Here is a 55,096-nt window from a genome sequence, read left to right as displayed (position 1 = left end):
TTCGGGAGGTCGCACCGGGCGTTCAAAAGGAGAGCGTCGACCAGCTCGCAGAGCGGATACGCAGCGGGGAGGACATCGACGTCGAGGCCGTGATCCCACGGCAGGCGGGCGATATCGCGGACTCGAGGACGGAGTACCGCGATGGTCACGCGGTGGCGACCGACTCGGACGACGTCGACATCTACGTCCACCCCGACCAGATGTCGTTTTTCGCGGGAGCCGCCGACGGGACGGCGATGGTCTCGGTGTCGAGGAACGAACGGCCGTACGCGCTCGCGATCTCCGAAAATCCCGCCCTCAGAGCCACGGTCGAGTCGATATTCGAGACGTACCGCGAGCAGTCGACGCTGAAGACCCCGGGGTGAGGGTCGATCGGGACGATCACGACCCCGCGTCAGGGGTTGTCGTTACGTCATCGGGTGACACTTTGTACCGTCGCATCGATCGTGGATCGACGATGCGATCGCAAGCAGTCGACGGCATACTTCAGGTGCTGGCCGACCGATACCGACGATCGGTGGTGCGATATCTGGCGGACGAATCCGACGGTGTCGCGTCCGCGGGGGAGATCGCGGGCCACCTCGCCTCGCAAGGGGAGATGCCACACGAGGACGCGTTGATCAACCTCGAACACGTCATCCTCCCGACGCTGTCCGAACGCGGGATCGTGGAGTACGACGCGGACACGGAGGAGGTTCGGTATCAGTCCCACACGCTCGTCGAGGAGCTTCTGGACACCCTCGACCGGGAGTAATCTCGACGTCAACTACACCGCCGTCTTCACCGTCGACTACACCGCCGTCTTCACCGTTGAGTTCACCGCCCACGCCTCAACGGTTCCAGGGAGCGTAGTCCCGGTCGATTATCCGGTGTTCTCGCTCCAGCGCGTCGATCCGAGCCACCTGTCCGTCGTCGAGTGCGAGATCCAGGGCCGCCAGGTTCTCCCGCTGGTGTGCGGGGGTGGCGGCCTTCGGGACGGCCGCGACGTTCTCCTTCGAGAGCAGCCACGCGAGGCTGACCTGTGCGGGGGTAGCGTCGCATTCCTCCGCGATCTCCCGGATGACGGGCACGTCGTAGACCCGACCGCGGGCGATCGGGCAATACGCGACGAGCCAGTGGTCGTGGCGCGCGGCGTACTCCTGGAGGTGTTCCTGTTGCAAGAGCGGATGCATCTCCACCTGGTGGGCGAAAAGCGGTCCGTCGAGCACCTCGCGGGCGCGGTCGAGCTGGTCGGGCTCGAAGTTGCTGACGCCGACGTTTCGAACCGCGCCCCCCTCGCGAAGCTCCTCGAAGGCGCCGAGGGTCGTCTCGGGGTCATAGAGGTCAGCCGGCCAGTGGACGTACAGCAGGTCGACGTAGTCGGTTCCGAGCCGATCGAGGCTGCCCTCGACGCCCGCGATCACGTCCTCGCGCGTCGGACCGGGTTTCTCCTCGTGAACGGACTTCGTCGCCAGGAAGACGTCCTCGCGGTCGACGTCCGAGGCCGCGATCCCCTCGCCGACGTACTCCTCGTTCCCGTAGACCTCCGCCGTGTCGACGTGACGATACCCCGCCTCGAGGGCGCTTCGAACGTTCTTCGTCCACTGCGCCGCGTCGTCGTCCGAATACGTGCCGAGGCCGATTCGGGGAAGGGTCTCGTCCATGTGGGTCGTGGTGTTCATTCGCACATCACTCTTCCGGCGATCGCTCACTCTACCAGCGATCGGCGTGCGGGGCCCGAAGGGTCCCGGAGCAACTCACGCCCGAACGCGAACGACGTGACCGCCGCAACCGCACTGTTCGACGTACTCCCACTCGATGGCCTCGCCGATCTCAGCCGCCTCCAGCGCGTCGAAGAGGTACTCCGAGGGGTGCCCGTGTGCGCCGTGGGTGACGAGATTGACGTGGTTTCCGGGTGCCGTATGCTCGATGGCGTCGATGGCCTGTTCGACCACGAGCGATCGCGATTCGGCGTGCTCGGGCTTCTCGAGGTTCGCCGACCAGGAGTTGTCGTGAACCCGGTCGGTCACCGGTTCGGCGTCGTGGTCGTGGTCGGCGTCGTGATCATGATCCGTGTCGTGATCGCGGTCGGCGTCGACGCCCGGCTCGCCCTTGCGTGTGGTCTCGGACATGGGTCTCACCACGAACTACCGGCGGAACGGACAAGTCCGGCCGGGCGAACATGTCCGAAACACCTCCCGGAGAGACGAACTCGACGAGTCGGTTCAAGCCGTCTCGTCCGCCAGCCAGTCGAGTTGCGCCTCCAGCTCCCGACGCCGCTGGCGGTCGATCACGGTCGCATCGAGGAGGTCGCCCACGACCGCGACGTCGAGCGCGAACGTCGTCGTGGCCTCGACCTCGGTCCCGTCCGCCACCGACGACAGCGAGTAGGACGTGACCATCTCCTCGAAGATGCCCTCGCGCTGTTCGTAGGCGAAGGCCGCATCGGCGTGAGGTTTTTCGAGGGCGTCCGTGTCGACGCGCTCGAGCGTCAACTCGATCGTGGCGATCCCGACCGCGTTCGCGACCTCGATCCGGTCGCCGTCGACGGCGACCTCGTCGAATCCGGCGGCGGTCATGAAGGGACCGACGTCGGTCATCGCCTCGGCGATCGTCTCCGGATCCGAATCGATCGTTCGGGTGACGGTGACTGAGTGCATGGGTGTGGGGATGGACGCCCGGTTCGACCATCGAGCCGATCGCGGGCATCGGGAGATCGAGACGATCTCCGGCCGTCCGCATAAATCCCTCCGAGCGGAACCACCGTACGCCCTCGTGCGAACGTATTCGTCGTCGAGGGGCGCTCGCGCTCGTCGTCGAGGAACGCTCGTGCCGTCACGATCCGATCGAACATCTTCGGCGAAATAGTCACTCCCTCGCGAGCCCCCATCTCGAACATGGAGGCCGAACCGGCGGTTCTCGCGGAGACGGGTGCACCCACCGGACGACCGACGGAGACGCTCGACGCCCGCGACCTGCCGCCGCCACAGCCGTTGAAGAACACGCTCGAGCGGTTGCCCGATCTGTCCGGGGAAACCGTCCTGGTGCAGTTCAACGATCGGGCGCCACAGCACCTCTACCCGAAACTGGCGGATCGCGGCTACGAGTACGGAACCGCGGAGACGGACGACGCCGTGGTGACCGCCATTTGGCGACCGTAGGGCGCCCCACGCGTCGGCGTCGACGGACGCCGGACAGCAACCTCTACGTCGAACATGTTCGCCAACACGTTGAATGGGGCAACGCGTTTAGGTTCGCCTAAGATGGTGTCCGTCTCACTCACGCTCGACGTCCCGACGCGCGCATGGATCGGCGATCTCTCCCGGGAGTTTCCGGATGCCCGGTTTCGGATTCGATCGGCACAGTCGTGTGACGACGTCGGCGTCGGATTCGTGGAGGTGTTGACTACGGACTCCGACCCCGACGCGATCGTCGAGCGCATGGAGGCCTACGACGAGGTCTACACCGTCGAGGTCTTCCAGCGCGGCGCCGACCGGGCGCTCATCCAGCTCGAGGCCGACGATCCGCTCCTGCTTCGCGTTCTCGATCGGACCGGGGTGCCGATCGAGATGCCCTTCGAGATCGTCGACGGCGAGGTGGACTGGGAGCTGACGACGACGAGGAACCGCCTGTCCACGCTCGCGGACGAGCTCGAGCGGTCGGACATCGGCTTCATGGTCGAACACATCTGGGAGAGCGTTCAGTTCGATCGGATCCTCACGGAGCGACAGGCCGAAGTCGTCGCGACGGCGATCGACCTCGGGTACTACGACTCGCCGCGGGGCTGTACCCAGGGCGAGCTGGCCGACGAGCTGGAGATGGCGAAGTCGACGTGCTGTGAGATCCTCCACCGGGCCGAAGAGCGGATGATAAAGCAGTTCGAGGACGGCGACCAGCCGGCCTTCACCCAACCCAAAAAACACGCCTGAGTCGCCTCGGAGACGAGCTCCCGTCCGTTCGTGATCGACTTTATGGTTCGCCACCCCGAATCTCGTCGTGATGGTCTCCAATGGAGACGCCGCTCCGAGTTTCACCGCAACGATCGGCACGAGTGACCACGAATCGTTCGACCTCGAGGACGCCCTCGGAGACGGTCCCGTCGTGCTCGCGTTCTTCCCCGGCGCGTTCACCCCGCCGTGTACGAACGAGATGATCGCTCTCCAGGATCGACTCGAGGCGTTCGACGACGCCGGCGCGCGCATCCTCGGCGTGAGCGCCGACTCGCCGTTCTCGCTCGGCGCCTTCCGCGAGGAACACGACCTCGAGTTCGACCTGATAAGCGACATGGGCCGCGAGGCGATCCGGGCTTTCGACCTCGAGATCGACATCGCCGACCTCGGGCTACACGGGATCGCGAACCGGGCCGTCTACGTGCTGGATGCGGACGGCACGGTCGTCTACGACTGGGTCGCCGACGATCCGACGAACGAGCCCGACTACGAGGCGGTGCTCGAGGCCGTCCGATCGGCCTGAGACGGCGTCGTCGATCGTACGTGAGAAGAGATCTCGACGTTCTTTGACGGACGGTTCGAGACGTCCGGGTGGATCGCGGTCGATGGAAGATCGGGTCGGCCGTCGGCCGGTGGAAGATGGTCGGCTACCAACCGATCAGCGATCGGCGCGCGCTCGCGCCGCGAGGAGGGTCCCGATCAGCGCAAGAACCGCCGTCACGGCGCCGAATCCCGGCGCCGAGGCCTGAGAGGATCCGGAGCCGGCGGCGTCATCGGAATCGCCGTTCGCGCTCGACGTCGGCTCGAAGGTCACCTCGAACCCCTCGAGCGACGTCCCGGGCTCCCACCGGAGGGACTCTGGTTCGCCCTCCTGCTCGGCGCCACCGGAATCCGCCTCCGGCGTCACGCCGCTCGCGGCGTACCCGTCGGGAGCCGTCACGACGAAGGTGCGATCGGACTCGAACCCGCTCGCGAACGGTTCCGTGAGGACGATCGAGTCGTCCTCGAGTGCGGCCAGCCCGCTCCAGCGCACCGATAGCGCGACGGTCCCGACCTCCGAGCTCTCCTGGTTGCTCACGTCGATCGACCCGTCGGAGACGCGCATCTCGCGGTCCGTCTCCGCCGCCGTGTCGTTGGCGACGGAGGCCATTCGCGACTCGAAGCGGTCGCGAAGCGCCGACCGCGCGTCCGTGTCGTTCGCGAGCGCTCGGAAGGCGTCCCGCTCGTCGTCGTCACGCAGATCGTAGGTCGACACGAGGGTGACCGTGGCGTCGCCGTTCTCCTCGAGTTCGACGACGAACGCCGGACTTCCGTCGTGGTCTGCGGCCGCAGCACCTCCGGTCGCACCGGCGAGCAGGCCGGAAACGACGACGGCCGCCAGACACGCGGACGCGATCCGGGACGCCGCGATCATCGCGAGATCTCGGACGGATAGGCGGTCACCGGTCGATCGACGCCGAACGCCGACCGGTCGGTCTCGGATCGCGAGTTGGAGTTAGATCCCCCTCGATTCATCGATTTCCTCCCGCACTACCGCGATCGGAACCGCCGCTCGATCCGGCCGATCCGCCGGAACCTCCGGCGCTACCGCCGTCGTCGCCGTCGGACTCGGTCGAGTCGTCACTCGTGGACTCGGTCGAGTCGTCCGACCCGTCGTCGGAATCACTCGAGTCGTCGGTGCCGTCCTCGGAACCGTCAGAATCGGCCGGTCCGTCGGCATCATCGGGACGGCCGGATTCGTCGGGAGCGTCGCCGCGGTCGGAGGCACCCTCGTCCGTGGCGGTTCCGGCTTCGTCGTCGGCGTTCTCCCGTTCGTCGCTCTCCTCCATCCCCTCCTCGGAATCGTCGTCGCCATCGTCACGTCCGGGGAGGTTCTCCGGCGGACCGGCGTCGCCCGGCGGACCCGCGTGTGCCGGCGGGCCGGCGATGTTGCCAGCGACTTCCGAGGCGTTGCCGCGCAACTCGCTCGCGTTGTTCTGCAGTTCCCGGATCGCGGTCGCGTTCACGCCGCGCTCCTCGAGCAGCTCGTCCGGCAGTCCCGCGGCGGATTCGGCGGTCTGGTTCGACGTGCGCTCGATGTTGCGAAGTTGTGCCGCGATCTTCGCGTTCCGCGAGCGGTATTCACCTTCGGAGATCTCGCCCTCCTCGCGCATCTCGCGGAGCTCCTCCTGTCGTTCCCGGAGTTCCTCGACGCGTTCGGAGTCGTTTTCGATCGCGTCCGCGATCACGTCCGCACGCTCGCCGTCGGTCTGTGCGCGTGCGATACGGAGCCCGAGCGCGCGGGATTCGATCTCACCGTCGAGTTCGGCCTCCTGGACGCCGATCGCGCCCGAGAGGAACTGGCCGGGCGGGATGTCCTCGACGTCGGTCTCGTTACCGTCGTCCGTCTCGTTCGTCGTATCGTCCGAGTCGTTGGCGGTCTCGGTTCCGTTGGTGGTGTCGCTTGACTCGGTTTCGTTCGTCTCGGTTCCGTTCGTCTCGGTATCGTTCTCCGTGGTCACCTGTTCGACCGTGCTTCCGGGCGCGTCGACGGCCTGGGCGTTCGCGCCGTCCATGGCCGCCGCCGCGGCCGGTGCGGCCCCGACGGTCGAGACGACCAGGACGAACGCGATCACGAGCGTGCTGAGTCGGTTCATCGCGTTCGGTCCAATGAGCGTGGAGAACTTATAAAGGCGAGACCGTGAATCCGGATTTCGAACGGTTAAGCCGGATTTAATCCGGATTAAATCGTCCGTTCACCCGCGCTTCCGGCAAACGAGCGGATCGAGCCGGCGTTTCGACGAACGTATATATACCGTGAGATCGAACTTTCCGAGTATATCCGGCGCGCGTCACGTTTCGGCTCGACGGGAACGCCGCCGACATGGGGGAAGCAAACCAAAATGAGGCCCACGAACCGTTCCGAGCGGGCGAACCACCCTCGTCCCGGTGAGGGGAACGCCTCGCAGACTCGGCGCCGATCCGGCTCGAGCGGTTCGCACGGAGCGACCGTCCTCGTCGTCGACGAGGATCATCACGCGGATCGGTACGCGATGTGGCTCTCGAAGACGTACACGGTTAGAACCGCGAGCACGCGCGATGAGACGCTCGCGGTGCTCGACGCGAGCGTGGCGGTCGTGTTGCTCGGGTACGGGCTGGATGGAGACCTCAAACGCGACGTCGTGGCCGCGGTCGAGGAGACGTCCTCCGCCTGTAAGATCGCGCTCGTCTCGACCGAACGCGAGGCGATCGCGGACGCGGCGGTCGCTCACCACGGAACGATCACGAGGCCCGTGACCGAGGACGCCGTTTCGACCACGGTCGCCCGCCTCCTCAGACGCGCCGTCTATCACGACGCCCTCCGGACCTATTACGGGGTGACGGCCCGGATGAGCGCCTACGAGATCTCCGACGGCGAGACCGATCGCCGATCGGATCCGGACTACGAGCGGCTGCGGAGGCGTCGATCGGAGGCGATCGATCGGATCGAGGAGCTTCAGGCGGCGCTTTCGGCCGACGACAAGCGTGCGGTGCTCGACGCGTTGACCGCCGAAGCGACGCTTCCGGCCCGGCCCGACGACTCCTCGGTGAAGACGCGAAAACACCGCCCGGATTCCTGTCGCGAGTGCGGGCTCGAGTGGGGCATCGATCACGGCGGGGACGTCGGCGACGGCTACCTCTCGCTTGGAGCCTACACCTGGAAGTGTCGACGCTGTGGGTCGGTCCAGTCCGTTCCGAACCCCAACAATCGCTCGCTCGCGCGGCGTCGATACTGAATCGGCGTGTTTTGTGTCCGTCGCTCAGTCGTCTCCGAGTATCCCGCGGTGGGTCATCCGCTCGGGATCGAGCACCTCGTCGGCCTCCTCCTCGGTGAGGTAGCCCTCCTCGACGGCGACCTCGCGGACGGTCTTGTCCTCGGCGAGGGCCTTCTTTGCGACCTTCGATGCCTTGTCGTAACCGATGGCGGGGTTGAGCGCCGTCGCGAGCGCCATCGAGCGGTCGACCTGCTCGGCGCAGTACTCCTCGTTGGCCTCCAGCTTTGCGACGAACTTCTCGCCGAACGTTTCCACGGCGTTGGCGAGCAGCGCCGCGGACTCGAGGAAGCTGTGGGCCACCACCGGCTTGTAGAGGTTCAAGTCGATCTCGCCGCGGGCGGCGCCGGCGGAGATCGTCGCGTCGTTGCCGATCACGCGCTTGTGGACCTGGTTGACCGATTCCGCGACGACCGGGTTGATCTTGCCGGGCATGATCGACGAGCCGGGCTGGTTCTCCGGCTGTTCGATCTCGCCGAGGCCGTTTCGCGGGCCGGAGGCGAGAAGCCGGAGGTCGTTCGCGATCTTGTTCATCGATCCGGCGACCGTGCGCAACGCGCCGTGGGCCTCCGACATGGCGTCGTGGGCGGCCTGCGCCTCGAAGTGGTTGTCGGCCTCGCGGAAGGTCGTGTTCGTCTCCTCGGAGATGTACTCGGCGGCGAGTTCCGGGAACTCGGGGTGGGTGTTGAGGCCGGTCCCGACCGCGGTCCCGCCCAGCGCCAGCTCGCGAAGGTGCAGCTGGACGTCGCCGACGCGTTTGATCCCGTGTTCGATCTGCGAGCGGTAGCCGCCGAACTCCTGACCGAGCCGGATCGGCGTCGCGTCCTGGAGGTGGGTCCGTCCGGTCTTCACCACGCCGTCGAACTCCGCTTCCGCCTCCGAGAGGGACGTATGGAGGGTCTCGAGGGCGGGAACGAGGTCCTTCTCGAGCGCCTCGAGCGCGGCGACGTGCATCGCCGTCGGGATGACGTCGTTGCTCGATTGGCCGTAGTTGACGTGGTCGTTCGGGTGGACCACGCGGTCGCCGATCTCCGCGCCCGTGATCTCGGCCGCGCGGTTGGCGATGACCTCGTTCGCGTTCATGTTCGAGGAGGTCCCCGACCCGGTCTGAAAGACGTCGACGGGGAACTGGTCGTCGTGTTCCCCGGCGATGACCTCGTCTGCGGCCTCGACGATCGCGGCCGCGACGTCCTCCTCTATCAACCCGAGATCACGATTCGCGCGCGCGGCGGACTTCTTGACGATGCCGAGCGCGCGGACGAACCGCCGCCCGAAGGTGATCCCCGAGATGGGGAAGTTCTCGACCGCACGCTGGGTCTGGGCGCCCCAGTAGGCGTCCGCCGGCACCTGCATCTCTCCGAGGCTGTCCGATTCGATCCGGTGATCGTCTTCCATGCCCATGGGTTCTCGCGTGGAGCGCGTAAAAGCTACTGAAAGCCGCTGACGTCCCCGCCGATCGTTGTTCGACACCGTCTCCGCCCCGACGTCACTCCTCGACCGGGAGGTGTCCGGCCTCGCGAAGCCGATCGTCGAGGGCGCCGTCGCCGCGGTCGGCGTACTCCGAGGGCGTGTAGGTCTGCATCTCCATCGCGTGGATGTCGGTCGTCATGTGCTCGTCGAGGGCGTCGTAGACGCGCCGGTGTTGGGCGACGAGCGGTTCCCCCTCGAAGGCGGGCGAGACGACGACCGCCGCGTAGTGATCGTCCTCGTCCTCGTCGTCGTGAACGCGCGGGCGCGTCACCGCGGCGACTGCGTCCGGGATCTCCGCCTCGATCAGGTCGGCGATCGCGTCGAGTTCCATATCGGACTCCGCGGGCGCCGCGGTAATAAGGACCGTGCTACCGAAACGGAGTCCGACGACCGATCGAGCGTGGTTCGACCGATCGGCGATGCGATGAACGTGCCGTCGAAGCGGCGATCGGACGGCCTCGAAGCGGCGATCCGGCCGAGCGATTTAAGTATCGACGACGGCCCCCTATCGACATGGAAATCGTGACCGACGAAGACGTCGATCCGGTGGAGGCGGTCGAGGGCGTCCACTTGACACAGGAGGCCGCCGGCGACAGGATAAGCGTCCAGGGCTACTACTTCGAGCCGGGCTCGGAGGTCCCCGAACACAGCCACGAACACGAACAGGCCGGAGTGATCACCGCCGGGACCCTCACGTTCGTGATCGAGGGTGAACGACGGCTCGCCCACGAGGGCGACTCCTACGTCATTCCGGGCGGGGAAACCCACGCCGCCATCAACGAACAGGACGTCCCCGTCGAGGGGTATGACCTCTTCTCGCCGCCGCGTCTCGATCCCGACTGGCAGGAGTGACGCACGCCACGCGAGCGAACATGTTCGCAGGGGGTTTCCAGCGGCCGGGAATCATCGCGGACCCTATCCCCTCCCACCGGGTAGTACCACTCGTCCCATGACCGAACGCGAACGCACGCTCACGGACCGCACCCTGGACCGCCGAACGTACCTCGCCGCGACCGCGTCCGTCGGGGCGACGATGCTCGCCGGCTGTTCGGGCGGGAGCGGCGACGGCGGGAACGGTGGAAACGGTGGCGGCGGGAACGGCGGAAATGGCGAGAGCGGTGGTAACGGTGGCGGCGGGAACGGCGGCGGAGACGAGTACCTCTCGGAGGAGCCGAACTACGACGGCTGGTTCGAGGGCGTCAGCAACTACGAGGGCACCCTCGACCGCCGCGACGCCGACAGCGTCACGATCGAAGTCGGAGCGGGCGACGGGCTCTCGTTCGCTCCGCCGGCCGTCGCCGTCTCGAGCGACACGACGATCGTCTGGGAGTGGACCGGACAGGGCGGCCAGCACAACGTCGCCGCCGACGGGGGCGAGTTCGAGTCGGAGACGACCGGCGAGTCCGGCCACACCTTCGAGCAGACCCTCGATCCGGGCACCTACAAGTACGTCTGTACGCCCCACGAGGCCGTCGGCATGAAGGGCGCCATCGTCGTGGAGTGACGGCCCCCTTCGTCGAATGAAGGGCGCCGTCGCCGTCGAACCGACCCGTAAATACTTACCAACACGAACACATCGGCCGATAGCGACACTCGATCGCAGGACGCTCGATCGAAGGGAGGACGAAACATGACACAGGCTCGCCTCGTCGTCGAGATGCCCGAGGGACCGTGGGTCGCGGACGTCTCGCGGGCCCATCCCGACGCCACGTTCCAGGTACTCGCCGCGCTTCCGGGCGACGGACCGGGATTCGCGCTCGTGTGGATCTCCGCGCCGGACCTCGACGCCGTGCTCTCGGACATGCACGACCACCCCGTGCTCTCGGAGCTGTCGGTGATGCAGCGGACCGAAAGCGAGGCCACCGTGCAGTTCGAGACCTCCGCGCCGATGCTACTGATCGCCGCCAAGCGGTCCGGAATCCCCATCGAGATGCCCATCGAGATCCGCGACGGGGAGGCGACGATCGACGTGACCGGGGCCCACGACCGCCTCTCACAGCTCGGCCGCCAGTTTCAGGAGCTGGACATGGACTTCCGCGTGGAGTACATCCAGGAACGGCTCCAGCCGAGCCAGATACTCACGGAGAAACAGCGGGAGCTGCTTCTCACGGCCGTCGAGTGCGGCTACTACGACACCCCCCGCGAGTGCTCGCTGACGGACCTCGCGGAGACGGTCGGGATCGCGAAATCCACCGCGAGCGAGACGCTTCACCGCGCCGAGGAGGAGGTCATAAAACGGTTCGTCGACGACCTCCCGCCGCGAGTCGACGTCGATCCGGCAGCCGACACGACCGACGAGGACGGGGCGGTCGACGAGTCCGACGCCGTTGACGGGGACGAAGCCGACGACGAGGGTACCGAACCGGCCGGGTCCGAACGGAACGTGAACCCGGAGGCCTGAGGACGAATTCGTCCGAATCACCTACAACACGACGCCGTTGGACGCCCACGACACGGCGCTATAACACGACGCGTTCGACGTCGCCGTGACCGGCGCGCCGGACGACGGCGCGGACGAGGTCCTGCACGCCGGCGAGGTTGTCCGAGTCGCCGTCGAGCACCAGGAGCTTGCCGTCCGCACCCTCCTCGATCACCCCGCAGTCGAGGCCGGCGATCTCCGCGCCGTTGACCGTCGCCATCCGGAGGACCGCCGCCGCCGGAACGTCCGCCAGCTTGGCCGCGAACTCCATCTCGCGGAACATCGACGGCGAGTTCAACATGACGTTGTCCGTTCCGAGCGCGACGGTCGTCCGTTCAGCGAGCTCTCGGATCGGCGGGACCCCCACGTTCGTGACGAGGTTCGACCGCGGACAGACCACGACCGGCGTGTTCCGGTCCTCGATGCGGTCGAGGTGAAGCTCTCCCGCGTGGACCATGTGGACGAGGAAGTCCGGATCCAGGTCGATCGCCGGGTTGACGTCGAGGTCGTCACGCTCGCCGGCGTGGATCGCGAACGGCTTTCCCGCCTTTCGGGCCGCGTTGCGCGCCTCGTCGAAGTCGCCGTCGCGGGCGCCGGAGGCACCATACCCGTCCGCGACCTCGAGGACCTCGCTCCCGCCACGACCCAGGATCACCGACTCGACGTCGCGCGCCCCGATCGACTCCGCACCGCCGCGTCCGGCCAGGGCGTCACGGAGCGCGGCGACGCCCTCGCGGCCGCCCTCGCGGAACTCGAGGAACGCGCCCGTTCCGGTCGACTCCATGAATCGGAGCGACCTGGCCATGGCCTCGACCGTCTCCTCGCGGCTCGCCGACCGGAGGAGGCGGTGCTTGAGCCCGTCCGGCGGCGCGACGAGCTCGTCGAGCGAGAGGCCGCCGCCCGCCTCCTTGGCGATCGAGTCGCCGATGTGGGTGTGGGCGTTGACGAACGCGGGCACGATCACGTCGTCGCTTTCGGTCTCGACCTCCTCGATGGCGACGATCTCGCCGTCGGCGATCACGACCCGTCCCTCGACCGGCGTGAACTGTCGGCCGCGGAGGATCGTCCCTTCGACGTGCATACCCGAGGAGACCACCCGGCGTGGCTTGAAGGTCACGACCCGTGATCGGCCGGCGAGTCGAACGGTCCGCGGGCCGAGTCGAACGGTCGGTAAGGGGAATCACTCGGACTCGAACTCGTCGAGCGTGGCGGCCATGCCGTGGCGGACGTCGCTGACGAGCGAGTCCACGTCCAGTTCGAGGACGTCCGCGGCCGCTCGCCCGACGCGGTCCGTGAGCGGCTCCGGACAGTAGACGCCGAGGCGCCACTGGTTGTGCTGGGCCGTCCGCAGCGCCGAGACGAGCGGCGACTGTTCCTCGAGACGTCGGATCTCGCCGTTGACCGTGACGCGCGAGGTCGACTCGCGCATCGATGGCTCCGGCGGAACGTCGAGGATCACCGCCCGTTCCCGCTCGACTCCGGCGATCGACGCGATCTCGGTCTCGAGCTCTCGGACGCGCTCGTGATCGGCGTCGTGTATCTCCTCCGGGACGTCGTCGTATTCCGCCCACATGGCCCGCTTGTAGAGGTCGCGCTCGTCGAGCCGGCGGACGAGGGGACGCGTCCCGTCGTTGGCGCGCAACGCGACGAGCAGTTCGGGGTCGTCCATCCGGCGGACTGCCTCGGCCGTGACGTCCGGCGCCCGGAGGAGCCGCGCCGTCGCCCGGCGCAACATCGCCTTCGAGATGCGGGCGACGTGATGGGTGTAGACGACCGGGTTCATGAGCGCACGCGCGAGAAGTAGACTCTCCGCGGTCTGAACGTTTCCCTCGTCGAGCACGAGGGTGTCGTCGCGGAAGGTCAACTCCCGGACCAGCCGGCCGGTGTCGATGGTTCCGTAGGGGACTCCCGTGTGGTGAGCGTCGCGAACGAGATAGTCCATCCGGTCGACGTCGAGCTCGCCGGAGACGAGCCCGCCGTATCGTCCTTCACCCGCCACGAGGCCGGCGACGCGATCCGGATCGAGGCCGTGATCGCGAAGCACGTCACCGACGTCGCCCGCCGCGAGCAGCTCGTCGACGTCGTCGTGGTACTTGCCGGTGTGTCGATGAAGCAGCGACTCGACGTTGTGACTGAAGGGCGCGTGGCCGACGTCGTGGAGGATCGCGGCCGCCTCGATCCGGTCGGCCCGAACCCCCTCGATGCCGAGGTGGTCGAGCGCGCGGCTGGCGAGGTGATACACCCCGAGGGAGTGTTCGAACCGGGTGTGGTTCGCGGAGGGATACACGAGCGTGACGGTCCCGAGCTGGGAGACGCGCCGGAGGCGCTGGATCGCGGGCGTATCGAGGAGGTCGGCGGCCACGCCCTCGATCCGGATGTGGTCGTGGACGCTGTCCTTGATCGTGACCATACGCGCGTTTCGTCGCCATCGCTTATAAGGCTCGGCGCCGGTCGGGAGGCGTCGCCATCGACCCGGAGACGGAACCGTCGATCCGATGAATGACGACGATCGGTCCCGACAGATTCATACATATCTGTCGTGTCCATAAGGACGTAATGATGCAGACGACCCACGCGATCGTCGGGATGGCGATCGCGGCACCGATCGCCGTGATCGCCCCCGAACTCGCGGGGATCGTCCTCCTCGCGGGGCTCGTCGGCGGGGCGGCGCCGGACCTCGACCTCTACAGGGGCCACCGACGCGCGCTCCACTACCCGGTTGGATACCCGATCGCGGCCGGGATCGCGGCGGTCGCGGCGGTCGTGTCGGCCACGCCGACGGCGGTCGCGCTTGCGGTGTTCCTCGCGGCCGCCGCGGCTCACTGTCTGATGGACGTCCTCGGCGGCGGGCTTGAGCTGAGACCCTGGGAGGGGCGCGACGATCGGGGCGTCTACGACCACGTCCGCGGCCGGTGGATCGCGCCGCGGCGGTGGATCAGATACGACGGATCGCCCGAGGATCTCGGGATCGCGACGGCGGCGGCCGTTCCCGTCCTCTTCGTCGCCGAGGGCGTCTTCGCCGCGATCGCCGCCGTGCTTCTCGGCGTCTCGGCCGTCTACGTCGCGGTGCGTCGCCGGCTTCCGGACATCGCCTCGGCCATTGCGGCACGAGTGCCGGCGTCCGCCCGCAAGTGGGTGCCGGAACGATACTTCGAGTGAACCGGGACGGGAGCGAACACGAGGTCCCTTCCGACACGCGACACCGCTACGGGTGCGCGTAGTAGACGACCAGGTCCTCCCCCCCGTTAGGACCGTACTCCTCCGGTGCAGGGTCGGGATCGAACTCGTCGATCCGCACGAATCCGACGCGCTCGAACTGGATCACGTCGTCGATCGACAACTCCGCCACGCCGGGTTCCGCATACCCCGCAACGTCTCCGTCCATCGTTCGCATCGTCGTCTCGAGCGATTCAGCGACCGGCGCCCAGTGGACGACCGAAACGCCCTCCTCGCGGACGGCCGTGATGTCGTCGCCGGCGTATTCGAGGGCTTCCTCGTCCGCGTCGTATCGGACGCAGCCGAACCCCTTCAACCAGACGCGTGCGCCGTCCTCGGGGAGGTCGGGTTCCTCGAGGTACACGGCGCCCGCGGGGATGGTGCGCGTCCCGCGGTCGTCGTGGTCGGGGTGCAACGGGGGATGGCCGGCGTCCGGGCCGCCCCGCACGTCGAGTTCGACCGCCGGCGCCTCGGGACGGTCGCGGACGAGGAACCGGCGGTCCGCCTCGTCGTCTATCAGATCGCGGTTGTTCGCGTAGACGGCGGACATCGCGAGGTCCACGTCGGAGGTCGACATCCCGAGTTCGACCATCGCCTCGACGATCGCCGACCCGCGGATGCCGCGACGTCGAAGCGATCGGAGCGTCGGCGCACGCGGGTCGTCCCACCCGGTCAGCTCGCCGGCCTCGATGAGCCCCTTGATCGTCGAGGTGGAGATCCGGACGTCGTACTCGTCGAGTTGCACGTGGCCCCAGTGGAGCACCTCCGGGTACTCCCAGCCGAAGTAGTCGTAGACGAACCGCTGGCGTTTCGCGGAGTCCTGGAGGTCGATCCCGCGGATGATGTGGGTGACGCCGGTGAGGTGGTCGTCGACGCCCGACTGGAAGTCGAGCATCGGCCAGCAGTCGTAGTCGGCCGCCTCCTCGCGGGGGTGTGCGGCCCCGACGAGACGGAAGGCGACCCAATCGCGCAGCGCGGGGTTCTTGTGCTCGATGTCCGTCCGGACGCGAAGGACCATCTCGCCCGGCTCGTACTCGCCCGCGATCATCGCCTCGAACTCCTCGTGGACCGTTTCCGCGTCCTTTCCGCGGTGGGGACACGCCTCCGCGTCGGCCTTCAGCTCGCTGAACGTCTCGGCCGGACACGAACAGGTGTAGGCCCCGCCCAGATCGATCAGCTCGCGGGCGTGGTCGTAGTAGGTCTCGACGCGGTCGGAGGCCCTGAGCACGACGTCGGGCTCGAACCCGAGGTACTCGACGTCCTCGAGGATCGCGTCGTAGGCCTCGAGGTCGGGACGCTTCGTCTCGGGGTCCGTGTCGTCGAACCGGACGATGAACTCGCCGTCGTACCGCTCGGCGTAGGTGCCGATCACCGAGGGCATCCGAGCATGGCCGATGTGCCAGGGGCCGTTCGGATTGGGGGCCGCCCGCATCACGACCTCGCCGTCCTCCGCGTTCGGGAGGTCCGGAAGCGCGTGATCGTCCGTCTCGTCCTCGGCCTCGAGCTCGTCGAGGCGCTCGGGAGCCAGCTCCGACAGGCGGTCGCGGCGTTCGGCGGCGTCCATCGCCGCGACGCGGTCGACGATCGGCGCGACGACGCCGGGGATCTCGTCGCCATGCGGCCGGAAGTCGGGGTTCGATCCCATGAGCGGCCCCATGATCGCGCCCACGTCCGGGTCGCTCTCGTGTTTGAGCGCGTTGAACAGCGCAGCCTCCTCGGCGGCCGCGGCCACGCGCTCGCGAAGGTCCTCGTCCATTGCGCTACGGTTTCTGCGGACGGCTCAAAAACGTCGCGGAACCACCTGCCGAACGATGGCTCACTCCTCGGACACGGAATCGTCCGCCGCCTTCGACCTCGCGACCGTCACCACCGGTCGAGTCGACTCGAGGAGGATCTCCTGGGCGGTACTCCCGAAGAGCGCCTTTCCGATCGGCGATCGCCGCCGGCCGCCGACCACGATGTACCTCGCGTCCCGCTCGTCGGCGTACCGGAGTATCTCGTCGGCGGGGAACCCGACGAGTCCGACCGCCGTGAACTCGTCCGTAACGGCCGTCCCGACGCTTTCGGCGTGAACACGCGCGCGCTCGTCGTCATCCATCTCGAGGGGGTCTCTGGAGCCCTCGGACGCATCGAGACGAACTCGCTTCGTCGTCTCGTACTGTCCGGCGACGTGGACGACGTGCAGCTCCGTTCCGAACCGTTCGGCGAGTTTGGCTCCCTCGGCGACGACGTGCTCGGCGTCGTCGGACCGGTCGATCGCTGCGATGATCGTCATACCGTCCTCTCGGATAGCAAATATATAAACTATCGGGAGGGTCCACGATCCGTCGATCGATACGCGTTCGATCACGCTTCTCGACGAACGCTGTCGAAGCGTTTCCCGTACGGGGGAAAGGACCCACGTACGAAGGAAAGAATAAGTACCCCCCACGATAACGGATCCCATATGGTCGATAACACCATAATAGATCGTCGAAGATTCATCCAGGCGACGGGAACCGGAGCCGCGCTCGCGACGACCGGTCTCGCCGGGTGTACGGACGCGATTCCGGGCGGGGAAGAGGAGTTCCCGAATCAGGACATCGAGATGATCTGCCCGTGGTCCGAGGGCGGCGGAACGGACCAGACGGGACGCCAGTTGGCGAGCGGCGCCGAGGAACAGCTCGACGTCTCCGTGTTCGTGAGCAACCAGACGGGTGGTACCGGGAGCGTAGGGTTCAACGCGACCGCGAACGCCACGCCGGACGGTCACACCGTCGGAATCCTGACCGTCGAGCTCGTCACGATCGAGCATCTCGGGGTCGCCGACGTCAACCACGAGGACGTGATGCCGATCATGCAGTACAACTTCGATCCGGCGGCGCTCACGGTCCCCGAGGACGCCCCCTACGACACCCTCGGGGAGTTCATCGACTACGCCGAGGACAACCCGGGCGAGATCAGCGTCTCGAACTCCGGACCCGGCGGCATCTGGCACCTCTCGGCCGCCGGTTTCGCCCAGGAAGCGGGTATCGAGCTGGACCACGTCGGTTATAACGGCGCCGCACCCGCCACCGAAGCCGTCCTCAACGGCGAGGTCGAGGCGACGACCTCGAGCGGTGCGGAGGTCGCCCCGCAGGTGCTCGACGGCCCGCTCAAGACGCTCGCCACCTTCGGCGAGGAGCGTCTCGACATCATGCCCGAGGTACCGACGCTCATCGAGGAGGACGTCGACTTCACGATGGGTGCCTGGCGCGGCCTCGGCGTCCCGAACGACACGCCCGAGGACCGAATCGACACGCTGTACGAGACGTTCTACGACGTCTACGAGTCCGACGACTTCCGGGAGTTCATGGACAACAGCGGGTTCGGACTCATCCACCGCGACACCGAGGAATTCGGCGAGTTCATGCAGCAGTCCTACGAGGACTTCGGCGAACTCATCGACAACCTGGATCTGCAGGGATAGCCCGACGACCGTCGACGGCGGGGCCGATCCGGCGACCGCCGTCTTCTTTACCGTACCCATGACACTACACGATATGACATGACGCTGAACATCAGATATACCGACGAGATCGGCGGCGCAATCCTGCTGTTCTTCGTCGCCGTGATGTACCTCTACACCGAGGGATTCCCGTCCGGGTTCGGAAGCACCTCTCCCGCGTTCTTCCCGCGGGTCATCGGCGGACTGATCGCCGTCTTTGCGATCGCCCAGATCGTGAGGGGAATCCGTTCCGAGACGGTCCAGACTCGCGAGATCGAGCGGTCCGTCCTCGTGACGGTCGCCGCCGCGGCGGGCTTGGTCTTCGGATACGTGGTGTTACTCCCGTTCCTCGGGTTCCTGATCGCCACGATCGCGTTTTTGATCGTCAGCATGCACTTTTCGGGGGTCGAACGGACCCGTCGCTCCGTTCCGGTGGCCCTGATCGTGACCCTTGTGTTGTTCTACATCTTCGATCGGTTCCTCCGCGTGCCGCTTCCGGAGAACCCGTTCGTTCCGATCAGCCGGCTGCTTCCATACCTCTACGGCGGGGTGGGACTGGCATGAGCCGGGATGGGACGAACGGTCAACACGGGAGGCACCGATGACGGTCGTCGGCGGGATCATGGAGGGGCTGTCGCTGGTCCTCCAGCCGCTCCCGTTGATCCTGATCGTCGTCGGCGTCCTGATCGGGATCGCCATGGGCGCGATCCCCGGCATGACCGCGACGATGACCGTCGCCGTCCTGGTCTCGTTCACCTTCGGCATGAACCCGACGGAGGGGATGATGCTCCTTCTCGGGATCTACGGCGGCGCGCTCTTTGCGGGGTCAATCCCCGCGATCTTGATCCGGACGCCCGGGACCCCGAGCGCGGCGGCCACGATATTCGACGGGTTCCCGCTCTCCCAACAGGGGAAAGGCGGGAACGCGATCGGGATCGCGACCGTCGCCTCGTTCGTCGGGGGCGCGACGAGCGTCGTGCTCATCACGTTCATCTCGCCGCAGATCGCGGAGTTCGCGCTCCGGTTCCGGTCGCCGGAGTACTTCGCGCTCGCGTTCTTCGGGCTGACGATCATCGCGAGCGTCAGCGGCGACTCGATCGCGAAGGGGATGATCACCGGGCTGCTCGGGATGTTCATCGCGACGATCGGGCTCGACCCGACGACCGGCTATCCCCGCTTCTCGTTCGGCATTCCGGTGTTGACCTCCGGCGTCCAGTTCATCGCCGTGATGATCGGCCTGTTCGGGCTCGCGGAGGCGTTCAACCGGTACCGCGAGGGGCTCGACGAGATCGACGTCGAACAGGACGTCTCGAACATCATGCCGAGCATGGGTGACCTCACGGAGATCCGCAACGTGGTGTTCTCCTCCAGCATCATCGGCACGTTCATCGGGGCGCTGCCGGGCGCCGGCGGGGACATCGCCTCCTTCGTCACCTACAACGAGGCCAAACGGTGGGCGAGGAACGCGACGCCCCCGTTCGGCGAGGGGAACATCCGCGGCGTCGCGGCCGCGGAGGCCGGGAACAACGCGAGCACCGGCGGCGCGCTCGTGCCGACGCTCACGCTCGGAATTCCCGGCGACTCGGTGACGGCGATCCTGATCGGGGCGCTTTTGGTACACGGGATCCGTCCCGGACCGGGGCTCTTCGAACAGGAGACCGGATTGGTCTTTTCGATCTTCATCGGGTTCTTCTTGGTGTACGTCTGTATCCTCATCCTCGGACTGCTCGGCGCACACATGTGGGTTCGGATCATCAACTTCCCGCCGCAGTACCTCTGGCCCGTGATCATCGTGTTGTGTGTCGTCGGTTCGTTCGCCCTTCGTGGAGGGATCTTCGACGTCTGGACGATGGCGCTCGCCGGACTGCTCGGGTTCGTGATACGGATGGACGATTACCCGTTGGCACCCATGGTTCTTGGACTCATCCTGGGTCCGATCGCCGAACAGAACCTGCGTCGATCGCTACAGCTGTCGGACGGCTCCATCGACATCTTCCTCGCGAGCCCCATCGCGATGGCCATCCTCGGCCTGTCGGTGATCTCGCTGTTCTCGCCGTTCATCGCCGAACGAGTGACCGGAAATTGACGCATCCGGGCGATCGGCGTTCCACCGATCGACGTTCCACCTTCCGATCGACCGGGGTTCGACCTTCCGACCGATCGCGCCCGTTGATCCGACCGATCGCATCTGGCAGTCCGACTGATCGGGTTCGACGTCGATACCCACCTTTACACTACTGATCGACGAACGTCGTAATAATTCTGACGGGAGACTCGTTCACCGTTCGGGAGGTCGACGTCAATAGTGGGTTTATAGGTCCTCATCCGGCGAAAAAACCGAATACCACTCATACTCATGTTATTTTAACTATCTACACATGCAATATATTACGTCGATCAACGAACTACCGGGCGATCAATAGTATTTGTTAATGACGAAAAAAGCCATTCGTAATCGATTCACTTCGACGGGAGCGTTCGATCTCGTTCCAGATACTTACAGAACTATTTTTGTAATTCCCATCGCCTTCCGGGGCATCTCGTCGATTCGTGCGTCTCCGTACCCGGAGGCGCACCGTATCGGTCGTCCCACGAGCGACCCGGATCTCCAGGTTCGAGTGTTCGATCGATCGTTACAAAAAGCCGATTTCGTATTATCGTTCAATATAAATCAGCTATACCCGGAGATATTGTGTATATATTGTATTTTTCCAGCATATACGATTTTGATTCAATAGATAACCAATAAATCTGTTTTATATCTAATTTGACTCTCCCAAAACACGTGTCGCGGTTCTCGGTCGAGAAAGATCACTCACACGTCGTGTCCTCGAGAAGGCGGAACCGGGAACGCCCCGGGATCTGACGACAGGCGCGCGCCTGTCGGCCAGGGTTTATATAGGATGGCCGAGAATCGGGAGGTATCAATGAGTACGGCTGATTCGACACCCAGATCCGAGTCCCGGGAGCGCGAGTCGGAGCCGATCCTGGAGACGACCGATCTGACGAAGAAGTTCGGATCGCTCGTCGCCAACGACGGGATCGACTTCTCGGTCACGGACGGGGAGATCCGCGGACTGATCGGTCCGAACGGGAGCGGGAAGTCGACCTTCTTCAACACCGTCTCGGGCTTTTACAAGCCGACGTCGGGCACCGTCCGGTTCAACGGGACCGACGTGACCGGGTGGAAGCCGTACGCGATCGCCCGCGAGGGGCTCGCGCGAACCTTCCAGATCACTACGCCGTTCGAGGAGATGACGGTGCGGGACAACCTCCTCGCGGTCCCGAACGACGACGACGTCGATTCGCGCGAGCGCGCCGCCGAGATCCTCGAGTTCCTGGAGATCGACCACCTCGCCGACGATCTCGCAGACGAGATGAGCGGCGGCCAACAGAAGCTGTTGGAGCTCGCGCGCATCCTGATGCTCGACCCCGACTGCATCATGCTCGACGAGCCCACCGCCGGCGTCAATCCCGCCCTCCAAGAGCGGATCCTGGATCACATCCGCGAGATGAACCGGCAGGGGACGTCGTTCGTCATCGTCGAGCACGACATGGACATGATAAAGCAGATCGCCGACACGGTCACCGTCTTCGACCAGGGACGGGTCATCGCCGAGGGAGCCTTCGACGACGTGAAGGGCGATCCACGCGTCCGTGAGGCGTATCTCGGCAGCGCCGACGAGTCCGAAAGCGCCGAGTCGATCCTCGAGGATGCGTCCGCGGACGAGGGGACGGCGACTCCGGCGGATACCGGCGACCGACTGGTCGCCACGGACGTGGTGACCGGCTACGGCAAACACGAGGTCGTCCACGGCATCTCGATGGAGAGCCGCCCCGGCGTCACCTGCATCTTCGGTCCGAACGGGAGCGGGAAGTCGACGATGCTGAAGTCGTTGAACGGGCTCGTTCCGGCCTGGTCGGGCAGCGTCGAGTACGGCGACGTCGACCTCACGGAACTGGCCCCGCGTGAGATCGCCCGAAAGGGCGTCGCCACGCTACCCCAGGAGGGCGGCGTGCTCGGCGACTTGACCGTCAAGGAGAACCTGCGGGTCGGGGCGTTGAACGTCCTCGACGACGACGAACGTATCGAGGAGAACTACCGGACGGTGCTCGAGGAGTTCCCGATCCTGGAGGAGAAGCTCGACGACAAGGCGCGCTCGCTTTCGGGCGGCCAGCAGATGATGGTCAGCTTCGGGCGCGCGATGATGCTCGACGCCGACGTCTACCTGCTCGACGAGCCGACGGCCGGGCTCGCGCCCTCCCTCGTCGACGACGTCTTCGATCTCGTGCAGGTCCTCGTCGACCAGGGCTCCCACGTCATCCTCATCGAACAGAACGTGCGAGCCGCGATGCGGATCGCCGACTACGTCTACATCCTCGCGCAGGGCGACCTCCAGTTCGAGGGGACGCCGAGTTCCCTCACGAACGAGGACGAGCTGATCGACCTGTATCTCGGCATCTAAATCCGGTTCGCGGTCGGGATTTCGGCTGCTTCGACATCACGCTTTCTCACGTTGGGCGTCCACGCCGACCGTCGCCAAACGTGGCTCCGGTCGCTCGCGACGACGTCGACTGAAGCCGCAAAAAAGACCGAACGTCGAGAATCCCTCGAGGCGTTACTCCTCGGTGTAGTCCGGCTGGGGGATGTTCGTCACGTCGATGCCCTCGAGGCGCGCCTCCTCGGGGAAGATGGAGTAGAGGTCCGGCGTGCCGTCGGTGACCTCCGGGTGCCAGATGTCGTCGTCGTAGGTGTCCTCCTGCCACTGGTGGCCGACGACGCTGATGCGTTCGTTCTGTTGGGTCTCCTCGTTGAAGCTGACGCCCCACGAGGTCGCGCTGGTGTTCAGCTCGCGATCGAGGGCGAACGCCTCCTCGCGGATGGTGTCGAGGTCGTAGGAGTCGGCGTTCTCCATCACGTCGAAGAGGACGTTGGCGCCGAAGTAGTTCGCGAGCGAGTGGCCCGAAAGCGGCGGGTCGCCGAACTCGTCGGCGTACAGCTGGACGAACTCCTCGATGCCGGGCGCGAACTCGGGGTTCGTGTTGTACTGGGTGAAGTCCTCGTTGAACACGCCGAGGGCCGTGTTGTCGCCGACGTTCTCGCGGTAGGTGGTGAGCGAGTAGCCGCCGCCGTTACCGACGGCAGCCGGGATGAACACGTCGAGGTTCGAAAGCTGGGTCCAAAGCAGGTCGATGTCGGCGTCGTAGCCGGTGTGGTTGAGGACGTCGACGTCCGCCTCGCCGAGCCGCTGGACCGCGGAGGAGAGGTCGGAGGTGTCGGCCTCGTACTCGATGTCCTCGACGACGTTGAGTCCGAGGTCCTCGGCCGCGCTGCGCGCCGAGTCACCGACGGCGTTGCCGTACTCGCCGCTCTCGTACATGATCGCGACGTTGAGGTCGGACGGATCCGTATCCAGAGCCGGCGCGATGACGTTCGCCGTGAGGTCCATCCCGTCACGCCCGAAGAAGCTCGCGGGCGCACACGTTCGGAACGTGTTGTCCGCCCCCTCCTCGGTGATGCTGTCGGCGACGGCGCCGAGCTCCCAGTAGGGCAGATCGTAGGTCGAAGCACGGCGCGAGGACGCCGCGGAGATCGTACTCGAGTAGCTTCCGACCGTGACCGGGACCTCCTCGACCGTGGCGAGGCTCTCGACCGCGCTCACGCCCGCGTCGGCGTCGGGCGCGTCCTTGGTGACGAGCGAGACCTCCTCGCCGCTTATGCCGCCGTTCGCGTTCCGCTCCTTGACGGCCAGTTCCACGCCCCGAAGGCTCTCCTCGCCGAGCTGTGCGAGGCCGCCCGAAAGCGGGAACAGCGCGCCGACGCGAACGCCGTCGGCGTCGCCGTTGCCGTTTCCGCCGCTCGTCCCGCCGTTGCCGTTTCCGCCGTTTCCGCCATTCCCGTTGCCGCCACCGCCGTTGCCGTTTCCGCCGTTCCCGCCGTTTCCTGTACATCCCGCGAGGCCGACGGCGAAGCCGGCACCACCGATCGTCTTCACGAACGTACGCCTACTACTGTTGGGGTTTGGCATACCACATAATTCTTAACCCACAATACATATAGTTATCGCACTGGACGTGACGAGCGGTCGGTGACGGCGACGCGAAACCGGGATCGTTCGGGATCGAGGAGGCGATCGGCATCGAATGGACATCCGATCGAGGACGCCAACGCCGTCGTGATCGCCGCGGACGTGACGGCGCGTCGCGATCGGCGCCGACGTAACGGCAATTTATTTAAGCGGCCGTCTGAATCTACCCCTATGGTAGATTTACTCATACGGGCGGTGTCATACGGCATCCTCACCGGTGGGATCTACGTGCTCGTGGCCGTCGGGCTGACGCTCATCTTCGGCGTGATGGACGTCGTCAACTTCGCCCACGGGGCGTACCTCATGCTCGCGATGTACGCGACCCACGTTCTGTGGTCGACCTTCGATCTCAATCCGTTCGTGGCCATACTGGTCGTCGCGCCGTTGTTCTTCGTCTTCGGCGCGGTGAGCTATCGGGTGCTCATCCACCCGATAATGGGCCGATCGATGTTCGCGCAGATCTTCGTCACCGTCGGCATGATCTGGGTCTTCGAGAACGTCGCGCTCTACGTCTTTAGCCCGACCCCCGTCCGGGTCCGCGGGCTATACGGGCGCCTCGAGTTCGCCGGGGTTCCCTTCGAGGAGGTCCGTGTCTACGGGTTCGCGATCGCCGTGGTGACCACGATCCTGTTGTACGCGTTCCTGTATCGAACCACGACCGGACTCAACATCCGCGCCACGGCCGAGTCCTCCGACATCGCGGAGCTGATGGGCATCGACGTCGACCGCATCTACATGTTGACCTTCGGGCTGGGGATCGCGCTCGTCGGCGTCGCCGGCACGATCACCGTCCAGCTCGACTCGGCCGAGCCGACCGTGTGGTCCTACTACGTGCTCATCGCGTTCGTCATCGTCGTCCTCGGCGGGCTCGGAAACGTCACCGGCACCCTGCTCGCGGGACCGCTCATCGGGATCATCGAGTCGCTCGCCGGGCTGTACCTGAGCCCCTCGATGGGTCCGCCCATCTACTACGCCATCTTCATCGCGATCCTCGTGCTTCGTGCGACCGGCCACATGGACTCGTTCACCGCGAGACTTCGTAGCCTGAAGTCAGGAGGTGTCTCCGGATGAGCACCGACTCGCGCGGCCGGTTCGGCTTCGAGGGCGTCCTCGACGCGCTCGGACACCCGCGGGTGTACCTGCCGCTTTTGCTCGCGGTTGGGCTGCTTCCGCTCCCGCGGTTCGTTCCGTCGTTTTACGTACACATCTCCATCCTCGTCTTCCTCATCGGATCGTGTGCGGTGGCCTGGAACATCATCGGCGGGTTCGGCGGCCAGTTCTCGCTCGGGAACGCGATGTTTCTGGGCATCGGCGCCTACGCGACCAGCATCCTGATCATGACCCACGGGATGAGCGCCTGGGTCGGGATGGGCGTCGGGATCCTCCTCGCGGTGCTCGCCGCCATCGTCGTCGGCTATCCCTCCTTCCTGCTCACCGGCCACTACTTCGCGCTGGCGACGATCGCCGTCGTGGAAGGGCTGTGGTACCTCGCGATCCACTTTTCGGACCTGACCGGCGGATCCGCCGGTCTCTCCGTCTACGGCGACCCGGGATGGACGACGCTCATCTTCCCGAACCGGGCTCCGTACTTCTACCTGGCGTACGCGCTGTTCCTGGGGAGCATCGCCGTCTCCATCTACATCCGCTACTCCCGACTGGGGTACTACCTGCTCGCGATCCGCGAGAACCAGCAGGCCGCCGAGTCGATCGGGATCAACACGACGCGGTCGAAGATATACGGCTTCATCATCAGCGCGGTCATCACCTCCATCGCCGGCAGCCTGTATGCGGTCTACATCCAGTTCCTCTCGCCGGGCGCGACGTTCTCGCTGGATCTCTCCATTCAGTTCGCGCTCGCGACGCTCATCGGCGGGATCGGGACGATCGCCGGCCCGATCGTCGGAACGCTGCTTTTGATCCCGCTTGAGGAGTACGCGACGACGGTCCTCGGCGGCCAGTACGGCGCGCTCAGCTACATCGGCTACGGCGTCGTGTTGATCCTCTTCATCATCTACGCGCCCGAGGGGCTCGTCGAACGCCTCCGGTTCGTCGGCGACCGGATCGAGTCGGCCGCACCGAACTTTTCATCACGGTCGGAGCCCACTGCTCGAGAGGAGACCGATGACTGACGTACGATTCCTCACGAGCGAGGACGTGACCGGACTCGCAACGGTGACCGAATACGTGGACGCGGTTCGCGACGCCTATCGCCAGCGCGGCGAGGGCGCGCCCGCAAAGCCGCGAACGAAGCTGAAGAACGAGGACCCCGCCGGCATGATGACCGGCTACCTCTCGATCCTGCCCGACTCCGGCGTGATGGGCGGATACATGTACTCCGCGGGGTTCGGCGCCGGCGACGCCTGGTTCGTGACGCCGCTTTTCGACGCGGAGTCGGGCGCGCCGAAGGCGCTGCTCGACGGCGCCAGCATGAATCCCTTTAAGACCGGCGCCACGGGCGCGGTCGGCGTCGACGCGCTCGCGCGTGAGGACGCCACCGAGCTGGGGATCGTGGGCGCGGGTCCGCAGGCGCGCGGCCAGCTTCGCGCGATCGCGACCGTGCGCGACTTCGAGACGGTCCGGGTTTACTCGCGGACGCCGGAGAGTCGCGAGGCGTTCGCCCAGGAGATGGCGGAGTTCGTCGACGTCGAGATCGTTCCCGTCGAGACGAGCCGCGAGGCGGTCGCGCCCGTCGACGTCGTCGTCACGGCGACGAACGCCTCCGAGCCGGTCGTCGACGACGAGGACGTCACGCCGGGGACACACATCACGGCGATGGGTCAGTACGACCCCGGCGTCCGCGAACTCGAGCCCGAAACGATCGCGCGTGCGACGTACGTCCCCGACCTCCGCGAGCGCGCGTTCCAGGACGCCGGATCGTTCCTCCACGCGCTCGAGGAGGGGCTCGTCGACGATGACCACGTCCACGCCGAGTTGGGCGAGGTCGTCGCGGGCGAGGCGCCGGGTCGCCGGTCCGACGACGAGATCACCGTCTTCGACAGCGGGGGAACGGGCGTCGAGACCGTCGCCGCCGCGAAGCTCCTCTACGACCGTGCGGTCGAACAGGACCTCGGAACGTTCATCGAGCTCTCGCCGGCGAGCGAGGCGCTCACCGGCCGGTAGGGTCGGACCCCGTTTTCGCCCGGGCCGCGGTCGCTGCGACCCCGCCCGCGGGCACAACGATTATGTCCCCCTCGGAACCATCTCCAGGGGATGACGACAGGAGAGACGGTCCTCGTTACCGGCGGTACCGGTTTCATCGGGGCCTACACGGCCGCCGACCTCCTCGATCGCGGCCACGAGGTGGTCAGTTTCGACATTCGAACGGACTCCGAGCCGCTCTCGCGGCTCGACATCGCTGACGACGTACACACGATCCGTGGGGACATCACGGACGCGACCGCGGTCTTTCGCGCGATCGAGAAGACGGACGCAACGCGGATCGTCCATCTCGCCGCGCTTTTGACGAACCGGACCCGGGACGATCCGCGGGCCGCGATCGACGTGAACGTCACCGGGACGAACACGATGTTCGAGGCCGCACGAACCTTCGACCGGATCGAGCGCGTCGTGTGGGCCTCGAGCTCGGCGGTCTATGCGCCCCCCGAACACTACGAGGGCCGTCAGGTGACCGAGGACGACCTGGTGCGTCCGGCGACGCTCTACGGCGCCGCGAAGGCCTACAACGAGCGGCAGGCGGAGGTCTATCGCGAGGACCACGGGGTCTCCCACGTCGGGTTGCGCCCGACGCTCGTCTACGGACCCTATCGAGAGAGCGGAAGCGCGACCTCATTCACCCGCGTGATCGAGGGGCCGGCGCTCGGCGAGTCCGTCGAGATCGGTCCCGCTGACGCGGTCTTCGACTGGCAGTACGCCACCGACGCGGCACACGCGTTCGCGACGGCGGCGTTCGTGCCCGACGAGGTCATCTCGTGGCCGGCCTACAACGTCTGCGGGACCCAGGCCACCCTGGCGGACGTCGCCGACGTCGTCCGCGACCTGCTTCCCGACGCCGACATCGAGGTGACGGCGGAGGGCGAGTGTCCCTGGACCCACACGATGGACGACTCGGCGGCGCGCGCCGACCTCGGCTACGACCCCGACTACGACGACCTGCGGAAGGGCGTCAAACGATACGTGAACGTGCTCAGGCGGGACAACGGTCTGGAGCCGGTCTGATCGAACGGTCCCATCCCGACCAGGCGAACGGCGCCGAACCGACCAGTCGAGCGCCCTCGTTCCGACCTGATCGACGGGACGTTCGATCGACGGGACGAGGAAAAAATTCGAAACGCGAACTACGAGGGCGGGACGGCAGTCCGGCTCCCCGAAGGGGGAGTTACTCGTTGTGCGTCACGTAGACGGCCTTCTCGTGGGTGTAGAAGTCGAGCGCCTGGCGACCCTGCTCCTTGAAGGTCTCCGTGCTCGAGTTCTTGCGACCGCCGAAGGGCATCTGCATCTCGACGCCCGTCGAGGTCTGGTTCACCTTCACGATGCCCGTCTCGATGTCGCGGGCGAACTGCTTGGCGTGGTCCAGACGGTTCGTACAGATGGACGCGGAGAGGCCGTACTCGACGCCGTTCGCGACCTCCATGGCCTCCTCGTAGTCCCCGACCTCGATGACCGAGAGGACGGGTCCGAAGATCTCCTCCTGTGCGATCCGCATGTCGGGCTCGACGTCGGTGAAGACGGCCGGCTCGATGTAGTGGCCGCCGGCGAACTCGCCGTCCTCGATCCGGCTTCCTCCGGTGCGAAGCGTGGCGCCCTCCGACTCGCCGATCTCGACGTACTCGAGGTCGCCCTCGAGGCTGTCCGCCGAGGACTTCGGTCCCAGGTCGGAGCCCTCCTCGAGGGGATGTCCGACGGTGAGCGACTCGACGCGCTCGAGGAGGCGATCGACGTACTCGTCGTGGACCTCGTCGAGAACCACGGCGCGGCTCGTGGCGGTACACGCCTGCCCGGAGAGGCCGGTGAACGCGCCGTTGATCGTCAACTCGACGGCCAGGTCGATGTCCGCGCTTTCGTCGACGATGATCGGGTTCTTGCCGCCCATCTCACACTGGACGCGCTTGCCGGCCTCCGCGGCCGCGGTGTGGACGTGGTCGCCGACCTGGTAGCTGCCCGTGAAGGTGACGATGTCGACGTCGTCGTTCGTCGTGATCTCGTCGCCCACGTCGCTGCCGGAGCCGGGGACGAAGTTGATGACGCCCTCCGGAACGCCCGCCTCCTCGAATGCGCGCACGAGCTCGGCCGCGATGGCCGGCGTCTGGGAGGCCGGCTTGAAGACGATCGTGTTGCCGGCGACGAGCGCCGGGGCGATCTTCCAGGTCGGGATCGCGATCGGGTAGTTCCACGGCGTGATGACGCCCGCCGTCCCCCACGGCTCGCGCTGGGTGTAGGTGAGCGTGTTCTCGCTGGCGCTCGGGGGCGCGTTGCCGCCGGCGTCGCGTGCGACCTCGGCGTAGTAGTTGAGCAGGTCGATCGTGCGCTGAAGCTCGCCGCTCGCCGCGCCGATCGTCTTGCCCATCTCGCGGGTGACGAGCCGGCTGAGCTCCTCCTTTCGGTCCTCGATGATGGAGGCGGTCTCGTGGAGGTAGGCGCCGCGCTCGTGGGTCGTCAGGGACGCCCACTCGTCTTGGGTCTCGACCGCGGCGTCGATCGCCGCCTGCGCGTCCGCGCGGTCGCCCTTTGCGACCTCGGCGACGACCTCGTCGGCGTCGCTCGGATCCGTGGAGACGATCGACTCGTCGGTGTCGGTGATCCACTCGCCCGCAACGTACAGCCCGGTTGGCTTCGAGCGTTGTTCTGACATCGTACCGTCCATTGCCGAGGATGGAGTATAAGGGTTCTGTGTCCCTCCTCGCGGGACGTGGTAGCTACACCCAAAAGATAAGTATCGAACTCGCGAGTATCCGATCGAATGCAATCGAGCGCACTCGTCATGGAGGAGCCGGGCAGCCTCGCACAGCGCGAGCTCGAGGTCCCGGATCTCGGCCCGAACGACGTCCTCGTCGAGGTCGAGCTGAGCGGCATCTGCGGGTCGGACGTGCACATGAACGACGGCGGGATGGATCTCGAGTTCCCGGTCGTTCCCGGCCACGAGTTCGCCGGGAGGGTCGCCGGCGTGGGCGAGTCGGTCGAAAGCGACTCGAAGGGCGACCCGATCGCGGAGGGCGACCCGATCACGGTCGTGCCCGGGATCGTCTGCGGCGAGTGTTGGTACTGCGACAACGTTCCGGCCCGCCCGACGACCTGTGAGGACCGCGACGTCTACGGCTTCCTGAACGTCGACTACCGACAGGGGATCCACGGCGGGTTCAGCGAGTACGTCCTCGTCGACGACCGGGCCAGCTTCTACCGCCTCCCCGACGGCATGGACGTCGAGCTGGGCGCGCTCGCGGAGCCGCTTTCGGTCGCCACCCGGGCCTTCGAGCGCGGGTTCGCTCCGGGCGTCCCGGACGCACGCGAGGGGTTCGGGATCGGCAAGTCGGTCGCCATCCAGGGGGCCGGTCCCGTGGGACTGCTCGCCGCCAGCGCCGCGAAGGCGGGCGGCGCCGGAGAGGTGATCATGGTCGACGCGGTCGAGGAGCGGCTCGAACTCGCCGAACGGTTCGGCGCGACGGAGACCGTGAACTTCACGGACTACGAGGGCGAGGAGGCCCTGATCGACGGCGTGAAGTCGCTCACGAGCGGCCACGTCGGCCCGGATCTCGTCATCGAGGCGGCCGGCGTCCCCGACGCCGTGACCCAGGGCATCGAGATCGCCCGCGACGGCGGCACGCTCGTCGAGGTCGGTCACTACGCCTACAACGGCGAGACGGACCTCAACCCGACCCGGATCGTCCAGAAGGACCTCGACGTCCACGGCAGCCTCGCGTACCCGCCCATTCAGTTCGAGACGGCCATCTCGCTCCTCGACCAGCTCGGCGGGGAGGTCCCCTTCAGGGAGCTGTTCAACTGCAAGACCGACTTCGAGGACGCCGAAACGGCCTACGAGAGACAGGCGAGCGGCGAGGCCTACCGGGCGACCATCCACCCGGGCGGCGTCTGAGACCATGAGGCGTCTCATCGCTCCCGCCTCCTACGTGCAGGGCCGCGACGTGCTCTCGAACGCCGATTCGTTCGCGGCGCTCTCGGCAGACCGGGCGCTGCTTCTGGGCGGCGAGACCGCGCTCTCGACCGCCGAGTCCGACCTCCGATCGGGCTTGGAGGCGGCCGGTATCGACGTGGTCGCGGTCGAACGCGGCGTCGACACGTGCACGTTCGACCGCATCGACGAGCTCGTAGAGCGGGTCGAGACGGCGCGTGCGAACCTGGTCGTCGGGGTCGGCGGCGGCGTGGCGCTCGACACCGCCAAGGCCGTCTCCGAACGGAGCGGCACCGAGCTGGCGATCGTCGCGACCATCGCGAGCACGGACGCCCCGTGTAGCTCCGTGTCAGTCGTCTACGACGCCGACGGCGGGTTCGACGAATACGTTCACAGGCGTCGCAATCCGGAGCTCGTTCTCGTCGACACGGCGATCGTCGCCGAGGCCCCGGAGCGGTTTCTGCGGTACGGGCTCGGCGACGCCTTCGCGACCCGATTCGAGGCGGAGACCGTCGCGGGATCGTGGAACGGGACCCACGCCGGCGGCGTCCCCACGGACGCGGCGTCGACCCTCGCGAGACGGAGCTTTCGGAACGTCGCCGACCACGGTCCGGCGGCGCTCGCCGCGGTTCGTCGAGACGCCGTGACGCCGGCCGTCGAGCGGATCGTGGAGACGAACACGCTGCTTTCCGGGGTCGGCTTCGAGAGCGGCGGCCTGGCCGCGGCCCACGCCTTCGGGAAGGGGTTCTCGCGCGTCGGCGCGAAGGCCCCACACGGACTCACGATCGCCTTCGCGACGATCGCACAGCTCGTCTTGGAGGACCGCGACGCCGACGTCCTCGAGGAGGCGCTCCGGGTCGCCGGATCCGTCGGGATCGACAACGCGCTTTCGGAGCTGGGGATCGACGCCGACCTCGAGGCGGTCGCGACCGAGTCGTGTCGCGACGACACCACGATGTCGAACGAACCGATGGACGTCACGCCGTCGATGGCGGCGGACGCGCTGGCGACGGCCGACGAACTTCTCGAGGAAATCTAAAGAAGTATCTCTCCGTATTTTACGTCTTCGGAGGGGAAGCTTAATACACCTCCGATACCGACGAATTCGACATGGGTTCGAGTGACACACAACGGCGGGAGGTGTACGAGCACCTCCTCTTCGTGCGTCGGTTCGAGGAGCGGGTCCTCGACGCCTACGAGTCGGGCGGGGTGCCCGAGCTGCCACACCTGAGCATCGGACAGGAGGCGGTCGGCGTCGGGGCGACCTACGCGTTGGCCGACGACGACTGGATCGCCCCCTCGCTTCGAACGCGCGCGCCGATCCTGATGCGGGTTCCCCTGGAGACGGTGACGGCCGGCATGTTCGGGACGCGGTCGGGGCCCTCCTCCGGGCGGACGACCCAACACCACATGGGCTCTACGGAACACGCCATTCTCGGGACGACCGGGATGGTCGGGAGCCACCTCAACGCCGCCGTCGGGGCGGGTCTCAGCAGCCGTCAGCTCGGGATCGACCGGGTCTCGATGGTCTTCTTCGGCGACGGCGCGACGACCCGCGGCGAGTTCCACACCGCGCTCAACTACGCCGCGGTCGAGGACCTCCCCGTCGTCTTCGTCATCGAGAACAACCTCTGGACCGAGGAGACGCCGATCAGCGAGGTCGCGGCGGTCGACGACCTCGTCGACTTCGCCGGCCACGACCTGCCGAGCGTGATCGTCGACGGCCAGGACGCCGACGAGGTCGTCGACGTCGCCACGGAGGCGGTCGACCGGGCCCGCAGGGGCGACGGTCCGACCCTCATCGAGGCGAAGACGTACCGGTACCGGCCACACGCGGAGGTCATCCAGGAGCGGCGTCCGAAAGAGGAACTCGAGAAGTGGAAGCGCCGGGATCCGGTCGACATCTACCGCGAGCGCCTGCTCGACCACGGGATCGCGGACGAGGAGTGGCTCGAGGAGATCGACGAGTCGATCCGCGAGGAGATCGACGAGGCGTTCGCGTTCGCCGCCGAGGATCCGCTCCCCGACGAGGAGGCGATGTACCACGTCTACAAGGACGTCGAAGTCGATCGCAACGGGGGTGTCGTCCGATGACGACGAGCGAACTCTCCGTCAGGGAGAGTATCAACCGGGCGCTGGCCGAGGAGCTCGAGCGCGACGAGCGCGTGTTCGTCTACGGCGAGGACGTCGGCGACTACGGCGGCCTCTATCAGGTGACCACGGGACTTCAAGAGGAGTTCGGCGAGGAGCGCGTCTTCGATACGCCGCTTTCGGAGACGATGCTCGGCGGGACCGCCGTCGGCGCCGCGTTGACCGGCACCCGCCCGGTGATGGAGATCATGTTCGGCGACTTCCTCGCGATCATCGCCGACCACGTCACGAACTACGCGGCGAAGATGCACTTCAACTACGGCGACGGGACGAGCGTCCCGCTCGTGATCCGGACCAACTACGGGGCCGGCGACCAGTTCGGGCTCCACCACAGCCAGAGCCCGATCGCGTGGTTCCAGAACGTGCCGGGGATCAAGGTCGTGGCGCCGTCGACGGCCCACGACTACGCCGGCCTGTTGAAGTCCGCCATCCGCGACGACGACCCCGTGATCTTCCTCGAGAACAAGCTCCGCTACGAGGAGGAGGGGACGGTCCCCGACGAGGAGTTCACCGTGCCGCTTTGTCGCTCGGAGGTGAAACGCGAGGGCGAGGACGTCACGATCGTCGCCATCGGTGGGATGGTGGACGTGGCACGGGAGGCCGCCGAGTCGCTCGCCGCGGACGGGGTGGACGCGGAGATCGTCGACCCGCGGACGGTCGTCCCGCTCGACAAGGAGCCCATCTTCGAGTCGGTCCGCAAGACCCACCGGCTCGTGGTCGTCCACGAGGCGGCGACCTTCGGCGGGTTCGGCGGGGAGATCGCGGCCGAGGTCGCAGAGGAGGCGCTGTTCCACCTGGACGCGCCGATCGAGCGCGTCGGCGCCCCCTTCACGCCGGTTCCCTTCGCGGAGAACCTCGAGGAGGCGTACCTCCCCGACGAGGACGACGTGATCGAGGCGGTCCGATCCACCCTCGGTGAGTGAACATGTACACGATCACGCTTCCGAAGAGCGGGAAGACGGTCGAGGAGGGAACCATCCTCGAGTGGCACGCGGAGGTGGGCGATCCGGTCGAGGAGGGCGATCCGGTCCTGTCCTTCGAGTCGGAGAAGATGTCCAGCGAGATCGCGGCGGAGGCCGACGGCGTCCTGCTCGAGCGGCTGGTCGAGGAGGGCGAGACCGTGTCGGTCGGAACCGAGCTCGGATACGTCGGCGATCCCGGCGAGTTGACGGAGGAGGCAAGGAGCGAGGCGACGTCCGCGGGCGAGTCCGCCGACGAGGGCTCGACGGCCGAAGGGGGAGCGACGACCGGGAGCGGCGGCGAGCCCGAATCGTCCCCGGATCCGTCGCCGTCTCCCGCCTCGAGTCGCGAGAGCGCGGTCACGCGGCGAGTCGAACCGGGAACCTACCGATCGACGCCGTCCGCGCGCCGCGCCGCCCGCGAGGCGAACGTGGATCCGGACGCGGTCGCGGCCGCGACCGGCGCGAAACACCTCACGCGGGACCACGTCGAGGCGTACCTCGAAGGCGGGGGAGACGGAGCCGAAGCCGGAGCCGAGGGATCGGTTGCCGACGCCACGAGCGGCGAGCGCGCGAGCGAACCGGCGATCCTGGACGAGACGGAACTGGAGGTCGAGCCCGTGGCGAACCCGACGGACGCGGACGCGCTCGCGACGCCGTGGGCGCGCGTGTTGGCGTCGAACCACGGCGTGTCGATCGCGGCGGTCGCGGAGGACGCCGGAACCGACCGCGTCCGCGCCGCCGACGTCGAGGCGTACCTCGATCGCACCCTGGATGAACCCGTCGGGACGGCCGAGGCGGGTGCGGTGACTGACGGGACGGCCGGATCGGCGGCGGACGGAACGCCCGGATCGGCAGTCGAGGGCGCAACGGCGGAGACGGAGTCCGCCGGTGCGGGAACGGGGGTAGAGGAACCCGACGAGGGGCCGGCCATCGAGCGCGAGGACCCGCTCGCCGGGACCGCGGGCGTGATGTTCGAGCGGATGAGCCGGGTCACGAACGAGTACGCGAGCACGACGACGGTCGCCCGCGTGGACGTAACCGATCTCCTCGGCCTGTACGACCGCCTCTCTGCGGCGTGGGACGCGACCGTCGAGGACGACGCCGACGGGAACGGGGGAGCCCCGCTGTCGCTCACCGCCTTCGTGATCCGTGCGGTCGGCCGGACGCTGCCGAGATACGACGTGCTCAACGCGGAGGTGACCGACGACGAGAGCCTGCGCGTCTACGAGGACGTGAACGTCGGCATCGCCGTCAACACCGACGACGGCCTGCTCGTTCCGACGATCTACGACGCCGACGACCGGCCAGTCCGGGATCTGAGCCGGGAGATAGACCGCCTCGCCGAGGGTGCACGGACGCGCTCGCTCGAACGATCGGACCTCGAGAACGGCACGTTCACGGTCTCGAACGCCGGGAGCCTCGGCGCCTACATCAACACCCCGCAGATCAACCCGCCGCAGACGGCGATCCTCGGCATGTGTACGATCTTCGAGGAGGCCGGCGTCGTCGACGGCGAGGTCGAGCCGCGGGAGATGATGCACCTGACGCTCACCTACGACCACCGCGTGGTCGAGGGGGCGACGGCGGTCGGCTTCCTCCAGGAGGTCAAATCCCTCCTCGAGTCGCCCGAATCGCTCCTCTCGTAGGCCCGAGACGTTACTCTCGTCGAGCAGACGTTTTCGGAGAGATACCGGATCTCGATCACGTGATTTTGATCCCGATCGGTCTCAGTGCGCGCCTCGGAATGGTCGCAGCTCATCGATCGAACGTCCACGGCGTTCGATGTGCTGGCATGTTCAAACTCGATGATATTGCACTGATATGTGTTCCATACGGGCTGATCGGGCACGTACGGTCGGATCGACCGCCTCGCAGTCTTTATACGGCCGTCAGCCCTACGGACAGGTCCGCGAAGGCCCACAATGTCACGAGAGAGCGGCGGACGCAAGATCCAGTCGGTCGACGTCTCCTGTACCATCATCGAGTACCTCCGGCGGGCGAACGAGGCCACGGTCTCGGAGGTCGCGGAGGCCGTCGATCTCTCCCCGGGGTCAGCTCACACGCACCTCGCGACGCTCATGGATCACGGATACGTTCGCAAGGCCGACGGTACCTACCGGCTCGGTCCGGAGTTCCTCACGCTCGGCGAGCACGTTCGGAACAACGACGTCCTCTATCGGGCTGCAAAGGAGGAGATCGAGGATCTCGCGGAGACGACCGGCGAGAGCGCCCACCTCATCATGGAACACCGCGGCCGCGTGCTCGTGTTGTACGAGGTGTTCGGCGACGACGCCGTCGGCGAGCGCTACCACGCGCGAAAACGCGAGGAGAGCCTCCGTCACCTCCACTGTACGGCCTCCGGAAAGGCGCTTTTGGCCGAACTCCCCCGCGATCGCGTCGAAGCGATCGTCGACGAGCAGGGCATGGAACACAGGACCGAGAACACGATCACGGACCTCGAGGAGCTCCACGAGGAGCTCGGACGGATCCGCGATCGGGGCTTTGCGATCGCCGACGAGGAACAGATGGTCGGGATCCGCGCGGTCGGCGCCCCGATCGTGTGTTCCGACGGTCGCGTCGCGGGGGCGCTTAGCGTCTCCGGCCCGGCGAGTCGAATGGACGACGGTCGGATCCACGGCGAACTCGCGGAGCGGGTCGTCCGGGCCGCAAACGTCGCCGAGGTGAACCTCAACACCGAACGTGGTGTGTGAGATCCGGATCGCGTCCGGACCATTCATGCCCGTTCGGCGACAACCCCGTCGCATGGACACGGACGGGTACGTGCCGGGTCGCGTCGGGACGGGACCGGGGGAGGATCGATGATGGTCGATCCGATGTCCCAGGAGGAACGCGACAGCGGCAACTGGCTGCTCAAGATGGTTTTCGTCGCCGTGATCACGATGTCCGCGGGAATGATCGCCGTTCAGGCGGGTGCGACGACGGGCGAGCTGCTCGCGGCGGTCGGCGGCGGGTTCGTCTTCTCCGCGGTGCTTCTGTGGTACGTCGTCCGCACCCTCGGGGAGCTTTCGACCGGCCCGAGCGCGGATCGAAATCGACGGTAGATCGAGTCGGCCGAGCCGATCACGGATCGACGCGACGGATCCACGCGTCCGGCCGGTCGAGTTCGGCGGACGTCGGGAGCGATTCCGGTCCGTCCCAGGCCGCCGTGGCCGCCTCGATCCCGCGTGCGTCCGCGACGTGCTCGAAGAATGCCGACCCGCGCTCGTACTGGCGGCGCTTGAGTCCGAACCCGAGGAGCCGCCGGACGACCCGCGCGATCGGACCGGCGGCCCGTCGGCGCTCGTCGAGCTTGCGCCGGAGGTCGACGTAGGTGTCGTCGAACGCTCGGTCCATGAGCAGCTCCGCGTATCCCTCGACGGCGGTCATCGCCGCGTCCAGCTCCCGGAACGCCTCCCTGTCGAGCTCGCCGTCGGCCATCGCGAGGACGCCCGCCTCCATGCGCGACTCGAGGTACTCCGAGAGCCAGGGCGCCGCGCCGAACTCCGCGGCGTGGGCCACCTCGTGGAACGCGATCCAGCGGCGGAACCGGGGGTAGTCGACCTCGAGTGCGTCCGCCGCCTCGACGACGTTCGGATGGACGAAGTAGAGCCCGTGGTCGCCGTCGGGATCGTCGGCCAAAAGGAGCGGATCGTACTGTCCGAGGACGTTGCGCGCGAGGAAGCCGAGGAGGACGGACATCGTTCCGGTGTTCGCGATCCGCGAGAACTCGGGGAACCACGTCGAGGCGTGTGACTCGATCGGCGCCATCACCGTCCGGAACGTCTCGACGTTGGCGTCGATCCAGTGGTGTCGGTTCTGGATCTGTGCGGTCGCCGGGACGTCGAAGGACAGCTTCGAGACGTCGCGGATCCGGTCTCTCGCCGCCCGCACGTCGCCGGCGTACCCCTCTCGATCGGCCCGCGAGAGATCCAACGAGCCGGGATCGGTTCCCTCCTTGGCGGCGGTCGCCGCGTTCTCCCAGTCGACGACTCCCGTGCCGGAGGCGTCGGCCACCGCCCGAACGCTACGGAGGAGGTTCATGGCCGTGGTCGGGGTGCCGAAGGGAAAGCGTTTGCGTCCAACCACTGCCACATCCGCTCGCGCTCGCCGATCGAACGCGTCCGTGTCCGGGATGGCCCCACACCGTTTTAGGTCCGTGATCGCGGCGATCCGGTTCGGGTCGTCGGTTTGATACGGATCGCTCACGATGGATCGCCCATGGACGAACGACGGCGGGAGTTCTTGGAGGACCTACTGGAGACGCCGAGTCCCTCGGGGTTCGAGACGGACGGCCAGCGGGTGTGGATCGACTACGTCGAGCGATTCGCCGACGAGATCGAGGTCGACGCCTACGGAAACGCGATCGCGGTCCACGAGGGGAGCGGCGACGGCCCGGAGATCGCCGTGACCGGCCACGCCGACGAGATCGGCTTCATCGTCCGGGACGTGCTGGAGGACGGCTACCTCCGGATCGCCTCGGTGGGCGGGGCCGACCGCACCGTCTCGAAGGGCCAACACGTGACGATCCACGCCGACGAGCCGGTCCAGGGCGTCATCGGACAGACGGCTATCCACCTGCGGAACGGCGGCGAGGAGGAGTACGAGGACGTCTCCGCGCAGTTCGTCGACGTCGGCGCCGACGACGAGGAGGAGGCACACGAACTCGTCGAGGTCGGCGATCCGGTGACGTTCTCGACGACGCTCCGTGAGCTTGCGGGCGATCGCCTCGCGGCCCGGGGCATGGACAACCGGACGGGGACGTGGTGTGCCGCCGAAACGCTGCGGCGCGTCTCCGAGGCCGACGTCGACGCGACCGTCTACGCCGTCTCGACGGTCCAAGAGGAGATCGGCCTCCAGGGCGCGCGAATGGTCGGTCACGGCCTCGATCCCGACGCGTTCCTCGCCGTGGACGTGACACACGCCACGGACACGCCCGGCGTCGAGGCCAAGCGACGCGGTCCCGTCGAGCTCGGCGAGGGACCGGTCGTCACCCGCGGCAGCGTGAACCATCCCGTGCTCGTCGATCTCGCGCGCGAATCGGCGGACGACGCGGGGATCGACGTCCAGCTGCAGGCGGCCGGAACCCGAACCGGAACCGACGCCGACGCCTTCTACACCTCGCGGTCCGGCATCCCCTCGCTCATCGTCTCAATCCCGAATCGATACATGCACACGCCCGTCGAGGTGATCGACACGGCGGACCTGACGGACGTCCCCGACCTGTTGGCCGCGGTGGCGGAGGCGGCCGGCGAATACGACGAGTTCGCGGTCGACGTCTGATCGCGAACGCGGGAGGGGATCGATCGGCAGCGAGCGCGTGACGATCCAGAATTATGGATCGATCTGTTTGCTCTCGACACCGAAGACGCACAAACACGAGTCTTTTTACGAGTCGATCACGGACCGATCGATATGGAACCCCGAGGGGATGGGACCGCCTCCGGCCCGCGCGAGAAGTGCGGCGTCGTGGGGGTCGCACTCGAGGACCGTTCGGCGTCGCGACCGCTTTATTACGCGCTGTACGCGCTCCAACACCGTGGCCAGGAGTCCGCGGGGATCGTCACCCACGACGGCTTCCAACAGCACGGTCACGTCGAACGCGGACTCGTCGGCGACGCCTTCGATCCCGAGGACCTGGAGTCGCTGAACGGGACGACTGGGATCGGCCACGTCCGGTATCCGACCGCGGGCAGCCTCGACAAGAGCTGTGCACAGCCCTTCTCGGTGTCGTTCAAGTCCGGATCGCTGGGGCTCTCGCACAACGGTAACCTCGTAAACGCCGACGAGATCCGAGAGGATCTGGCACACCAGGGTCACGCGTTCACCTCCGACGGGGACACGGAGGTCATCGCCCACGACCTGGCGCGAAACCTCCTCGATCGCGACCTCGTTCGCGCGGTGAAGCGCACGATGGAGCGGATCCACGGCTCCTACTCGCTTTCGATCATGCACGACGACACCGTTCTCGGCGTACGGGACCCGAAGGGCAACCGGCCGCTCTGTATCGGGCGGCTGGAGGACGGCTACGTGCTCGCCTCCGAGTCGGCGGCGATCGACACCCTCGACGGGGAGCTGATCCGCGACGTCAGGCCGGGGGAGCTCGTCGTCCTCGATCCCGACGGGACCGGCTACGACACCTACCAGCTCGTCGAGGAGGACAACACCGCCCACTGCTTTTTCGAACACGTCTACTTCGCCAGGCCCGACTCCGTCATCGACGAGGAGCTCGTCTACGAGGTTCGCCGGAACCTCGGCCGGAAGCTCTGGGAGGAGGCGGGCGTGGAGACCGACGTCGTCATGCCGGTTCCCGACTCCGGGCGGGCGTTCGCCTCGGGCTATGCCGACGCGGCCAACGAGACGACCGCCGACGGAGAGCCCCGCCCCGACGGGGACGACGGGGTCGAGTTCGCCGAGGGGCTGATGAAGAACCGCTACGTCGGCCGGACGTTCATCATGCCGACCCAGGACGAACGCGAGCGGGCCGTTCGGCTCAAGCTCAATCCGATCAAATCGACGGTCGAGGGGCGGACGGTGACGATCATCGACGACTCCATCGTTCGCGGGACGACCTCCACACAGCTCGTCGACCTCGTCTCGGAGGCGGGCGCCGAGGAGGTCCACATGCGGATCGGCGCGCCGCCGATCGTCGCGCCGTGTTATCTGGGGATCGACATGGCGACTCGCGAGGAACTCATCGCCTCCGACCGGTCGACGGAGGAGATCCGCGAGGCGATCGGGGCCGACTCCCTGTCGTATCTGTCGATCGACGCGATCGCCGAGACGCTCGATTCCGACCATGGGGACCTCTGTCTGGGCTGTGTGACCGGGGAGTATCCCTTCGACGTCGAGGGCGAAACGACCGATCGCGACGTGCAGCGGCCGGCCATCGGCGGGGAGCCCCTCGCGGACGACTGATCGCGGACGACTGATCGCGGGCGACTGATCGCGGGCGATCATGGCGATGGGAACGATCGACGACGGCTGAGGGACCGGAAGCCACCGTCATCGTCATGGTCTACGTCGCGTCATCGAGATCGATCAGTGATCGATACGCGATCTTTTCCGGATACCCGTCTCGGCCGCACATGTTCGTGTGGTGTGTCCCACTCGGCGGGAACGGGCGCGGGGATATACCCCCGTGGGGCTCCGACGTTCGAACATGTCCGAAACGAACGCGGTTTCACGGGACGCATCGGGCGCCGACGGCGGGGCGACCCTCGGTCGGCGCGAGTTCTTCCGCGTGGGGGCGGGCGCGGCGGCCGCCACGGCGGGGATCGCGGCCGGCTCCGGCACGGTCGCGGCAGCCTACGACGGCTGGCTCGAGGACGTGAGCAACTACGAGGGGACGGTCGACCACACCGGCGAGGACGAGGTGACGGTGACGGTCGGGGCCGGAAACGGCCTGCTGTTCGATCCGCCCGCGATCCTCGTGGATCCGGGCACGACGGTCGTCTGGGAGTGGAGCGGACAGGGCGGCCAGCACAACGTCGTCCACGCCGACGGGGACGCCTTCGGCTCCGAGCTGACCGAGGAGGCGGGCTACACCTTCGAACACGTCTTCGAGGAGGAGGGAACCTTCCCGTACAGCTGTGAACCCCACGAGACGGTGGGAATGAAGGGCGTCGTCGCCGTCGGAAGCACCGACGACGACCTCGTCGAGCCCGAAGGCGGCGGTGGGGAGGGAGGTTCCGGCGGCGGCGACTCAAACGGCGACTCGGGTGGCGGTTCCGGTTCGGCGAACGGGTCGGGAGGCGGCGACGGCGGGAACGCCTCCGCTCCCGCCTCCGGCGGCGTGACGCTCTCCGGGAACGACCTCGTCGGGATCGGCTTGACCCTCGGCTTTTCGGCCGTGCTGTTCGCCCTCGCGTTCGGGAACATCGATCCCGAGGAGTGAGGATCCGAAGCGACTCCGGAGTTCGGATCGCTTCCAGGATCCGGAGCGGCTCCAAGGCCATGGCCCGCTTCAGGATCGCCGGGATGTAGGCCATGGAGTCGCGTGGATCGAGGATTCGACCGTTCTCGTGTGGGGAGCCGACGTCGTCGATCGGCCAACGAAAGAGCTACCTTGAGTGTGACATGTTATCATTCCAAGGTCCGACATGAGATCCCTTCGGCGATTCTTCGCGGGCGCGCCGTTCAACGTGGCGGCGGCCTACGGGCTCTTCGGCGTCGTCTGGATCGTCGTCACCGACCGACTGGTGGCCGCCTTCGCCGAGACGTCGATGCAGGCGGCTCGGGTCCAGACGGTAAAGGGGTGGATCTTCGTCGGCCTCTCCTCCATCGTCGTCTACGGACTGGTCTTGTCGGGCCAGCGGGACCTGCAGGCGACGAACGAGCGGCTCAACACGGCGCTCCAGCAGATCAACATCCTCCATCGGATCCTCCGGCACAACCTCCGAAACTCGTGTAACGTGATCCAGGGGAACGCGGAACTCCTCTCCGGAGAACTCTCCGGGGAGCCCGAGGAGTACGCCGAGACGATCGCCGCCCAAAACGAGCGACTCGTCGAGTTGAGCGAGAAGTCCAAACGGCTTCGCGACGTCGTCTTCGAGGACTCGCCGCCGCGACGGCACGTCGACCTCGTCTCCCTGATCGACGATCGGCTCGCGGCGCTTCGCGAGGCGAATCCGAACGCCACCGTCGAGGCGGACCTCCCCGACCGGCTCGAGGTCGAGACGGACCCCCGAATCGGGGATGCGCTCGACGAACTCCTCGAGAACGCCCTCGAGCACAACGACGCCGATCGTCCGACCGTCCGAGTCGAGGTGCGATCGGCCGGCAGCGGGAAGGTGGTGATCGACGTCGCCGACGACGGACCCGGGATCCCCGAGATCGAGCGTCAGGTCCTCGAGAAGGGCTTCGAGGCGCCCCTCTTCCACTCACAGGGGCTCGGACTGTGGATCGCGAGAACGCTCGTCGTTCACATGGGCGGGACCTTCCGGATAGTCGACAACGAGCCGCGGGGATCCGTGGTCAGACTGACGCTGCCGCCGGCCCCCGAACGGGGCCGTTCCCGTCCCCGTTCGTGCCCCCGTCCGCCTCGAACTCAAAAGGCGTGATACAACATGGCGTAGACGGCGACGCCCATCGCGAACGAGACGATCCAAAGCGGGGCCGCGAGCCGGCCGATCCGCCGATGGTTCGTCTCGGGGATCGCGGCGATCGGACGCGTGAGCGCCGAAACGAGCGCGTAGAACACGAGCGGGATACAGACGATCGCGAGCAGGATGTGAACGGCGAGGACGGGCAGGTAGACGTAGAGGTAATACCGTTCGGGGCCGGGGAACGACGCGGTTCCGACGAGGGTCAGCCGCCACAGATACCCGGCGAGAAACGCCGCAAACAGGACGGTCGACGCCGCCATGAACGTTCGATGACGGTCGACGTCGCCGCGTCGGATCGCCCGCCAGCCGAGCGAGATGGTCGCGACCGCCGCGAGCGAGAGGGCGGCGTTGAGGTGCGGAATGGAGGCGAGCACCGCCGGGCCGGGATCCGGCACGTAGGTCGTCGGTATCGACCGCGTCACCGCGCCGAAGACGAGCGCGAGCGCGAGGACGGACAGGACGGCCGTCGTGAGCGGGACGTGATCGCGAGGACGGAGCGCCATACCGGCGGTACGGGGACGCGCGGAAAGGGGTTGTCGGTCGGGGATCCGCTCGAACGTCGGTCGCACCCGCTCCGATGCCGATTCCGAGGTCAGTTCCGATCCCGGTTCGGCACGTCCGCACACGATCCGATCGAATGGAAGGGCTTTTAATCGGGGACCGGATAGGGAGGAATGCGAGAAAACGACGCGAGCGTGGGTAGCCAAGCCAGGCCAACGGCGCAGCGTTGAGGGCGCTGTCCTGTAGAGGTCCGCCGGTTCAAATCCGGTCCCACGCATCGCAGGCGGCACACCCGCCACGTCGATGCACGGTGTTGTCTCTACGACAGCACCCACGCACAATTCTTCCGAAGGCAACGTCGACGAGCGACCGCATTCGCCACGGTGTCGATCGTCGAAGCTCGCCGGAGCGCATCGCTCGTTTGTTTTAAACCCCTGCGGGCGATACCCGGGATATGGCCAAATACTCGACGGGGTCGCGCGGCGGCGGCGACGACGGCGACTCCTGCGAGCTCTGTGGACGCGAGACGAGCGACCTCCGGCGGGCGAACGTCGCGGGCGCGAAGCTCCTCGTCTGTTCGAACTGCAGCCCTCACGACGACACGAACGCGGGGAAAAGCGACGATCAGGACCGTTCGAGCGACTCGCCGAGCCGGAAGCAGGAACTCGCACGAAAGCAGGCGGAGCTGTACGACGCCGGCAAGGGGGACGCCAGCCACTGGGAGGAACACGGCACCGATTACGAGGACGACCAGCTCCCGTACCTCGTCTCCGGATACGGGGCCCGCGCGGAGGCGGCCAGACAGGAGGCGGGACTGACCGTCGAGGAGCTCTCCGAGGAGCTGGGCCTCGAGGAGGACGACGTGCTGGCGGTCGAACAGGGACGAGCGGCACGCGCGAACGTCGGCGGGTCCGTGATCCGGGCGCTCGAGAAGCGGCTGGACGCGACGCTCGTCGACGAGTGAGGATCGCGACGAAGGAACGTCGACCCGGGTTCGGACGATTCGACCGCGGCCGTCGACGATCGCGGTGATCGAGGCGGCCCTACTTCAGTTCGAAGCGGTCGAGCGTCATGACCTTGCTCCACGCCTCGACGAAGTCCTCGACGAGCTGCTCCTCGCCGTCGGCGGCGCCGTAGACGTCGGCGACGGCCCGCAGCCGGGAGTTCGAGCCGAAGATGAGGTCGAATCGGGTGGCCTCCCACTCGACGTCGCCGGTCTCGCGGTCGCGGATCTCGAAGACCTCTCCGTCCTCGTCGACCGGCTCCCACTCGTAGTCCATGTCGAGCAGGTTCACGAAGAAGTCGTTGGTCAACGCCCCCGGCCGATCGGTGAGAACGCCGCGGTCGGAGTCACCGTAGGTGGCACCCAGCGCACGCATGCCGCCGACCAGAACCGTCATCTCGGGGACCGTCAGGTTCAGGAGATCCGCTTTGTCCACCATTCGCTCCTCGAGCGAGTCGTACAGGTCGTCGAAGTCACCCTCACCGAGGTAGTTCCGGACGGCGTCGACCTTCGGCTCGAGTACCTCGAAGGACTCGACGTCGGTCTGTTCTTGAGTGGCGTCCGTCCGGCCGGGTTCGAACGGCACGTCCACGTCGTAGCCGGCCTCGGCGGCGGCCTGCTCGACGGCCGCGTTGCCGCCCAACACGATCAGGTCGGCCAGCGAGACGCGCACGTCGTCGGAGCGTGAGCCGTTGAACTCCTCTTGGATCTCCTCGTAGGTTGCCAGGGTCGTCTCCAGCTCCTCGGGTTCGTTGACCTCCCAGCTCCGCTGGGGCTCCAGTCGGATCCGGGCGCCGTTCGCGCCGCCGCGTTTGTCGCTGTCGCGGTACGTCGATGCCGCAGCCCACGCCGTCTTCGCGAGCCGTGAGACCGGGAGGTCCGACTCGAGGATCGACGCCTTGAGCTCCTCGACCTCCTCGTCGCCGATCGAATCGTAGTCGGCGTCCGGGATCGGGTCCTGCCAGAGCATCGCCTCCTCGGGGACCTCCGGGCCGAGGAACCGATCCGGCGGGCCCATGTCGCGGTGGATGAGCTTGTACCACGCCTTCGCGAACGCCGCCTGGAACTCGTCGGGGTTCTCCTGGAAGCGCTCCAGGATCTCCCGGTAGTCGGGATCGTGTTTCAAGGCGACGTCGGTCGTCAGCATCATCGGCTGTTCCGTCTTCGAGGAGTCCTGTGCGCCCGGGGCGTGTTCGATCTCGTCCGCCTCGACCGGATGCCACTGCCAGGCGCCGCCGGGACCTTTGACGGAGGTCCAGTCGTGTTCGAGCAGGTTGTCGATGTAGCCCATGTCCCACCGGGTCGGCGCGTCGGTCCACGGCCCCTCGATGCCGCTCGTGATCATTCCGCCGATGTCGTCGAAGTCGTGCTTCCAGCCGAGGCCCTGCTCCTCTATGGGCGCCGCCTCGGGTTCGGGGCCCTGGTGCTCCTCGGGGTTGTCCGCCCCGTGGACCTTCCCGAAGGTGTGGCCGCCGGCGATGAGCGCGACCGTCTCCTCGTCGTTCATCGCCATCCGTTCGAACTCCTCGCGGATGTTCTTCGCGGAGCCTTCGACGTCGGGCTCGCCGTCCGGTCCCTCGGGGTTCACGTAGATGAGCCCCATGACGGTGTTTGCGAGGGGGTCCTTGAGGTTGCCAACCTCGCCGTCCTCGTACCGTTCGGGGGAGGTCGTTTCCCACTCCGTTTCCGGGCCCCACTCGACGGCCTCGTTGGACTTGAACTCGTCCACGCGACCCCCGGCGAAGCCGTACGTCTCGAATCCCATCGACTCGAGAGCGACGTTTCCGGCCAGGACGATCAGGTCGCCCCACGAGAGCTTGCGGCCGTACTTCTGTTTGACCGGCTGGAGCAGCCGGCGTGCCTTGTCGAGGTTGATGTTGTCCGGCCAACTGCTCTCCGGCGGGAGACGTTGAAGGGCCCCGGACGCGCCGGCGCGTCCGTCGCTCGTTCGGTACGTCCCGGCGCTGTGCCACGCCATTCGGATGAAAAGCGGCCCGTAGTGGCCGTAGTCGGCCGGCCACCACTCCTGTGAGTCCGTCATCACGTCCTCGATGTCCGCCTTCACCGCCTCGAGGTCGAGCGTTTGGAACTCCTCCGCGTAGTCGAAGTCCTCGTCGTACGGACTGACGTCCCGAGCGTTGTCGTCGAGAACGTCCAGTCGCAATAGGTTCGGCCACCAGTCCTCATTGGACCAGGTCATATACGACTACTGGTTGCGTGGTTAGCCTCTTAAGGTTGTCTTCCCCCGAATCGTCGGGCGTCGATCCGCGAACACCGTCGGGTCGATCGTGGCGATATTTCGACCCGAACCGGGGTTCGTACGCCGGGTACGCCCACGCGGTTCGTTCGGGGGCAGACCTGTCGATCGATCGGGGGGACGGACTCGTCGATCGGAGGACAGAGTTCAAGTCGCTGCTGGGCGATAGCCACCCATGGCATCCGAACGCTTCCTGTTCGTCTCCGCGGACGCGGCGCTCATCACGGACCTCGCCTGGCAGGTCCACCGCGAGGGCCACGACGTCAAGTACCACATCGAGGCCGAAAGCGACCGGGAGATCGGCGATGGATTCGTTCCCAAGACGGACGACTGGCGCGCAGAAGTGGAGTGGGCGGACGTCATCATCTTCGACGACATCTGGGTCGGCTCCGACATCGGGACTGGCGCGCTCGCTGAGGAACTCCGCGAAGACGGGAAAGCCGTCGTCGGCGGGACGCCAAACACCGATCATCTCGAAGAGGATCGAGGGTATGCGATGGAGATTCTCGAAGAACACGGTGTGAATACCGTCGAACACCACATCTTCGATAGTTTCGACGCGGGGATACAGCACGTCCAAGAGAACCCTGCACCGTACGTCATCAAGCCGCTCGGAGAGGTTCAGAACGTCAAGCGGCTACTGTACGTTGGGAATGAGGATGACGGTAGTGACGTCGTTGAGGTGCTGAAAGCCTACAAGAAGGCATGGGGGCACCGAATGAAGGGATTCCAACTGCAGCGGAAAGTTGAGGGCGTCGAAGTCGCTATCTGCGGGTTCTTCAACGGCAACGAGTTCATTGACCAGGTCAATTTTAATTTTGAGCATAAGAAATTATTCCCAGGGAACATCGGGCCCCAGACCGGCGAAATGGGGACGTCGATGTTCTGGGCAAGCCAGAACAAATTATTCAAAGAGACCTTCGGCAAACTGGAGGACTGGCTCGCCAGCGAAGGATACGTTGGGAGCATCGACATCAACTGCATCGTGAACGAGAACGGCATTTACCCGCTGGAGTTCACACCCCGGTTCGGGTACCCGACGATTGCGCTGCAGGAAGAGTCCATCGAGTCATCGACTGGCAAGTTCTTCTACGACCTCGCACATGGTAATGACCCAGAAGTAGAGGTGCACAACGGGTACCAGATCGGCGTGCGGATCGTCCTGCCGCCGTTCCCGTTCGACGACGAGAAGACGTACGATGAGAACTCTCGGAATGCAGCTGTGGTGTTCGAGACGGACAGTCGCGACGGGATCCATCTCGAAGATGCGAAGAAGGTTGATGGTCAGTGGCGCGCGGCGGGCGACAACGGAATGCCCATCGTCGTGACCGGGAAGGGCGACACGATGCAGGCCGCACGTGAACAAGCATACGACCGGATCGACGACATCGTGATGCCCAACATGTACTACCGCGACGACATCGGCGAGCGGTGGATCGACGGCGACGGCGACAGGCTGCAGGCGTGGGGCTATCTGGGGCCGCAGTCCTAGGCGGCTTCCGTTCCGACGTCGTCCTCGACGACGGTCGCCCGCGGGACCACGTCGATCGTCGTCTCCGGGCCCATCTCGGTCCCGGATTCGACCGACTCCACGCGGAGAACCACGTCCTCCGGACTGGCACACCCGCAGCTCACGAACTCCTCCCACTCGTCACCGACGGCGATCGCTCCGGCGTGGGCCCGTCGGAGGTAACGGCGGAAAATGGGTTCCCGTATGCCCTCGGCGAGCCATTCGTCGTCCGCGACCCACCAGCCGTCGTTTCCGTCCTGATCGGCCTCTGGCGACCGGAACGAGAGGAGAACTCGATCCGCCTGTTTCCCGCCGTCCCCATCTGCCTGTTTCTCGCCGTTCCGTGGCTCCGTCGATCCCATCGGGCTACGGCCTCCGTGAACGTTCGTCCGGAGCGACCGATGGCGGGGACGTGACCCCCGAGATGGTGCCCATGGAAACGTGTCCCCCGGTCATCGTGCCGTGTGGGATTCGACGAGCGCTCGAAGCTCCGCTTCCCCCTCGAGGCCGACGACCTCCTCGACCTGCTCGCCGTTCGAGAACAGGACGAGCGTGGGAACGCCCCGGACCCCGTAGGCGGTGGCGAGCTGCTGGTTCGCGTCGACGTCGACCTTCGCGACGGCCGCGTCCGTCTCCGCCGCGAGGGATTCGACGATCGGCTCGAGCATCCGACACGGCCCACACCAGTCGGCGTAGAAGTCGACCAGAACGACGCCGTGCTCGCCGACGACGTCGTCCAGCTCGGCCTCCCCGTCGATCGGAACCGGTTCGGACGGCGTCGGTGACGCCGAGCCGTCGCCCGTTTCCTCCCGGGTTCGAAGCTCCTCCAGCTTTCGCCGTCGGATCTCCTCTATCTCCTCGCTCATCGATCCGACGTACGGGCTCCATCGACTTATGTATTTGTATGGTCGTCACAATACTGTCGATCACTCGACGCGGGGTGTACCGTCCTCCGGATCGATGCGCTCGGTCTCCGCGGATTCGGGGTCCCCCACGGCGGTCTGTACGCGACCGACCGCGACGGCCACGACGTAGATCGCGACGGCCACGAGTACGATCGCGGGGCCGCCGGTCACGCCGCCGTAGTACGCGACGCCGATCCCGAGGACCACCGCCAGCTCCGCGAGGAGGATCGAGACGACGATCGACTCCGTAAAGCTTCGCGAGACCTGCGTCGCCCCCGCGACCGGGACGACGAGCATCGCCGCGACCAGGATCACGCCCATGATCTGCATCGCGCCCACGACGACCATCGCGGTCAACATCACCGTGATCCGGTTGTACCACCGGACCGGGATCCCGGCGACCGCGGCGGCGGTCTCGTCGAACGTGACGTAGAGCAGCTGGTTGCGCGTCACCCCGACCGTCGAGACGATCACGGTAAAGAGGACGAGCAGGACGACCGCGTTCGACGGCGAGACCGTAGAGAGGTTGCCGAAGAGGTACTGGTCGATCCCCACCGCGAGCCCGCCGGCGTTGAGGCTGATGAGCGTGGACCCCAGCGCGAATCCGGTCGAGAGCACGATCGCCATCGAGACGTCGTTGTAGGCGTCCGTCGCCTCCGAGATGAGTTCGATGGTGAGCGCCGCGATCACGGCGACGATCACGGCCGTCAGGTACGGCGACACGCCGAGATCGATGACGGCGTTGAGGAACAGCCCGACCGCGACGCCGGCGAAGGCCGTGTGCGCGAGCGCGTCGCCGATCAGCGCGAGCTGGCGGTGAACCAGGAACGTCCCGATGAGCGGCGCCATCACGCCGATACAAAGTCCCATGAGGAGCGCGCGGTACATGAACCGGAAGCTCGGATCGAGCAGCTCCAGGCCGGTGGCTCGATAGAGCTGTACCATCAGCCAGTACCACAGATCGAGGATCAGATAAAACGGGGCGAGAACCGCCTCGATCGGGGAGATCTGGAGCGCGAGCGTGAGCGTCTCGATCATCGCCGGTCGCTCCCGGGGCGGGTCGTGAGTCCGAAGGCCTCGACGAGCGCCTCGCTCTCGAGGAACGCCTCGCTGTCCCCGTCGAAGCGGATCCCGCCGTCGAGACAGACGACGCGTTCGGCGTGGTCCGTGACGGCGCCGAGATCGTGCTCGACGAGCAGCACGGTGATCCCGGAGTCGTTGAGCGACTCCAGCAGGGCGTAGAACGCCTCGACGGACTCGGCGTCGACGCCGACGGTCGGCTCGTCGAGCACGAGCAGATCCGCCTCGCCGGCCAGCGCGCGAGCGATGAACGCGCGTTGGCGCTGGCCGCCGGACAACTGCGTGATGCGGCGGTCGGCGAACGAGCCCATCCCGACGGTCTCGAGCGCCCGATCGACGATCCGCCAATCCTCGGCGGAGAGCAGCCCGAAGCGGACGTGGGGGAACCGTCCCATCTTGACCACCTCACGGACCGTGATCGGCATCTCGCGTTCCGCGCCGGATCGCTGTGCAACGTAGCCGATCCGGGAGCCGTCGTCGAAGTCGTGGGCGAGTTCGCCGAACGTCCGGGCCGTCCCCTGGTCCGGCCGGAGGAGCCCCAGCACGAGCCGCATCAGCGTCGACTTGCCCGAGCCGTTCGGGCCGACGACGGCGACGTACTCCCCCGCGTCGATCCGGAGGGACACGTTCCGAACCACCGGAGTAGAGGCGTATCCGAACGTGACGTCTTCGAGTTCGACGACGGGCGCCGATGAGTTGTCGGCGGGAGTCCCCGAGCGGTCGGCGGACGCGTTCGAGGTGGATGCGGACGGCGGGACGCTCATTCGAAGTTCCTCCACGTCTCGGCCCACCCGTCCGGACCGGCCTCCTCGGGCGTCCGGTTCCCGAGCACGACCTCGAAGGTGGGCATGTTGATGTTGTAGGCGATCTCCTCGTACCCCCAACCCTCCTCGACCCAATCCTCGCGGACGCCGGCGTACGGCGTCACCGGGAAGTACGCCTCGACGGACGTCTCCTCGAGCAGCTGTCTGGCCGGTCGTCGCGTCTCGAAAACGGCCGCGGCGACGTAGCGGATGTCGTTCTCGTCGATGACGGCCTTCGCCTCGGTGATGTCCGAGGGCTTGATGTCGCCGCTCGCCGCGAGGTTCTCCACGAGCGGACGCATCTCGACGCCGTATCTGACGCCGAGGTACTGGAAGGCGTTGTGGGCCGCGAGCTGGACGACGTCGCGGTCGGCGGCCTCGAATATCCGCCGGTAGTCCGCGTCGATCCGGTCCAGGACGTCCGTCTTGTACGTCTCCGCGTTCTCCCGGAGCACGTCCTCGTGGTCCGGCGCGATCTCGAGGAACCCCTCGAGGATGTTGTCCACCGATCGCTTCGCACGGTGGGGATCCAACCAGAAGTGGGGATCCCTGCCGCGTTCCTCCCCGACGCCCTCCTCGTCCCGATCGAGGCTGGCGGCGAGGCCGACGAGGTCGATCCCCTCGCGGACGTTTATGAGCCGGGTGTCGACGCCGTCCGCCTCGATCGTCTCGATCGCGCGGTCGGCCCACGGCTGGAAGTCCTCCCCGACGTGGACGAACGCGTCGGCCTCAATGATCTCCCGGGTGATCTGCGCGTTGGGCTCCCAGCCGTGTCCGTGTAGTCCGGTCGGCACGAGGTTTCGAACCTCGATCGGCGTCCCCCGTGCGATGGTTTTGGCGAAATCGTAGAAGCTGAAGAAGGAGGCGACTGCGACGGGACCGTCCGTGGATCCGGCGCCGTCGCCACCGTCGCCGTCGTTCCGGTCGTCTTCCCCGTTCGGATCGTCGTCGCTTCCGGGGTCGCTCGCGCCGGAGATACAGCCGGCGAGGCCGGCGGCGACGAGCGCGGACCCGGAGCGAAGCGCCCGCCTCCGGGAGAGGTGCGGCCGTCGTGACGGTTCGACGTCGTTCATGATCGCATCGAGATAGGCCTTGACAGTATATGAATTCTTCTACTCTAAGAAAATATTTAGAGTAGTCTAATTCACACGCTCTCCGAAACGCTCCGACTTCGGAGACGAACGTTCCCGTTTCCAATTCGAGGACGAGCGGTCCCGCTCAGTTTCGGAGACGAACGTGGCTCTCACCGGGCTCGATTCCCTCCAGAGGCCGATCTGCGGAAGTCGTCGAAAATCGGGTGTGGACCGCGGTTTCGAGAAAGGATTACGGCGACGGGGGCCGCGACGGCGGCGGTGTACGGCCGACGATCACTGGAAGCCGCGGCCGACCTCGTCCTCCTCGATGAGGTCGTCGAGCTCCGACGAGAGGAGCCGCTCGGCCTCCTCGAACTCGTCCGTCAGGTCCTCGAGCTCGTCCGGTCGCCCGTCGAACTCGTAGTCCATGGGACCGAACGCCGGGGAGTCGACCGCCTCCATCACGTCCTCGAAGAGGTGGTCGGGGTCGGTCGGCGCCTCCGCGTGCACCTTCAGCGTCTCCTCGAGGCGGGTCGCCATGTCCTCGGCGTGGTCCTCGTCCTCCGGCGGCGTCCGGACCGCGAACCGGCCCGGGTCGTCCTCGCGGGGAAAAAGCGGCTCCAGGCCGTCGTCGACGCGCCTCGCGACCCGGGTACCGACGCCGCGGAGATCGTGGGGACTCTTCGCGTACGTCTTGAGCTGGTAGACCCCCACGTTCGGGTGGCCGACGAAGAGGTCCTCGCCGAGCCCCTCCCGGCGGCTGCCGGCGACGGCCCGCCAGCCGTCCGGGTCGTTCGACTCCTCGGTCACCTCCTGGAGGATGTCCTGCCAGTCTCGAACGCGCATGTCCATCGGTTCCCCGCCGGAACGCAAAGGCGTGTCGGTGGCGGTCAGGGAGGCGCTTCGACGGCGATCGGATCAACGACGGCGATCCGCCGCCCTCGCGGATTTCGGGTGCCCGCAAGAAGTAGTCGCCCGCATACACTCCCGACGACCGACAGCGTTTTTCGCCGCCGCCGCCCACACGCGGCCGTGAACCTTCGGGGACCGATAGTCGAGGTCGGGGACGTCCGCTCCGTCTCGACGAAGTACGGCGAGCGCGACTGCTGTACGATCGAGGTCCGCCCGGACCGCGGGGCCGGCGATCCCGTCTCGGTCACGCTGTGGGGCAAGTGGACGCATACGGCCGAGCACGCCGAATCGGGCATGGAGCTGCTCGTCACCGACGCCGAGGAGGACGAATACCGCGGCGAGACGACCTACTCGACGACCGGCGACTCCTCCGTCGTCCTGGAGCCGGACTTCCTCGTCGACGTCACGGGGATCCGGTCGTGGGTGCAGTGTCCACGGATGTACTACCTGAACAAGCTGTCGGGCGTCCCCCTCAATTACCCCGTCGTGAAGGGGACGATCGTCCACGAGGTCTTCGGGGACCTCCTCCGCGGAGTCGATCTCGAGGAGTCGATCGCGGATCGGGTCGAGGGGGCCGGACTCGAGCTGGGAATCCTGGGGTACGAGGCGTCCGAGGTCGAAGACGAGGTCCGACGCAACGCCGCCGCGATCGACGGCTGGCTCGCACAGGGCACCCTCTCGGGCGAGGACGCGTGGCGCTCCGAGCGGACGCTCATCTCGCCGACCTACGGGCTCAAGGGGCGCGCCGACGCCCTCCGGCGCGGGATGCCCGTCGAGTTGAAGACCGGCAAGAACACGAGCCGGGAGCCGCGGTTCCACGACAAGATCCAGGCGGCCTGCTACGGGCTCATGCTCGCCGACCGCGGCGATCGTCCCGACACGGGAACCCTGCTGTACACGAAGAACACGGCGCTCGATCGCTCGGAGGCGACCGGCGATCTCTCGCCGGCCAAGGAGTTCTCGATCGGCGAGGGGCTGCTCGCGTTCGTCGTCCGGACCCGAAACGAGCTCGCCGCGATGGAGTGGCACGCGCTGAACGGGACCGGCGACCAGCCCGGCATCCCGACCGGGTACGAGGCCGATGCAACCTGTGAGTACTGCTTCGAGCAGGACACCTGCATGGTCGTCTCGGGGCGGCTGGACCAGGAGTCGAAGGCCGGATCGATCGGAACCGCACTGCCCGCCGAGGAGCGCGAGTACGTCGACCGCCTCTACCGGGCGATCGAGGAGGAGCGCCGCGAGACCCACGCCGAGTATCGGAAGCTCTGGGAGCAGACGGCCGCGGAGCGGGCCGCGGACGACAGGGCGCTCGTCGATCTCGAGCCGGCCTCGCGGACCGAACTCGACGGGGGCAGGTGGCGCCTCGCGGCG

General features: G+C 66.8%; 54 protein-coding genes and 1 tRNA gene (2 of these 55 only partly in view). 33 read left to right on the top strand and 22 right to left on the bottom strand.

The window, feature by feature from the left end:
• Nucleotides 1-365: the 3' portion of a helix-turn-helix transcriptional regulator gene (locus ACZ5YD_RS02270; RefSeq protein WP_464384454.1), read on the top strand. Its footprint begins 358 nt before the window's first position; only the last 365 of its 723 coding nucleotides appear in the window; its start codon lies beyond the left edge, outside the window; its stop codon occupies nt 363-365.
• Nucleotides 366-457: 92 nt separating this feature from the next.
• Entirely contained in the window at nt 458-754 is a 297-nt protein-coding gene (locus ACZ5YD_RS02265; protein ID WP_379740090.1) for a DUF7344 domain-containing protein, read from the top strand.
• Nucleotides 755-830: 76 nt separating this feature from the next.
• On the opposite strand, the gene ACZ5YD_RS02260 is transcribed toward ACZ5YD_RS02265, so the two are convergent.
• The 3 genes from ACZ5YD_RS02260 to ACZ5YD_RS02250 all read right to left on the bottom strand — a co-directional run bounded on the left by ACZ5YD_RS02260 (nt 831) and on the right by ACZ5YD_RS02250 (nt 2,639).
• Complete coding sequence (locus tag ACZ5YD_RS02260; RefSeq protein WP_379740093.1) at nt 831-1,643, bottom strand: aldo/keto reductase; 813 nt, start codon at nt 1,641-1,643, stop codon at nt 831-833.
• A 93-nt stretch (nt 1,644-1,736) separates the two neighbouring features.
• The gene (locus ACZ5YD_RS02255; protein ID WP_379740096.1) at nt 1,737-2,111 is read right to left on the bottom strand and encodes a CGCGG family putative rSAM-modified RiPP protein; all 375 of its coding nucleotides are present in this window, start codon (nt 2,109-2,111) and stop codon (nt 1,737-1,739) included.
• Between the two features lie 93 nt (nt 2,112-2,204).
• Nucleotides 2,205-2,639, bottom strand: coding sequence for an SRPBCC family protein (locus tag ACZ5YD_RS02250; RefSeq protein WP_379740098.1), 435 nt, complete (start codon nt 2,637-2,639; stop codon nt 2,205-2,207).
• Between the two features lie 237 nt (nt 2,640-2,876).
• Between ACZ5YD_RS02250 and ACZ5YD_RS02245 the strand changes: the two genes are divergently transcribed.
• The 3 genes from ACZ5YD_RS02245 (at nt 2,877) to ACZ5YD_RS02235 (ending at nt 4,452) form a co-directional block, all read left to right on the top strand.
• Nucleotides 2,877-3,140 carry a DUF2249 domain-containing protein gene (locus ACZ5YD_RS02245; protein WP_379740101.1) on the top strand — a complete coding sequence of 88 codons (264 nt, stop codon included), beginning with the start codon at nt 2,877-2,879 and terminating at the stop codon, nt 3,138-3,140.
• Between the two features lie 102 nt (nt 3,141-3,242).
• Nucleotides 3,243-3,908: a helix-turn-helix domain-containing protein gene (locus ACZ5YD_RS02240; RefSeq protein ID WP_379740104.1), complete on the top strand. Its 666-nt coding sequence runs from the start codon at nt 3,243-3,245 to the stop codon at nt 3,906-3,908.
• A gap of 70 nt (nt 3,909-3,978) precedes the next feature.
• Entirely contained in the window at nt 3,979-4,452 is a 474-nt protein-coding gene (locus tag ACZ5YD_RS02235) for a redoxin domain-containing protein (RefSeq protein WP_379740107.1), read from the top strand.
• 135 nt (nt 4,453-4,587) lie between these two features.
• Here ACZ5YD_RS02235 and ACZ5YD_RS02230 read toward each other — a convergent pair whose 3' ends face one another.
• Both ACZ5YD_RS02230 and ACZ5YD_RS02225 read right to left on the bottom strand, forming a co-directional pair.
• Nucleotides 4,588-5,343 (bottom strand): DUF7345 domain-containing protein, encoded by a 756-nt coding sequence (locus tag ACZ5YD_RS02230; RefSeq protein ID WP_379740110.1) that lies wholly within the window; start codon nt 5,341-5,343, stop codon nt 4,588-4,590.
• Nucleotides 5,344-5,440: 97 nt separating this feature from the next.
• On the bottom strand, nt 5,441-6,565 hold the full coding sequence (locus ACZ5YD_RS02225) for a DUF7096 domain-containing protein (protein ID WP_379740113.1): 1,125 nt from the start codon (nt 6,563-6,565) through the stop codon (nt 5,441-5,443).
• Nucleotides 6,566-6,811: 246 nt separating this feature from the next.
• Here ACZ5YD_RS02225 and ACZ5YD_RS02220 point away from each other — a divergent pair, with 246 nt between their 5' ends.
• Complete coding sequence (locus ACZ5YD_RS02220; protein WP_379740116.1) at nt 6,812-7,684, top strand: hypothetical protein; 873 nt, start codon at nt 6,812-6,814, stop codon at nt 7,682-7,684.
• A 24-nt stretch (nt 7,685-7,708) separates the two neighbouring features.
• Here ACZ5YD_RS02220 and ACZ5YD_RS02215 read toward each other — a convergent pair whose 3' ends face one another.
• Together ACZ5YD_RS02215 and ACZ5YD_RS02210 are read right to left on the bottom strand one after the other, a co-directional pair.
• Nucleotides 7,709-9,115 (bottom strand): class II fumarate hydratase, encoded by a 1,407-nt coding sequence (locus ACZ5YD_RS02215; protein WP_379740119.1) that lies wholly within the window; start codon nt 9,113-9,115, stop codon nt 7,709-7,711.
• A 91-nt stretch (nt 9,116-9,206) separates the two neighbouring features.
• On the bottom strand, nt 9,207-9,521 hold the full coding sequence (locus tag ACZ5YD_RS02210; protein ID WP_379740122.1) for a BolA/IbaG family iron-sulfur metabolism protein: 315 nt from the start codon (nt 9,519-9,521) through the stop codon (nt 9,207-9,209).
• 182 nt (nt 9,522-9,703) lie between these two features.
• On the opposite strand from ACZ5YD_RS02210, the gene ACZ5YD_RS02205 reads away from it, so the two are divergent.
• The 3 genes from ACZ5YD_RS02205 (at nt 9,704) to ACZ5YD_RS02195 (ending at nt 11,591) form a co-directional block, all read left to right on the top strand.
• Nucleotides 9,704-10,042 carry a cupin domain-containing protein gene (locus ACZ5YD_RS02205; RefSeq protein WP_379740125.1) on the top strand — a complete coding sequence of 113 codons (339 nt, stop codon included), beginning with the start codon at nt 9,704-9,706 and terminating at the stop codon, nt 10,040-10,042.
• A 97-nt stretch (nt 10,043-10,139) separates the two neighbouring features.
• The gene (locus ACZ5YD_RS02200) at nt 10,140-10,694 is read left to right on the top strand and encodes a halocyanin domain-containing protein (protein WP_379740128.1); all 555 of its coding nucleotides are present in this window, start codon (nt 10,140-10,142) and stop codon (nt 10,692-10,694) included.
• Between the two features lie 126 nt (nt 10,695-10,820).
• Nucleotides 10,821-11,591, top strand: a complete 771-nt coding sequence (locus ACZ5YD_RS02195; protein WP_379740132.1) for a helix-turn-helix domain-containing protein — start codon at nt 10,821-10,823, stop codon at nt 11,589-11,591.
• Nucleotides 11,592-11,649: 58 nt separating this feature from the next.
• On the opposite strand, the gene ACZ5YD_RS02190 is transcribed toward ACZ5YD_RS02195, so the two are convergent.
• Nucleotides 11,650-12,690 (bottom strand): amidohydrolase family protein, encoded by a 1,041-nt coding sequence (locus ACZ5YD_RS02190; protein ID WP_379740135.1) that lies wholly within the window; start codon nt 12,688-12,690, stop codon nt 11,650-11,652.
• Between the two features lie 99 nt (nt 12,691-12,789).
• Entirely contained in the window at nt 12,790-14,019 is a 1,230-nt protein-coding gene (locus ACZ5YD_RS02185; protein WP_379740138.1) for an HD domain-containing protein, read from the bottom strand.
• A gap of 149 nt (nt 14,020-14,168) precedes the next feature.
• Between ACZ5YD_RS02185 and ACZ5YD_RS02180 the strand changes: the two genes are divergently transcribed.
• Nucleotides 14,169-14,768: a metal-dependent hydrolase gene (locus ACZ5YD_RS02180; protein WP_379740141.1), complete on the top strand. Its 600-nt coding sequence runs from the start codon at nt 14,169-14,171 to the stop codon at nt 14,766-14,768.
• Between the two features lie 46 nt (nt 14,769-14,814).
• Here ACZ5YD_RS02180 and ACZ5YD_RS02175 read toward each other — a convergent pair whose 3' ends face one another.
• On the bottom strand, nt 14,815-16,581 hold the full coding sequence (locus ACZ5YD_RS02175; RefSeq protein WP_379740144.1) for a glutamate--tRNA ligase: 1,767 nt from the start codon (nt 16,579-16,581) through the stop codon (nt 14,815-14,817).
• A gap of 60 nt (nt 16,582-16,641) precedes the next feature.
• Entirely contained in the window at nt 16,642-17,100 is a 459-nt protein-coding gene (locus tag ACZ5YD_RS02170) for a universal stress protein (RefSeq protein WP_379740147.1), read from the bottom strand.
• Nucleotides 17,101-17,271: 171 nt separating this feature from the next.
• Here ACZ5YD_RS02170 and ACZ5YD_RS02165 point away from each other — a divergent pair, with 171 nt between their 5' ends.
• The 4 genes from ACZ5YD_RS02165 to ACZ5YD_RS02150 all read left to right on the top strand — a co-directional run bounded on the left by ACZ5YD_RS02165 (nt 17,272) and on the right by ACZ5YD_RS02150 (nt 22,757).
• A complete protein-coding gene (locus ACZ5YD_RS02165; RefSeq protein ID WP_379740150.1) occupies nt 17,272-18,273 on the top strand; it encodes a Bug family tripartite tricarboxylate transporter substrate binding protein in 1,002 nt (333 codons plus the stop codon).
• Nucleotides 18,274-18,351: 78 nt separating this feature from the next.
• Nucleotides 18,352-18,855, top strand: coding sequence for a tripartite tricarboxylate transporter TctB family protein (locus ACZ5YD_RS02160; protein WP_379740153.1), 504 nt, complete (start codon nt 18,352-18,354; stop codon nt 18,853-18,855).
• Nucleotides 18,856-18,892: 37 nt separating this feature from the next.
• On the top strand, nt 18,893-20,377 hold the full coding sequence (locus ACZ5YD_RS02155; protein ID WP_379740156.1) for a tripartite tricarboxylate transporter permease: 1,485 nt from the start codon (nt 18,893-18,895) through the stop codon (nt 20,375-20,377).
• Nucleotides 20,378-21,218: 841 nt separating this feature from the next.
• Nucleotides 21,219-22,757 (top strand): ATP-binding cassette domain-containing protein, encoded by a 1,539-nt coding sequence (locus ACZ5YD_RS02150; protein ID WP_379740159.1) that lies wholly within the window; start codon nt 21,219-21,221, stop codon nt 22,755-22,757.
• Nucleotides 22,758-22,910: 153 nt separating this feature from the next.
• Here the strand turns inward: ACZ5YD_RS02150 and ACZ5YD_RS02145 are convergent, their stop codons facing one another.
• On the bottom strand, nt 22,911-24,320 hold the full coding sequence (locus tag ACZ5YD_RS02145; RefSeq protein ID WP_379740162.1) for an ABC transporter substrate-binding protein: 1,410 nt from the start codon (nt 24,318-24,320) through the stop codon (nt 22,911-22,913).
• A gap of 231 nt (nt 24,321-24,551) precedes the next feature.
• Here ACZ5YD_RS02145 and ACZ5YD_RS02140 point away from each other — a divergent pair, with 231 nt between their 5' ends.
• The 4 genes from ACZ5YD_RS02140 to ACZ5YD_RS02125 all read left to right on the top strand — a co-directional run bounded on the left by ACZ5YD_RS02140 (nt 24,552) and on the right by ACZ5YD_RS02125 (nt 28,556).
• Complete coding sequence (locus ACZ5YD_RS02140; protein ID WP_379740165.1) at nt 24,552-25,451, top strand: branched-chain amino acid ABC transporter permease; 900 nt, start codon at nt 24,552-24,554, stop codon at nt 25,449-25,451.
• On the top strand, nt 25,448-26,509 hold the full coding sequence (locus ACZ5YD_RS02135; RefSeq protein WP_379740168.1) for a branched-chain amino acid ABC transporter permease: 1,062 nt from the start codon (nt 25,448-25,450) through the stop codon (nt 26,507-26,509). The genes ACZ5YD_RS02140 and ACZ5YD_RS02135 overlap by 4 nt, the downstream gene beginning before the upstream one ends.
• Nucleotides 26,502-27,500 carry an ornithine cyclodeaminase family protein gene (locus tag ACZ5YD_RS02130; protein ID WP_379740171.1) on the top strand — a complete coding sequence of 333 codons (999 nt, stop codon included), beginning with the start codon at nt 26,502-26,504 and terminating at the stop codon, nt 27,498-27,500. The genes ACZ5YD_RS02135 and ACZ5YD_RS02130 overlap by 8 nt, the downstream gene beginning before the upstream one ends.
• A gap of 90 nt (nt 27,501-27,590) precedes the next feature.
• The gene (locus ACZ5YD_RS02125) at nt 27,591-28,556 is read left to right on the top strand and encodes an NAD-dependent epimerase/dehydratase family protein (RefSeq protein WP_379740184.1); all 966 of its coding nucleotides are present in this window, start codon (nt 27,591-27,593) and stop codon (nt 28,554-28,556) included.
• A 160-nt stretch (nt 28,557-28,716) separates the two neighbouring features.
• On the opposite strand, the gene ACZ5YD_RS02120 is transcribed toward ACZ5YD_RS02125, so the two are convergent.
• Complete coding sequence (locus ACZ5YD_RS02120; protein ID WP_379740188.1) at nt 28,717-30,189, bottom strand: aldehyde dehydrogenase family protein; 1,473 nt, start codon at nt 30,187-30,189, stop codon at nt 28,717-28,719.
• Between the two features lie 108 nt (nt 30,190-30,297).
• Here ACZ5YD_RS02120 and ACZ5YD_RS02115 point away from each other — a divergent pair, with 108 nt between their 5' ends.
• The 7 genes from ACZ5YD_RS02115 (at nt 30,298) to ACZ5YD_RS02085 (ending at nt 37,639) form a co-directional block, all read left to right on the top strand.
• On the top strand, nt 30,298-31,428 hold the full coding sequence (locus ACZ5YD_RS02115; protein WP_379740191.1) for a zinc-dependent alcohol dehydrogenase: 1,131 nt from the start codon (nt 30,298-30,300) through the stop codon (nt 31,426-31,428).
• Between the two features lie 4 nt (nt 31,429-31,432).
• Nucleotides 31,433-32,503: a glycerol dehydrogenase gene (locus ACZ5YD_RS02110; protein ID WP_379740194.1), complete on the top strand. Its 1,071-nt coding sequence runs from the start codon at nt 31,433-31,435 to the stop codon at nt 32,501-32,503.
• A gap of 71 nt (nt 32,504-32,574) precedes the next feature.
• Nucleotides 32,575-33,558: a thiamine pyrophosphate-dependent dehydrogenase E1 component subunit alpha gene (locus tag ACZ5YD_RS02105; protein ID WP_379740197.1), complete on the top strand. Its 984-nt coding sequence runs from the start codon at nt 32,575-32,577 to the stop codon at nt 33,556-33,558.
• Nucleotides 33,555-34,538, top strand: a complete 984-nt coding sequence (locus tag ACZ5YD_RS02100; RefSeq protein ID WP_379740200.1) for an alpha-ketoacid dehydrogenase subunit beta — start codon at nt 33,555-33,557, stop codon at nt 34,536-34,538. The genes ACZ5YD_RS02105 and ACZ5YD_RS02100 overlap by 4 nt, the downstream gene beginning before the upstream one ends.
• 2 nt (nt 34,539-34,540) lie before the next feature.
• Entirely contained in the window at nt 34,541-36,223 is a 1,683-nt protein-coding gene (locus ACZ5YD_RS02095) for a dihydrolipoamide acetyltransferase family protein (protein WP_379740204.1), read from the top strand.
• Nucleotides 36,224-36,499: 276 nt separating this feature from the next.
• A complete protein-coding gene (locus tag ACZ5YD_RS02090) occupies nt 36,500-37,288 on the top strand; it encodes an IclR family transcriptional regulator (RefSeq protein ID WP_379740207.1) in 789 nt (262 codons plus the stop codon).
• A 111-nt stretch (nt 37,289-37,399) separates the two neighbouring features.
• On the top strand, nt 37,400-37,639 hold the full coding sequence (locus ACZ5YD_RS02085) for a hypothetical protein (RefSeq protein WP_379740210.1): 240 nt from the start codon (nt 37,400-37,402) through the stop codon (nt 37,637-37,639).
• A gap of 19 nt (nt 37,640-37,658) precedes the next feature.
• Here ACZ5YD_RS02085 and ACZ5YD_RS02080 read toward each other — a convergent pair whose 3' ends face one another.
• Nucleotides 37,659-38,618, bottom strand: a complete 960-nt coding sequence (locus tag ACZ5YD_RS02080) for a zinc-dependent metalloprotease (protein ID WP_379741320.1) — start codon at nt 38,616-38,618, stop codon at nt 37,659-37,661.
• Between the two features lie 177 nt (nt 38,619-38,795).
• Here ACZ5YD_RS02080 and ACZ5YD_RS02075 point away from each other — a divergent pair, with 177 nt between their 5' ends.
• From ACZ5YD_RS02075 to ACZ5YD_RS02060, 4 genes are all read left to right on the top strand, one after another.
• Entirely contained in the window at nt 38,796-39,857 is a 1,062-nt protein-coding gene (locus ACZ5YD_RS02075; RefSeq protein WP_379740213.1) for a M20/M25/M40 family metallo-hydrolase, read from the top strand.
• A gap of 132 nt (nt 39,858-39,989) precedes the next feature.
• On the top strand, nt 39,990-41,492 hold the full coding sequence (purF, locus tag ACZ5YD_RS02070) for an amidophosphoribosyltransferase (protein ID WP_379740215.1): 1,503 nt from the start codon (nt 39,990-39,992) through the stop codon (nt 41,490-41,492).
• A 244-nt stretch (nt 41,493-41,736) separates the two neighbouring features.
• Nucleotides 41,737-42,471 carry a halocyanin domain-containing protein gene (locus ACZ5YD_RS02065; protein WP_379740218.1) on the top strand — a complete coding sequence of 245 codons (735 nt, stop codon included), beginning with the start codon at nt 41,737-41,739 and terminating at the stop codon, nt 42,469-42,471.
• A 205-nt stretch (nt 42,472-42,676) separates the two neighbouring features.
• Complete coding sequence (locus ACZ5YD_RS02060) at nt 42,677-43,636, top strand: sensor histidine kinase (RefSeq protein ID WP_379740221.1); 960 nt, start codon at nt 42,677-42,679, stop codon at nt 43,634-43,636.
• On the opposite strand, the gene ACZ5YD_RS02055 is transcribed toward ACZ5YD_RS02060, so the two are convergent.
• Entirely contained in the window at nt 43,624-44,184 is a 561-nt protein-coding gene (locus tag ACZ5YD_RS02055; RefSeq protein ID WP_379740224.1) for a DUF420 domain-containing protein, read from the bottom strand. The genes ACZ5YD_RS02060 and ACZ5YD_RS02055 overlap by 13 nt on opposite strands.
• Before the next feature lie 190 nt (nt 44,185-44,374).
• Here ACZ5YD_RS02055 and ACZ5YD_RS02050 point away from each other — a divergent pair.
• Nucleotides 44,375-44,459 (top strand) — tRNA-Leu (locus ACZ5YD_RS02050).
• A gap of 177 nt (nt 44,460-44,636) precedes the next feature.
• Nucleotides 44,637-45,146 (top strand): transcriptional regulator, encoded by a 510-nt coding sequence (locus ACZ5YD_RS02045; protein WP_379740227.1) that lies wholly within the window; start codon nt 44,637-44,639, stop codon nt 45,144-45,146.
• A gap of 79 nt (nt 45,147-45,225) precedes the next feature.
• Here ACZ5YD_RS02045 and katG read toward each other — a convergent pair whose 3' ends face one another.
• Nucleotides 45,226-47,385, bottom strand: coding sequence for a catalase/peroxidase HPI (katG, locus tag ACZ5YD_RS02040; protein ID WP_379740230.1), 2,160 nt, complete (start codon nt 47,383-47,385; stop codon nt 45,226-45,228).
• 232 nt (nt 47,386-47,617) lie between these two features.
• Between katG and ACZ5YD_RS02035 the strand changes: the two genes are divergently transcribed.
• Entirely contained in the window at nt 47,618-48,934 is a 1,317-nt protein-coding gene (locus ACZ5YD_RS02035; RefSeq protein WP_379740233.1) for a phosphoribosylamine--glycine ligase, read from the top strand.
• Here ACZ5YD_RS02035 and ACZ5YD_RS02030 read toward each other — a convergent pair.
• From ACZ5YD_RS02030 to ACZ5YD_RS02005, 6 genes are all read right to left on the bottom strand, one after another.
• On the bottom strand, nt 48,931-49,314 hold the full coding sequence (locus ACZ5YD_RS02030; RefSeq protein ID WP_379740236.1) for a hypothetical protein: 384 nt from the start codon (nt 49,312-49,314) through the stop codon (nt 48,931-48,933). The genes ACZ5YD_RS02035 and ACZ5YD_RS02030 overlap by 4 nt on opposite strands.
• A 90-nt stretch (nt 49,315-49,404) precedes the next feature.
• The gene (trxA, locus tag ACZ5YD_RS02025) at nt 49,405-49,818 is read right to left on the bottom strand and encodes a thioredoxin (RefSeq protein WP_379740239.1); all 414 of its coding nucleotides are present in this window, start codon (nt 49,816-49,818) and stop codon (nt 49,405-49,407) included.
• A gap of 60 nt (nt 49,819-49,878) precedes the next feature.
• Nucleotides 49,879-50,895, bottom strand: a complete 1,017-nt coding sequence (locus tag ACZ5YD_RS02020) for a metal ABC transporter permease (protein ID WP_379740242.1) — start codon at nt 50,893-50,895, stop codon at nt 49,879-49,881.
• Nucleotides 50,892-51,701 carry a metal ABC transporter ATP-binding protein gene (locus tag ACZ5YD_RS02015; protein ID WP_379740245.1) on the bottom strand — a complete coding sequence of 270 codons (810 nt, stop codon included), beginning with the start codon at nt 51,699-51,701 and terminating at the stop codon, nt 50,892-50,894. Before ACZ5YD_RS02015 ends, ACZ5YD_RS02020 begins: the two co-directional genes overlap by 4 nt.
• On the bottom strand, nt 51,698-52,813 hold the full coding sequence (locus tag ACZ5YD_RS02010; RefSeq protein ID WP_379740248.1) for a metal ABC transporter substrate-binding protein: 1,116 nt from the start codon (nt 52,811-52,813) through the stop codon (nt 51,698-51,700). The genes ACZ5YD_RS02015 and ACZ5YD_RS02010 overlap by 4 nt, the downstream gene beginning before the upstream one ends.
• Nucleotides 52,814-53,107: 294 nt before the next feature.
• Nucleotides 53,108-53,659, bottom strand: a complete 552-nt coding sequence (locus tag ACZ5YD_RS02005) for a hypothetical protein (RefSeq protein ID WP_379740250.1) — start codon at nt 53,657-53,659, stop codon at nt 53,108-53,110.
• 186 nt (nt 53,660-53,845) lie between these two features.
• Here ACZ5YD_RS02005 and ACZ5YD_RS02000 point away from each other — a divergent pair, with 186 nt between their 5' ends.
• Nucleotides 53,846-55,096: the 5' end (the start) of an AAA domain-containing protein gene (locus ACZ5YD_RS02000; protein ID WP_379740253.1), read on the top strand. The gene runs 1,440 nt beyond the window's last position; the window shows 1,251 of its 2,691 coding nt (coding positions 1-1,251); it begins with the start codon at nt 53,846-53,848; the stop codon falls past the right edge of the window.

Source organism: Halopenitus salinus, assembly GCF_055397165.1.
Note: the sequence above shows the minus strand (reverse complement) of the source record. Positions and strands in the feature narration are given on the sequence as shown.

What these genes read in the sequence shown, in the direction of transcription:
- ACZ5YD_RS02220 (WP_379740116.1), top strand. Translation starts at nt 6,812, where the DNA reads ATGAGGCCCACGAACCGTTCCGAGCGGGCGAACCACCCTCGTCCCGGT.
- ACZ5YD_RS02105 (WP_379740197.1), top strand. Translation starts at nt 32,575, where the DNA reads ATGGGTTCGAGTGACACACAACGGCGGGAGGTGTACGAGCACCTCCTC.
- ACZ5YD_RS02110 (WP_379740194.1), top strand. Translation starts at nt 31,433, where the DNA reads ATGAGGCGTCTCATCGCTCCCGCCTCCTACGTGCAGGGCCGCGACGTG.
- ACZ5YD_RS02170 (WP_379740147.1), bottom strand. Translation starts at nt 17,100, where the DNA reads ATGACGATCATCGCAGCGATCGACCGGTCCGACGACGCCGAGCACGTC.
- ACZ5YD_RS02255 (WP_379740096.1), bottom strand. Translation starts at nt 2,111, where the DNA reads ATGTCCGAGACCACACGCAAGGGCGAGCCGGGCGTCGACGCCGACCGC.
- ACZ5YD_RS02140 (WP_379740165.1), top strand. Translation starts at nt 24,552, where the DNA reads ATGGTAGATTTACTCATACGGGCGGTGTCATACGGCATCCTCACCGGT.
- ACZ5YD_RS02085 (WP_379740210.1), top strand. Translation starts at nt 37,400, where the DNA reads ATGGTCGATCCGATGTCCCAGGAGGAACGCGACAGCGGCAACTGGCTG.
- katG (WP_379740230.1), bottom strand. Translation starts at nt 47,385, where the DNA reads ATGACCTGGTCCAATGAGGACTGGTGGCCGAACCTATTGCGACTGGAC.
- ACZ5YD_RS02195 (WP_379740132.1), top strand. Translation starts at nt 10,821, where the DNA reads ATGACACAGGCTCGCCTCGTCGTCGAGATGCCCGAGGGACCGTGGGTC.
- ACZ5YD_RS02005 (WP_379740250.1), bottom strand. Translation starts at nt 53,659, where the DNA reads ATGCGCGTTCGAGACTGGCAGGACATCCTCCAGGAGGTGACCGAGGAG.
- ACZ5YD_RS02185 (WP_379740138.1), bottom strand. Translation starts at nt 14,019, where the DNA reads ATGGTCACGATCAAGGACAGCGTCCACGACCACATCCGGATCGAGGGC.
- ACZ5YD_RS02245 (WP_379740101.1), top strand. Translation starts at nt 2,877, where the DNA reads ATGGAGGCCGAACCGGCGGTTCTCGCGGAGACGGGTGCACCCACCGGA.
- ACZ5YD_RS02190 (WP_379740135.1), bottom strand. Translation starts at nt 12,690, where the DNA reads ATGCACGTCGAAGGGACGATCCTCCGCGGCCGACAGTTCACGCCGGTC.
- ACZ5YD_RS02065 (WP_379740218.1), top strand. Translation starts at nt 41,737, where the DNA reads ATGTCCGAAACGAACGCGGTTTCACGGGACGCATCGGGCGCCGACGGC.
- ACZ5YD_RS02265 (WP_379740090.1), top strand. Translation starts at nt 458, where the DNA reads ATGCGATCGCAAGCAGTCGACGGCATACTTCAGGTGCTGGCCGACCGA.
- purF (WP_379740215.1), top strand. Translation starts at nt 39,990, where the DNA reads ATGGAACCCCGAGGGGATGGGACCGCCTCCGGCCCGCGCGAGAAGTGC.
- ACZ5YD_RS02020 (WP_379740242.1), bottom strand. Translation starts at nt 50,895, where the DNA reads ATGATCGAGACGCTCACGCTCGCGCTCCAGATCTCCCCGATCGAGGCG.
- ACZ5YD_RS02100 (WP_379740200.1), top strand. Translation starts at nt 33,555, where the DNA reads ATGACGACGAGCGAACTCTCCGTCAGGGAGAGTATCAACCGGGCGCTG.
- ACZ5YD_RS02235 (WP_379740107.1), top strand. Translation starts at nt 3,979, where the DNA reads ATGGTCTCCAATGGAGACGCCGCTCCGAGTTTCACCGCAACGATCGGC.
- ACZ5YD_RS02215 (WP_379740119.1), bottom strand. Translation starts at nt 9,115, where the DNA reads ATGGAAGACGATCACCGGATCGAATCGGACAGCCTCGGAGAGATGCAG.
- ACZ5YD_RS02120 (WP_379740188.1), bottom strand. Translation starts at nt 30,189, where the DNA reads ATGTCAGAACAACGCTCGAAGCCAACCGGGCTGTACGTTGCGGGCGAG.
- ACZ5YD_RS02180 (WP_379740141.1), top strand. Translation starts at nt 14,169, where the DNA reads ATGCAGACGACCCACGCGATCGTCGGGATGGCGATCGCGGCACCGATC.
- ACZ5YD_RS02165 (WP_379740150.1), top strand. Translation starts at nt 17,272, where the DNA reads ATGGTCGATAACACCATAATAGATCGTCGAAGATTCATCCAGGCGACG.
- ACZ5YD_RS02030 (WP_379740236.1), bottom strand. Translation starts at nt 49,314, where the DNA reads ATGGGATCGACGGAGCCACGGAACGGCGAGAAACAGGCAGATGGGGAC.
- ACZ5YD_RS02125 (WP_379740184.1), top strand. Translation starts at nt 27,591, where the DNA reads ATGACGACAGGAGAGACGGTCCTCGTTACCGGCGGTACCGGTTTCATC.
- ACZ5YD_RS02260 (WP_379740093.1), bottom strand. Translation starts at nt 1,643, where the DNA reads ATGGACGAGACCCTTCCCCGAATCGGCCTCGGCACGTATTCGGACGAC.
- ACZ5YD_RS02145 (WP_379740162.1), bottom strand. Translation starts at nt 24,320, where the DNA reads ATGCCAAACCCCAACAGTAGTAGGCGTACGTTCGTGAAGACGATCGGT.
- ACZ5YD_RS02130 (WP_379740171.1), top strand. Translation starts at nt 26,502, where the DNA reads ATGACTGACGTACGATTCCTCACGAGCGAGGACGTGACCGGACTCGCA.
- ACZ5YD_RS02045 (WP_379740227.1), top strand. Translation starts at nt 44,637, where the DNA reads ATGGCCAAATACTCGACGGGGTCGCGCGGCGGCGGCGACGACGGCGAC.
- ACZ5YD_RS02035 (WP_379740233.1), top strand. Translation starts at nt 47,618, where the DNA reads ATGGCATCCGAACGCTTCCTGTTCGTCTCCGCGGACGCGGCGCTCATC.
- ACZ5YD_RS02115 (WP_379740191.1), top strand. Translation starts at nt 30,298, where the DNA reads ATGCAATCGAGCGCACTCGTCATGGAGGAGCCGGGCAGCCTCGCACAG.
- ACZ5YD_RS02230 (WP_379740110.1), bottom strand. Translation starts at nt 5,343, where the DNA reads ATGATCGCGGCGTCCCGGATCGCGTCCGCGTGTCTGGCGGCCGTCGTC.
- ACZ5YD_RS02210 (WP_379740122.1), bottom strand. Translation starts at nt 9,521, where the DNA reads ATGGAACTCGACGCGATCGCCGACCTGATCGAGGCGGAGATCCCGGAC.
- ACZ5YD_RS02225 (WP_379740113.1), bottom strand. Translation starts at nt 6,565, where the DNA reads ATGAACCGACTCAGCACGCTCGTGATCGCGTTCGTCCTGGTCGTCTCG.
- ACZ5YD_RS02150 (WP_379740159.1), top strand. Translation starts at nt 21,219, where the DNA reads ATGAGTACGGCTGATTCGACACCCAGATCCGAGTCCCGGGAGCGCGAG.
- ACZ5YD_RS02175 (WP_379740144.1), bottom strand. Translation starts at nt 16,581, where the DNA reads ATGGACGAGGACCTTCGCGAGCGCGTGGCCGCGGCCGCCGAGGAGGCT.
- ACZ5YD_RS02250 (WP_379740098.1), bottom strand. Translation starts at nt 2,639, where the DNA reads ATGCACTCAGTCACCGTCACCCGAACGATCGATTCGGATCCGGAGACG.
- ACZ5YD_RS02080 (WP_379741320.1), bottom strand. Translation starts at nt 38,618, where the DNA reads ATGAACCTCCTCCGTAGCGTTCGGGCGGTGGCCGACGCCTCCGGCACG.
- ACZ5YD_RS02055 (WP_379740224.1), bottom strand. Translation starts at nt 44,184, where the DNA reads ATGGCGCTCCGTCCTCGCGATCACGTCCCGCTCACGACGGCCGTCCTG.
- ACZ5YD_RS02060 (WP_379740221.1), top strand. Translation starts at nt 42,677, where the DNA reads ATGAGATCCCTTCGGCGATTCTTCGCGGGCGCGCCGTTCAACGTGGCG.
- ACZ5YD_RS02010 (WP_379740248.1), bottom strand. Translation starts at nt 52,813, where the DNA reads ATGAACGACGTCGAACCGTCACGACGGCCGCACCTCTCCCGGAGGCGG.
- ACZ5YD_RS02095 (WP_379740204.1), top strand. Translation starts at nt 34,541, where the DNA reads ATGTACACGATCACGCTTCCGAAGAGCGGGAAGACGGTCGAGGAGGGA.
- ACZ5YD_RS02135 (WP_379740168.1), top strand. Translation starts at nt 25,448, where the DNA reads ATGAGCACCGACTCGCGCGGCCGGTTCGGCTTCGAGGGCGTCCTCGAC.
- ACZ5YD_RS02075 (WP_379740213.1), top strand. Translation starts at nt 38,796, where the DNA reads ATGGACGAACGACGGCGGGAGTTCTTGGAGGACCTACTGGAGACGCCG.
- ACZ5YD_RS02240 (WP_379740104.1), top strand. Translation starts at nt 3,243, where the DNA reads ATGGTGTCCGTCTCACTCACGCTCGACGTCCCGACGCGCGCATGGATC.
- ACZ5YD_RS02200 (WP_379740128.1), top strand. Translation starts at nt 10,140, where the DNA reads ATGACCGAACGCGAACGCACGCTCACGGACCGCACCCTGGACCGCCGA.
- ACZ5YD_RS02090 (WP_379740207.1), top strand. Translation starts at nt 36,500, where the DNA reads ATGTCACGAGAGAGCGGCGGACGCAAGATCCAGTCGGTCGACGTCTCC.
- ACZ5YD_RS02015 (WP_379740245.1), bottom strand. Translation starts at nt 51,701, where the DNA reads ATGAGCGTCCCGCCGTCCGCATCCACCTCGAACGCGTCCGCCGACCGC.
- ACZ5YD_RS02160 (WP_379740153.1), top strand. Translation starts at nt 18,352, where the DNA reads ATGACGCTGAACATCAGATATACCGACGAGATCGGCGGCGCAATCCTG.
- trxA (WP_379740239.1), bottom strand. Translation starts at nt 49,818, where the DNA reads ATGAGCGAGGAGATAGAGGAGATCCGACGGCGAAAGCTGGAGGAGCTT.
- ACZ5YD_RS02205 (WP_379740125.1), top strand. Translation starts at nt 9,704, where the DNA reads ATGGAAATCGTGACCGACGAAGACGTCGATCCGGTGGAGGCGGTCGAG.
- ACZ5YD_RS02155 (WP_379740156.1), top strand. Translation starts at nt 18,893, where the DNA reads ATGACGGTCGTCGGCGGGATCATGGAGGGGCTGTCGCTGGTCCTCCAG.